Raw genomic sequence first — 45,056 nt, 5'->3', positions numbered from 1 at the left:
TCTGGTTGGTCATGAAGGTGGTGGTGGCGGCGCGGCCGCCGGTGTCCAGGACGGGGGCCTGCTTGAACAGTTTGCCGACGAAATCGCGGGCTTTGCTTTCATCACCGCCTTGCTTGAGCACGTAGCCCCAGGCCGACAGGTAGGTGTAGCGGCCATTACCCGAGGTTTTCGGGTTGGGCACGATCACCTGCACGCCGTCCTTAAGCAGGTCGGGCCAGTCTTTCAGGGCTTTTGGGTTGCCCTTGCGCACGATGAACACTGTGGCCGAGGTGAACGGTGCGCTGTTGTTCGGCAGGCGGGTTACCCAGTTGTCCGGCACCAGCTTGCCGTTGTCGACCAGGGCGTTGATGTCGGTGGCCATGTTCATGGTGATGACATCGGCCGGCAGGCCATCGATCACCGCACGCGCCTGCTTGCTGGAGCCGCCGAAGGACATCTGCACGTTGACCTTCTCTTTGTGCTCGGCTTCCCAGTGTTTCTGGAAGGCTGGGTTGTAGTCCTTGTAGAAGTCGCGCATCACGTCGTAGGAAACGTTGAGCAGGGTAGGGGCGGCCTGGGCGAGGTTACCCAGGGCCAGGCCTGCGGCGAGCAGTGAGGCGGTGAAGAGTTTTTTCACGTTGCTTCCTTGTTCTTGAAGAGTATTGGGGCAGATTGCCAGCGACTATAGCGGGTGGCTCGAAGTGGGTTAAAGAACAAAAAACACTTTGGTTATTCCGCTGCAAGTACAGGGCCTCAGTGCTTGGGAAACAGCCCATTCCCACACCGGGAACAGAACGCCGCCCCATGCTCATGGGTCTTCTTTTGGCAGGTTGGGCAATCATGCTGCAGTTGCTCCCCACGCATGGCGTTGGCCAGTTCTGCGGTGAAGATCCCGGTCGGCACGGCAATGATCGAATAACCGGTAATCATCACCAATGATGACAGCACCTGCCCCAGCGGCGTCTTCGGCACGATGTCGCCAAAGCCCACGGTGGTCAGGGTAACGATGGCCCAATAGATGCCTTTGGGAATGCTGGTAAAGCCATGCTCCGGCCCTTCGATCACATACATCAGCGTGCCGAACACCGTCACCAGGGTCGATACCGTCACCAGGAACACGATGATTTTCTGCTTGCTGCCGCGCAGCGCCTCCATCAGGTAATGGGCCTGCTTGAGGTACGGGCTGAGCTTCAGTACGCGGAAGATCCGCAGCATCCGAATAACCCGGATGATCAGCAGGTACTGGGCGTCGCTGTAGTACAGGGCGATGATGCCCGGCACGATCGCCAGCAAGTCGACCAGGCCATAGAAACTGAAGGCGTAGCGCAAGGGCTTGGGGGAGCAGTACAGGCGGGTGATGTACTCGGCCAGGAAGATCGCGGTAAAGCCCCATTCGATGGCGGCCAGCAGACCGGCGTAGCCTTGGTGCACTTCGTCGATGCTGTCGAGGATTACGGTAACCAAGCTGGCCAGGATGATCAGCAGTAGGATTTTGTCGAAGCGGCGGCCGGCGACGGTATCGGTCTGGAAGACCATGATGTACAGGCGTTCACGCAAAGATTGTTGTGCACTCATGAGGCGGTCGTTCCGAAAGCGTTGATAGCCAAGATTAGATGGTCCGGGCCTCTGGCAGGAAGGTGAGAATTCAGACTGATAAAAGTGCTAGTTCCACGCTAATACAAAAGTACTCAGCGTAGGGGTAAGAAAAAACCATCAAAAGGTAAAGAAAATGTATGGCGACAAGCAGGCTATAACTCGACAGCACATGGGGCAGAGGTCGTTACCCTACACAGTTTATGGCCATGTCGAGCCGAGGAAAGCGGGGCTCTTGTGCTTCACTGGCCAGCTTCTGGAGAGAACCGTGCAGGGGTATCTGCTGGGAAATGGCTATCGGTTGTATAGCCCAATGCTGATGCGATTCGTCAGTCCTGACAGCTTCAGTCCCTTTGGTAAGGGCGGCTGTAATACCTATGCATACTGTTCTGGTGATCCGGTAAATAAGACAGACCCATCAGCCCAGGCAGGGGGCAAAACTGGCTTGACCAAGTTACTCAAGACTTATGGTTTACCCAAAAAAGACCTCAAGCCTCACCTGACGTTGCTGAATGCCCCCCGTACGAGTGGGCGGTCCATTGAAGTCGTCAGAGTACATGAGAAGCAGGCAACGACTTTCGAGTTTTCATTCAGCGCTGGGCGGTTCGAGGCCAGAGTGACCTCCGAGATGCCTTTTGTAGAGCTCTCGGGACACTACTTGGTAAAAGGAAATATCTATGTGCCTACACCACCTGAAAACAAGTCCTTGTTCTTGAAAGCAGAGGGGTTCATTTCAGTTAATTTGGTACCTGAAACCCATGCTGTTTTGCCCTTCAGACCAGCTGAAGCACCTAGTTCCAGGCGCCGGGTGGGCAACGTTAGTGACTATATAAACCTCTCCGAAAGTGTAACGAGGACACGACAAGGGACGCGATAACTTACCCCCTTAAATCAGCTGCGTCGTGCTTATGGCCTCGTTGTACCAAGTGACTGCCCAGGTGCATCAGCCAGCAGGCGGCGACGAAGGGCGCGGTCAGGCCGGGTACCGGCAGCAGTTTGAACAACGGTTGCAATAGCAAGGCCATGGCGATGGCCAGCAGCGTCACCCACGGCTTTTCACCTTGCCTGCTGAAGGCCAGTGCCGCCAATGCGGCATTGAACCCGTATAGGCCCAGCCACGCAGCCTGCGCCTGGTCGGTGAGCAGCGCCACGCCACCACCGATGGCCGAGCCGATCACTGCCCACATGGCGGCATAGGGGTTGGCGATGAACATGCCGAGGATGATCAGCGCGCCTGCCAGGGGCTGATCGAGCAGGAAGATCTGGCCCACACCACGCGCCAGGGCATACAGCGGGTCGGCTTCGACGAAGCCGCTGGGCGAGGGGCTGGCGAACAGTAGTGCAGCCCAGCCCAGCAGCACGAAGGGGGCGGTGTAGGCGATCAAAAGTTTGCCGCCGCGCTTGCGCCATTGGTGGGTGATGATGCTGGACAGGCCGCCGGCGGCGATGATCAGGGGCGGCAGGATCGCCGACCAGGGCAGCACGACGCTGATCAGGATGCCGATCAGCACGCCGTTGTAGCAATACAACCCGGCCTGGCGGTCGGCGCGGTCGTAACCGCGGGCCTGGGCGGTGAGTAGCCCAGCCAGGGCGCCGAGCAGGGCACCACCGCCGACCAGGCTGGGCGCGGTCAGCAGGATGGCCAGCAGGCAGCACAGGCCGCACAGGGGGTTGCGCAGCAGCAGCACCTGGCTGAAGCCGTTGAGTAGCGCCGTGGCCCAGTCGGGGCACGGGTTGACGAAATTTTTGGTGTACATGGGGCAGTCAGTGAGGTTGATGGAGGGCGGTGGGCCTCTTTGGGCCTCTGTTTTCCGCAGGTTCGGTGTATTGGGAGGGCTTTGCCCTCCTATCGCGACACAAGGCCGCTCCTACAAGGGATTGCGGTCTCCTGTAGGAGCGGCCTTGTGTCGCGAAAGGGGCGCAGAGCGCCCCCGGCAATCTCAGACCAAAGTCTCGATCCGCAGCGTGTTAGTCGACCCCGGCTTGCCGAAAGGCACACCGGCGGTGATCAGCAGTGTGTCGCCACGGCTGGCCATACCTTGCGCCTGGGCAATTTCCAGCGCCGTAGACACCACCTCGTCGACCTGGCGCAGGCGGTCGTTGACCACCGAGTGCACGCCCCACGCCACGCTCAGGCGGCGTGCGGTGTTCAGGTTCGGTGTCAGGTTGAGGATCGGTGCCCGTGGCCGCTCGCGCGCCGCGCGCAGGGTCGAGGCGCCCGACTCGCTGTAGTTGACCAGCACCGCCACCGGCAGGATGCCGCTGATACGGCGGATAGCGCAGCTGATGGCATCCGACACGGTGGCTTCGGCTTTTGGCCGGCCAACGTCGAGCTGGGCCTGGTAGTCCGGGCCGTTTTCCACCTGGCGGATGATCTTGCTCATCATCTGCACCGCTTCCAGCGGGTAATCACCCGAAGCGGTCTCGGCCGACAGCATCACCGCGTCGGCACCTTCGGCCACGGCATTGGCCACGTCGGTGACTTCGGCACGGGTAGGCGCTGGCGAGAAACGCATGGATTCGAGCATCTGCGTGGCCACCACCACCGGTTTGCCCAGTTGGCGGCAAGTGCCGATGATGCGCTTCTGGATCTGCGGCACGCTTTCGGCCGGCACTTCCACGCCCAGGTCACCACGGGCCACCATGATCGCGTCTGCCAGTTCGGCGATGGCTTGCAGTTGCTCGACCGCCGAGGGTTTTTCGATCTTGGCCATCAGGTAGGCGCGGTCGCCGATAAGCTGGCGCGCTTCGACGATGTCTTCAGGGCGCTGGACGAACGACAGGGCCACCCAGTCCACGCCCAACTCCAGGCCGAAGGCCAGGTCGCGGCGGTCCTTTTCGGTGAGCGGAGAGAGGTCGAGCACCGCTTGCGGTACGTTGACGCCTTTGCGGTCGGACAGCTCGCCACCGTTCAGCACTTCGGTGTCGATGGCATCGCTGTGCTTGGCGGTGACGCGCAGGCGCAGCTTGCCGTCGTCCAGCAGCAGGTCCATGCCGGGTTCGAGGGCAGCGATGATTTCGGGGTGCGGCAGGTTGACCCGGCGGTTGTCGCCGGGGGTTTTGTCCAGGTCCAGGCGCAGGGCCTGGCCGCGTTGCAACTGTACCTTGCCCTCAGCGAAGCGGCCCACGCGCAGCTTTGGCCCTTGCAGGTCCATGAGGATGCCCAGCGGGTAGTTCAGTTGCTGCTCGACTTCGCGGATCCACTGATAACGCAGGGCGTGGTCAGCGTGTTCGCCGTGGCTGAAGTTGAGGCGGAAGATGTTCACCCCGGCTTCGACCAGCTGGCGGATGTCGTCGATGCCGTTGATCGCAGGGCCAAGGGTGGCGAGGATCTTTACTTTTTTATCAGGCGTCATGATTGGGCAGTCTCGAGGATCAGGATGGCGCGGAAGTCGTTGACGTTGGTGCGGGTCGGCTCGGTGACGATCAGCGCATCCAGCGCGGCGAAGTAGCCATAGCCGTTGTTGTTGTCCAACTCGTCGCTGGCCGACAGGCCCAGGGCTTCGGCGCGGGCGTAGCTGGCCGGGGTCATGAAGGCACCGGCGTTTTCTTCCGAGCCATCGATGCCGTCGGTGTCGCCGGCCAGGGCGTACACACCCGGCAGGCCTTTCAGGCTTTCGGTGAGGCTGAGCAGGAACTCGGCGTTGCGCCCGCCACGGCCATTGCCGCGCACGGTTACGGTGGTTTCGCCACCCGACAGGATCACGCAGGGCGCCTTAAGCGGCTGGCCGTGTTGAACGATTTGCCGGGCAATGCCGGCGTGTACCTTGGCCACTTCGCGTGATTCACCTTCCAGGTCACCGAGGATCAGTGGGCTGAAGCCGGCCTGGCGGGCTTTGACCGCGGCAGCTTCGAGCGACTGCTGGGGCTTGGCGATCAGCTGGAAGTGGCTGCGGGCCAGGGCTGGGTCATCGGCCTTGACGGTTTCCGAGGCTGGGTTGTTCAGCCAGTCGATGACCGCTTTCGGCGCTTCGATGTTGTAGCGTTTGAGAATGGCCAGGGCGTCGGCCGAGGTGCTCGGGTCGGCCACGGTGGGGCCGGAGGCAATTACCGTGGCGAGGTCGCCCGGCACATCGGAAATGGCATAGGTGTACACCGTGGCCGGCCAGCAGGCCTTGGCCAGGCGGCCGCCTTTGATCGCCGAGAGGTGTTTGCGTACGCAGTTCATCTCGCCGATGGTGGCGCCGGATTTGAGCAGCGCCTTGTTGATCTGCTGCTTGTCGGCCAGGGTCAGGCCTTCGGCAGGCAGGGCCAGCAGTGCCGAGCCCCCGCCAGACAGCAGGAAGATGACGCGGTCGTCTTCGTTGAGGTTGCTGACCAGTTCCAGCACGCGCTTGGCCACGGCCAGGCCGGCGGCATCCGGGACCGGGTGGGCGGCTTCGACCACTTCGATTTTTTGGCAGTTGGCGCCGTGGCCGTAACGGGTAACGACCAGGCCAGAGACTTCGCCCTGCCAGCTTTTCTCGACCACTTCGGCCATGGCAGCTGCGGCTTTGCCGGCGCCGATGACGATGACCCGGCCGCTACGGTCGGCGGGCAGGTAGGGTTCGAGAACTTGACGGGGGTGGGCGGCGGCGATGGCTGTGTCGAACAGTTCGCGGAGAAGTTTTTGCGGATCGACCGACATGGCAGGCTCCCAATTATTGTTGTTCTGCAGAATCAAAAACGCCCCTGGAACTGCCTCCGTGCAGGCCGAACCAGGGGCGGGTGTTGCTCGGTGCTACCGCTGAACCTGTGGTCGCAGGTTCAATGGTGTTTGCTCTGGAATCCTGGGGGCGCTTTGCGCCCCTTTCGCGACACAAGGCCGCTCCTACAGGGGATTGCGTACCGCTTGTAGGAGCGGCCTTGTGTCGCGATCGGGCTGCGCAGCAGCCCCCGAATTCAGGTTACTTGTCGCCGCGGATCGAGAAGTTGGCCATGTGCTCCAGGCCTTTGATCAGCGCCGAGTGGTCCCAGTTGCCGCCACCCAGGGCCTGGCAGGTGTTGAACACTTGCTGGGCATTGGAGGTGTTGGGCAGGTTGATGCCCAGTTCCTTGGCGCCTTGCAGGGCCAGGTTCAGGTCCTTCTGGTGCAGGTTGATGCGGAAGCCTGGGTCGAAGGTGCCCTTGATCATGCGCTCGGCGTGCACTTCGAGGATTTTCGACGAAGCAAAGCCGCCCATCAGTGCTTCACGCACCTTGGCTGGGTCCGCGCCGTTCTTGGCGGCGAACAGCAGCGCTTCGCTGACTGCCTGGATGTTCAGGGCGACGATGATCTGGTTGGCGACCTTGGCGGTCTGGCCGTCACCGTTGCCACCGACGCGGGTGATGTTCTTGCCCATGGCTTCGAACAGCGGCAGGGTGCGCTCGAAGGCTTTCGGGCAGCCACCGACCATGATGCTGAGGGTCGCGGCCTTGGCACCGACCTCACCACCGGACACCGGGGCGTCCAGGTAGGCAGCGCCGGTTGCCTTGATTTTCTCGGCGAAGGCTTTGGTAGCGGTTGGCGAGATCGAGCTCATGTCGATCACGATCTTGTTCGGGCCGACGCCCTCAGCCACGCCGTTTTCGCCGAACAGGACGCTTTCGACCTGCGGGGTGTCGGGGACCATGACGATGATGAATTCGGCTTCCTGCGCCACTTCTTTAGGGTTGGCCAGGGCCACTGCACCGGCGGCGATCAGCTCGGCTGGCGCGGCGTCGTGGTGGGTGGAAACGAACAGGCTGTGACCTGCTTTTTGCAGGTTTTGGGCCATGGGCTTGCCCATGATGCCGGTGCCGATGAAACCGATTTTAGCCATGACAATGTGCCTCTTTATATTTGTTCACATCAGGCGCTGTGCGCCCGGCTTGTTCAAATTGCGTTATGGGTTTTCAGCCAGCCCAGGCCCGCTTCGGTGGTGGTCAGCGGCTTGTACTCTGCGCCCACCCAGCCCTGGTAGCCGATACGGTCCAGGTGCTCGAACAGGAAGCGGTAGTTGATTTCGCCGGTGCCTGGCTCGTTGCGCCCTGGGTTGTCGGCCAGCTGGATGTGGTTGATCAGTGGCAGGTTGGCTTGCATGGTGCGCGCCAGGTCACCTTCCATGATCTGCATGTGGTAGATGTCGTACTGCAGGAACAGGTTGTCGCTGCCGACTTCGGCCTGGATTTCCAGGGCCTGCTGGGTGGTGTTCAGGTAGAAGCCTGGGATGTCGCGGGTGTTGATCATTTCCATGACCAGGCGAATGCCGGCGGCCTTGAGCTTGTCGGCGGCGTAGCGCAGGTTCTCGACGAAGGTCTTGCGCACGGTGGCGCAGTCCGGGCCTTGTGGGCGGATGCCGGCCAGGGCATTGACCTGGGTGTTGCCCAGCACCTTGGCGTACTCGATGGCCTTGTCGACACCGGCACGGAATTCTTCGACGCGGTCTGGGTGGCAGGTGATGCCGCGCTCACCCTTGGCCCAGTCACCCGCGGGCAGGTTGAACAACACCTGGGTCAGGCCGTTGGCCTCCAACTGCTGCTTGATTTCAGCCGCGCTGAAGTCGTACGGGAAGAGGTATTCGACGCCGCTGAAACCAGCATCGGCGGCAGCCTTGAAGCGGGCCAGGAAGTCCTGTTCGGTGAACAGCATGGACAAGTTGGCAGCGAAGCGAGGCATGAGTTGTCTCCTTGCGATGAAGGCCCCCAGGGCGTACCTGGGGGCGTCAGGCGATCAGTCCAGCAGCGAGATGGCGGTTGGCGCGTCGTTGCCGACCAGGGCCAGGTCTTCGAACTCGTTGACCGCGTTGATCTCGGTGCCCATGGAAATGTTGGTCACACGCTCGAGAATCACTTCGACCACCACCGGTACGCGGAACTCTTCGGCCATTTTCTGTGCCTTGAGCAGGGCAGGGGCGATTTCTGCTGGCTCGAATACACGGATGGCCTTGCAGCCCAGGCCTTCGACTACGGCAACGTGGTCTACACCGTAGGTGGCGGCGTCGGTCGAGTTGATGTTCTCGAACGCCAGTTGTACACAGTAATCCATGTCGAAGCCACGCTGCGCCTGACGGATCAGGCCCAGGTAGGCGTTGTTCACCAGCACGTGGACGTACGGCAGGTTGAACTGTGCGCCTACTGCCAGTTCTTCGATCATGAACTGGAAGTCGTAGTCACCCGACAGCGCGACAACTTTGCGTTTAGGGTCGGCTTTGACAACACCCAGCGCGGCAGGGATGGTCCAGCCCAGCGGGCCGGCCTGGCCGCAGTTGATCCAGTGGCGTGGCTTGTACACGTGCAGGAACTGCGCACCGGCAATCTGCGACAGGCCGATGGTGCTGACGTAGGTGGTGTCCTTGCCGAATACCTGGTTCATTTCTTCGTACACGCGCTGTGGCTTGACCGGCACGTTGTCGAAGTGGGTCTTGCGCTGCAGGGTGGCCTTGCGCTCCTGGCAGTCTTCGAGCCAGGCCTTGCGGCACTTCAGCTTGCCAGCGGCTTTCCACTCGCGGGCCACTTCCAGGAACACGTCCAGTGCCTTGCCAGCATCGGAAACGATACCCAGGTCTGGGGTGAACACGCGGCCGATCTGGGTGGGTTCGATGTCGACGTGCACGAACTTGCGGCCTTCGGTGTAGACATCGACCGAACCGGTGTGGCGGTTGGCCCAGCGGTTACCGATACCGAACACCAAGTCGGATTTCAGCAGGGTGGCGTTGCCGTAGCGGTGCGACGTCTGCAGGCCGACCATTCCGACCATTTGTGCGTGGTCGTCCGGGATGGTGCCCCAGCCCATCAGGGTCGGGATTACCGGGACGCCGGTCAGTTCGGCGAACTCGACCAGTTTGTCGCTGGCGTCGGCGTTGATGATGCCGCCACCGGCTACCAGCAGCGGGCGCTCGGCGTCATTGAGCAGGGCCAAGGCTTTTTCGGCCTGGACACGGGTCGCCGATGGCTTGTTGATGGCCAGTGGCTCGTAGGCGTCGATGTCAAATTCGATTTCGGCCATCTGCACGTCGAACGGCAGGTCGATCAGTACCGGGCCTGGGCGGCCGGTACGCATTTCATAGAAGGCCTTCTGGAAGGCGTAAGGCACTTGGCCTGGCTCCAGAACGGTGGTCGCCCACTTGGTCACTGGCTTGACGATGCTGGTGATGTCGACGGCCTGGAAATCTTCCTTGTGCAGGCGTGCACGCGGGGCTTGGCCGGTGATGCAGAGAATCGGGATGGAGTCGGCCGATGCGCTGTACAGGCCGGTGACCATGTCGGTGCCGGCAGGGCCGGACGTGCCGATGCACACACCGATGTTGCCTGGGTTGGCACGGGTGTAGCCCTCGGCCATGTGCGAGGCACCTTCGACGTGGCGAGCGAGGACGTGATCGATGCCACCGACTTTCTTCAGGGCCGAATACAACGGGTTGATGGCAGCCCCTGGGATGCCGAACGCGGTATCTACACCTTCACGGCGCATGACCAGAACGGCTGCATCGATTGCTCTCATTTTGCTCATGGTTTGTGCCTCATCGATTTTGTAATTGTATACAACTTGCTTTGCGACAGAGTGTATTCACGCCTGGCTGCTCAGGTCAATGGGTTTTCATCGGCTGAGCGGGGTTTCGTCAGAGCGCCTGTGAAAACGGGGGTTTGCGCCATCGCATACGATCGTTTCAAAATATTGTATACAAAAATACCTTTCGTTGTGTTCTATTTGTTCTATCGGTTTTCAACTGCCCTCAGGGCTTCTCACAACAAGAAGAGGACCTTTCCATGAACGCTTTGAACCTGAAAGTCGCTGTCAGCCTGGTGAATGCCGCGTTGGCGGCGGGCCGCAAGATCAATGCCGCGCCACTGACCGTGGCGGTGCTGGATGCCGGCGGGCACCTGCTGGCGCTGCAGCGTGAAGATGGCGCCAGCCTGATTAGGCCTGAAGTGGCCGCTGGCAAAGCCTGGGGCGCAATTGCCCTGGGCAAGGGCTCGCGGTTGCTGGCGCTGGATGCACAGCAACGGCCGGCGTTTTTTGCCGCGCTGAACGGGATGGGGGAGCGGCCGGTGGTGCCAGCGCCGGGAGGCGTGCTGATTCGTGATCAGGACGGCAAGGTGCTGGGTGCGGTAGGGATCAGCGGCGATACGTCGGATATCGACGAGCAGTGCGCGATCAGTGCGATCGAGGAGGTGGGGTTGCGGGCGGATGCCGGGGTAGCGGCGTAAGGCTCGAGACAACCGGGGGCCGCGTTGCGGCCCAATCGCGACGCAAGGCCGCTCCCACAGGGGTTATGCAATGTCCCTGTGGTAGCGGCCTTGTGTCGCGAAGGGCTGCAAGGCAGCCCCACTGGCCCTGTCAGGCTGCTTCCGGCTCGCAGCCTTTCAATACCATGCGGATAATGGTCTCGGCCGCCGCGTCGTAATCACTGTCTGCCAGCTTGGCCTTGCCGGTCACTGCAGAAATCTGCCAGTCGAAGTCGGCATAGGTCTGGGTCGCCGCCCAGATACTGAACATCAGGTGATGCGCGTCCACATGGGCGATCTGCCCACGGTCGATCCAGCGCTGGATGCACTCGATGTTATGCCGGGCCTGCTCGTTCAACTGCTCCACCTGGTTCGGCGACAGGTGTGGGGCGCCATGCATGATCTCGCTGGCGAACACCTTGGAGGCGTACGGCAGGTCGCGCGAAATGCGGATCTTCGAACGAATATAGGCGCTCAGCACTTCTTTCGGATCACCGTCGGCATTGAACGGTGTGGAGGCCTGCATGATCGGCGCGATGATGCTTTCCAGGACCTCGCGGTAGAGGTTGTCCTTGGACTTGAAGTAGTAATACACGTTCGGCTTGGGCAGGCCGGCCTTGGCCGCAATATCGCTGGTCTTGGTGGCGGCGAAGCCCTTGTCGGCAAATTCTTCACTGGCTGCGCGCAGGATCAGTTCCTTGTTGCGCTCGCGAATGGTGCTCATGGTCAGGGATCTTCCTCGTGTCTGGCCACCTCTAAGAGGGATCGGGCATGGTAGCACCGGGCTTGACGGGCGCTCAAGGCAGCGACTTTCGGCTAGACTCCGGCACATTCATTTCAGTGGAAACAGGCAAACATGGCAGGAAGCAGTCTACTGGTACTGATCGACGATATCGCCACGCTGCTGGACGACGTCTCGCTGATGACCAAAGTCGCGGCAAAAAAGACTGCGGGTGTGCTGGGTGACGACCTGGCGCTGAATGCTCAGCAAGTCACCGGCGTGCGTGCCGAGCGCGAAATTCCGGTTGTGTGGGCGGTGGCCAAAGGGTCGTTCGTCAACAAGGCCATCCTGGTGCCGGCGGCGTTGCTGATCAGTGCGTTCATTCCGTGGGCGGTTACGCCCTTGTTGATGGTGGGGGGCGCCTACCTGTGCTTCGAGGGCTTCGAGAAGCTGGCGCACAAGTTTTTGCACAGCAAGGAAGACGATGCAGCCGCGCACGAGGCGCGCAAGGAGGCAATGGCCGATGCCAATGTCGATCTGGTCGCCTTCGAAAAAACCAAGATCAAGGGTGCGGTGCGCACCGATTTCATCCTTTCGGCTGAAATCATTGCCATCACCTTGGGTACTGTGGCGGATGCGCCGCTGACACAGCAGATCATCGTGCTGTCGGGTATCGCCATTGTCATGACCATCGGTGTTTATGGTTTGGTGGGCGGCATTGTCAAACTGGATGACCTGGGGTTGTGGATGACCACCAAGGCGTCCCGGCTGGCCCAGGTGGTCGGCAATGGCATCTTGCAGGCTGCCCCATACATGATGAAGAGCCTGTCGGTGATTGGCACCGCGGCCATGTTCCTGGTCGGTGGCGGGATTCTGGTGCATGGCATTGCCCCGCTGCACCATGCCATCGAGGCCTTCAGCGAAGGACGTGGTGGCGCGCTGACCGGGGCACTGCTCAACGGTGTGGCGGGTGTGGTAGCCGGTGCCGTGGTGCTGGCGGTGGTGGCGGCTGCCGGGAAGTTGTGGCGAGCGTTTCGCCCGGCTACCTGAGTTGTGTGGCCGGCAACGTCGATGTCATTCACCGCGTTGCCGTCTCACAGGTTTTACTGTTCAGCCACCGCACCTTGCTCCTGCGGCTTCCAGGCCAGGAGGCCCTTGCTGAAATCGTTGGCAGCACTCTGGTAGTAGGCAATCGCCCGTCGTACCAGTGGGTGGTCGCTGTCTACAGTGGTTTCCCGGCTGTTGCTCAAGGCATCCTGGTGCACGCGCATGCCGCCGCGTGGGCTGAGGATCGCCAGGTCCTTGCCGTCGAAGAGCCCCAGGTGCTGGTAGTTGCCGATCAGCACACGCGGCGCCAGGGATTCTTCGCGTAGCAGGTCGCGGCCGAAGAAGGTCGAGGTGTAGCTCAGGTTGAGCAGGCCGAGCAGGGTTGGTGCCAGGTCGATCTGGCTGGCCAGTTGTGCGTCTTCGCGCGGGGCGATCAGCTTGGGTGCATAGATCCACAGCGGGATCTGGTAATTGCTGACCGGCAGGTCTTCAACGCCCGCGCTGCCGGCGGTGTGGTCGGCGACGAACACGAACAGGGTGTTGTCGAACCATGGCTTGCCCTTGGCCTCCCGCAGGAACTGCGCAATGGCATGGTCGGTGTACTTCACCGCGCCCTCACGGCCTTCACCTGACGGAATGTCGATACGGCCATCGGGGTAGGTGTAAGGGCGGTGGTTGGAGGTGGTCATCAGTTGCAGGAAGAACGGTTGCTGCCTGGCGTGGTCGGCATCGGCCAGCTTCAGCGTCTGCCGATACAGGTCTTCGTCAGCCATGCCCCAAGCGTTCTTGAAGCCGATTTCGCTCTCGTCGACGCTGCTCTGGTCGACGATACGGTAGCCATTGCCGCTGAAGAAGGCGTTCATGTTGTCGAAGTAGCCGCGCCCGCCATAGACGAATACGGCGTCATAACCCACCGCTTTCAGTTGCTGACCGAGGCTGCCATAGCCGCTTTCGCGGCCGATGCGCTTGACGATCGAGCGGCCCGGCGTTGGGGGGATCGACAGGGTGATGGCTTCCAGGCCGCGATCGGTACGCGTGCCGGTGGCGTAGAAGTTGTTGAAGTACAGGCTCTGTTGGCGCAGCGCGTCCAGGTTGGGCGTGAGGTTGCGTGGGTCGCCGTTGCTGCCCATGTACTTGGCGCTGAAGCTCTCGATGGTGACCAGGATGATGTTGGGCTTGCGTGGCTCGCCGCTGGCGCTGATGTGGCGACGAATGTCCTCGGGCTCGCTGGCCTTGAACCGCGCGTTGGGCTCGGCCAGTTCCTGGTGCATCTGCGTACCGACTTCGTTGGCGTCGAGGCTGGCGTAGAACTGGGTGTAGTCGAGCTCGTTGTTGCGGAACGCGGCGAAGAACTGGTACGGGCCGTTGCTGGCCAGTTCGCGCTGATAGGCGTTACCGCCTTGGCCACGCGGGAATTGCTGGTCGACCACTAGCACGCTGAGCCCGCCCAGCACGGCCAGCAGCGCAAGGCCACCCAGGCGCTGGCGCAGGTTGGCGCCGGGTGCTGCGAGGGCCTGGGCCAGAGGTTTGCGCAGGATCAGGGCAAGCAGGACGGCAACCACGGCGATGCTGCCCAGTAGCGTTGGCAGCGGGTACGACTCGCGAATGTTGTCCAGCACTTCCTTGGAATACACCAGGTAGTCCACGGCGATGAAGTTGAAGCGCACCCCGAACTCGTCCCAGAACAGCCACTCGGCCACCGCGACGAACAGCATCACGAACAGGCTGACGATCAACACCCCGCCCATGAGCCGGCGATGCAAGGCCGTGCGCCACAGTGCGGCCGGGCACAGCGCCAGGTAAAGCCCCAGCGGCAGAGCGGCGTAGGTGAGGAAGCTCAGGTCGTACAAGGCACCACTGAAGAATAATGAGAAGTAGTTGCCATGTACTTCATCCAGGTGGGTGACCAGCAATACCAGACGGGTCAGCAAGAAAATGCCGAACCAGAGCGAGCAAACTAACAGCAGGTACCGCCAAGGTGCGGCGAGGGAGGTGCGCATTAAGTGGGCCTGTTTTCTTTTTTGGATGCAAGAAGCCAAGCATGCTAGATGGGTAAGTGCAAAAATTTTGTCAAAAATTCGCAGGGACTAAGTGGAATCTCGGGCATATAGTAAGCACTTTGCTTATTTCCTACAGGTCGGGAGGTTAAATCATGTTCGGAAATGTGTTGACTTACGATGTGTACCACTTGGCCCTTTACCTGGGCTCGGCCTTAGCCTGGGGCGCCGTGGGCCTTCTGATGCTGCTGCGCGGGGCGGGGGTAGGGGCTTTGTACAAATGCTGTGCGGTATTTGGCCTGGCGTTGATAACCAATAGCATCATGCTGGTGCTGGACATCTTGCGTGTGCTGGAGCACTGGCAGGTGGAGCTGGGGCTTTTGCTGTTTGGCGTGATGTTGCCGTGTGTGCTTGTTCTGACTTTAAAGGCAAATTTATCAGTAAGTAAGAATAGTCTTAATAAGTTGTAGGAAAGTTCTTACATGATTTGGCGTGACAGCGCGTTGGAAGATCAACGCGCTGTCACGATTCAGCGCATCAGAAGTGCACTTTTACCAGGAAACTCATGGTGTTCTGGTCGGTAGTGAAGGCATCGCTGTCCTTGATACCGTATTTGTTCTTCCAGTAGTCGTACTCGACACCCACGTACAGCTGCTTCTCGCCCAGGTGCAACGCCTTGCCCAGGTCGTACTTGATCTGTGGGTTGAAGTGCAGGTTGGCCTGGTAGGTGCCGTGGCGGTTCTCGTCGTTGTCCACCACCCAGTCCATGAAGCCGTCGATCAGCACGTCGGAATCGCCGACCGGGATGGTGTACGACCATACCGGGGTGATCTGCCATACGTTGTCGCCGGCGCGGCTGCCGTCGGTGGTGCGGTTGTAGAAGTTGAGCTGGAAGTAATCGAAGCCCGGGATGGCCAGGTCGAAGCCTGGGCCGATCAGGTACGACTCGGTGTCACCCTCGCCAAACTCGTAGGTCATGGCCAGCAGCACGTCCTTGACCGGGCCGAACTCCAGCTTCTGGTCGAAGATCTTGCCGAACGACAGGCGTGGGCTGAACTCGCCGTAGTAGGTGTTGGGCCCGTTGTTGGCGTCCTTCTTGCCCTGGTAGAAGATCTTGTCGACGAAGAAGAAGTTGTCGCCGTACTTCCACGCGTCGGCGTGCTCGAAGGTGAAGGTTTGCTGGGTTTCGGGGTTGACCTTGAAGTTCTTGCCCCACAGGTAGGTCAGGCTGTTGTTCTGCCATTGCAGCAGGTCGCCGCCGAAGGTGGTGCCACAGGCCAGCAGGCCGCCGGCAAGGATCAGGCTGTTGATGGTACGCATTGCGAGTGTCGCTCCCTTGATTGATCTGTTGTCAGCGCTCGGTGATGGCGCTTTTTTGTTGTCTTGCGAGTCAGCTTTTTTCGATAGGCCACAGCTGTTTGGCAAGGGTTGAGCCAACTTTTCCGGTTTGGCAAAACCTTCCTGCTCGACTTCGTTCTGAACGGATGAAAAGGGTCTTTCAGGCTGGCAACACGTTGGCCAACCGCCCGTATTCATTGACTGAGCGGTCAGTAAACGCAGGCAGAATCCGTTCTGCCCTGATCGAGGGGGCGCGCAGATTACTGGCTTGCGCGCCGGGCCTCAAGTGCTCCGTCCTGGAGCGGGGTGGTTCAAACTTGTGCGTTTGGTCAGCTTCTTAGAAGTGTACCTTGATCAGCGCACTGGCGACGCTCTGATTGCTGTCCAGGTTGCCACGGCTGTCGATGCCGTACTTGTCCTTCCAGTAGCTGTATTCAAAGCCGACGTAGAGCTGTTTGGCGCCCAGGTTCAGTGCCTTGCCCAGGTCATATTTGACCTGTGGGTTGAAGTGCAGGTTGGCGTGGTAGGTGCCACGGCGGGTTTGGTCATTGTCGGTGACCCAATCCATGTAACCGTCGATCAGAATGTCGGAGCGGCCCACCGGGATGGTGTATGACCAGCCGGGGGTGATCTGCCAGACATTGTCACCGGGGCGGCTGCCTTCGGTGTTGCGCACGTAGAAGTTGAGGGTGAAATAGTTGAAGCCGGGGATGTCCAGGTCGAAGCCGGGGCCGATCAGGTAGGCTTCGTTGTCGCCCTCGCCGCGCTCGTAGGTCATGGCCAGGAGCACGTCCTTGATCGGGCCGAAGGCAAGCTTGCGGTCGAGGATCTTGCCGAACGACAGGCGCGGGCTGAACTCGCCATAGTAGGTGGTCACGCCTTTGCTGGGGTCGGCTTTGCCGTTGTAGAAAATCTTGTCGACGAACATGAAGGTGTCGCCGTACTTCCATTTGTTGGCGTGCTCGAAAGTGATGGTCTGCTGGATATCAGGGTTGACCTTGAAGTCCTTGCCGTACAGGTAGGTCAGGCTTTCGCCGTGCCACTGCAGCCATTCGCCTGCATGTGAGGGTAGGGTGGCCAGCAGGCTGCTGCCCAACAACAGGGACGTGGTGATGCGCTTCATGTTGTGATTCCCGGACTTATTGTTTTTGTTGGCGGTTTTTTTGGCGCGCAGGCGCCCCGGGCGACCCATTCCGGCGGGTCGACGGCGTAGCGGTTACTGCAGATGTGAATGAGGGGCGGCAATGCGCCGCCCCTTCTGGCTCAATGCTGGTGACAGGCGTCGTTGTGCACCGCGCGGTCGGCACCACCGAGGATGTTGAACAGGACGTTCAACACCAGGGCACTGACCGTGGCCATGGCGATACCACTGTGGGTGATGGGTTCCATCCACTGTGGCATCTGGGCGAAGAACTCCGGACGCACCACGGGGATCAACCCGAAGCCGACGCTCACGGCAACCAGCAGCTGGTTGCGGCGGTCGCCGATGTCCGCCTCCTGAAGAATCTTGATCCCGGTGGCGGTGACCATGCCGAACATGGCGATGGACGCGCCGCCCAGTACCGCAGGTGGGATCGAGGCAATCAGGAAGGCCGCCTTGGGCAGCAGGCTGAGCAGCATCAACAGGGCACCGGCCACGATGGTGACAAAGCGGCAGCGCACCCCGGTCATTTGCACCAGGCCGATGTTCTGGGCGAACGAGGAGTGGGTGAAGGTGTTGAAGAAACCGGCGATGAACGACGCACCGGCATCGCACAGCAGGCCGCGACGCAGCATGCCGGGGGTCACTTCGCGATCGGTCACCTTGCCCAGGGCCAGGAACATGCCGGTGGACTCGACGAAGATGATCACCACCACCAGGCACATGGACAGGATGGGGGCCAGGCTGAATGTCGGCATGCCGAAGTGCAGGGGGGTGACCACCTGCAACCACGGCGCGTCCTTCAGGCCAGACAGGTCGACCATGCCGATGGAACCGGCCAGGATGTAGCCAAGGCCCATGCCCACCAGTACCGACACGTTGACCCAGAAGCCGCGCATGAAGCGGTTGATCAGCAGGATCACAGCCAATACCAGGCCGGCCACCAACAGGTAGATCGGCGAGCCAAAGGTTTCGGCTTCATGGCCGCCACCCGCCCAATTGACTGCCACGGGGAACAGCGACAGGCCAATCGAGGTGATCACCGTACCGGTGACCAGCGGCGGGAAGAAGCGTACGACCTTGGACATGAACGGGGCGATCAGCATGCCGAAGAACCCGGCGGCGATGGTCGCACCGAAGATCCCCTGCAGGCCTACGCCGGGCATGCCGGCCATGGCCACCATGCTGCCGACGGCCGCGAAACTGGCACCCATCATCACCGGCATGCGGATGCCCACCGGGCCGATACCGAACGACTGGATGATGGTAGCGACGCCAGCGACCAGCAGGTCGGCGTTGATCAGGAAAGCGACTTCTTCACGGGACAACCCAGCGGCCTGGCCGATGATCAACGGCACGGCGATCGCGCCACCGTACATCAGCAGAACGTGTTGCAGGCCAACCAGGATCAGTTGGAACAGGGGCAAGGGTTCGCGCGGCGGCGCAATGGGGATATACGCCTTGCGTGACTCGGACATGCAGCACCTCGAGTTTTGTTTTTATTCTCGGATCCAAGCGGCAAGCTCCAAGCGGCAAGCTTCAAGTAGAAGCTTGGTGATCCGCGTTGGAGCCTGACGCTCGATGCTTGCTTGTTACCTACGACTTACAGCTTGAGGCTTGAAGCTTGCGGCTTCGGTCAGTTGACCTGGGCACCTTTGGCGATCCAGTCGCCGACGAGCTTGCGCTCTTCGGTGGTCATCTGGGTGATGTTGCCCAGCGGCATGATCTGGCTGGCGACCGCTTGCGCCTGAATGCGCGCGGCCTGGGCCTGGATCTGCTGCGGGGTGTCGAACATCACGCCGGCAGGGGCGGCACTGAACAGTGGGCTGGTCGGTTTGGACGAATGGCACACGGTGCAGCGTTCCTGGATGACATTGTGGATCTTGTCGAAGTCGCCACCACCGGCCTGGGCTGCCGCCTGGGCAGGGGCCTCGGCGGGTGCGGCCGGCGCTTGGGCAGCCTTGGCGGCGTCCTCGGCGCGCTGCTCGGCAGCGGTCTTGCCACCGACGGCGGTCGCGGGCAGCGGTTGGTACTCGATCTTCGCTGCGGCTTGCTCTGGGCTTACGGCCATCGGTTTCGGGCCGGTGACGTAGGCCAGGCAGATCATTGCCAGGGCGCCGACGGGCAGGGTCCAGGCGTACTTGTTGCTGTCGTGACGGGTGTTGAAGTAGTGGCGGATCAGAACCGCGGCTACTGCGATACCGGCCAGGATCAGCCAGTTGTACTGGCTACCGTAGGTGCTCGGGAAATGGTTGCTGATCATGATGAACAGCACCGGCAGGGTGAAGTAGTTGTTGTGACGCGAGCGCAGCAGGCCCTTGGCCGGCAGTACCGGGTCGGGCGTCTGGTTGTTCTCGATCGCCGCCACCAGCTGGCGCTGGGCCGGCATGATGATGCGGAACACGTTACCAACCATGATGGTGCCGATGATCGCGCCGGTGTGCAGGTACGCGCCACGGCCGCTGAACACCAGGCTGAAGCCCCAGCAGGCGGCGATGATCAGCACGAACAGCACACCACCGAGCAGCGCAGGCTTCTTGCCCAGGGGCGAGTCGCACAGGAAGTCGTAGATGAACCAGCCAGCGATCAACGAGCCGATACCGATGGCCACGCCTTCGGCACCGCTCAGGGTGCTGCCAGGGGCCAGCAGGTACAGGGCCGGGTTCCAGTAGAACACCACGCACAGCAGGGCGATACCGGACATCCAGGTGAAGTAGGCTTCCCATTTGAACCAGTGCAGGTTCTCGGGCATTTTCGGGGGTGCGAGTTTGTATTTCTCCAGGTGGTAGATACCACCGCCGTGAATCGCCCAGAGATCACCCGACAACCCATCGCGCGGGTTGCTTCGGTTCAGGTGGTTCTCCAGCCAGACGAAGTAGAACGATGCACCGATCCAGGCGACACCGGTGATCATGTGAACCCAGCGAATGCTCAGGTTCAGCCATTCGTGAAGGTGTGCTTCCACAGTATGTACCTCTGCCAGTCACCGAGAAGATGACTGACCTTTTCTTATTGGTGGGGATTGAGGATCAGCATCTGTTCCTCGGTGAAGTAATGCTCATCGCAGTTGTTGCCAGAACCACTGCGATCAACCACCAGGAAATCATCCCGCTTTTCGATCGTAAGCACCGGGTGGTGCCAAACGCCGCGATGGTAATTAACGCCCTGCCTGCCATTACTGCGGAAGGCCCGGACCAAGCCTGATACAGGTGCATCGCCAACCGGCGCGACCACGATCAGAAAGGGGTTGCCGAGCAGCGGGATGAAAGCCTGGCTGCCCAGCGGATGGCGTTCCAGCATGCGCACGGTCAGCGGCATGTCCTGCGCGTCGGCGCGGAAGATGCTGATGATCGCCTTGTCTTCAGGCTCGGCGGTTTCGACCGTGGCGAGCTTGTGAAAGCGCATGGTCGAGCCGTTGTTGATCATGAAGTGGTCGCTGCCGTCGGTTTCGATCACGTCTCCGAATTGGGCGAAGGCTTCTTTGGTCAGGGGCTCGATCATCAGGGTGCGCATGCGGTTATCTCTTCTATTGTTCGTTTTCTGAATAAGGTTCGGCTGTTGCTTACAGCTGCAGCAGGCGGAACAGGGCGATCAGGTTGATCTGCGCCAGGGCTTCCTTGAATTCGGCATCGGCATCGTTGTGGATGCGTTTTTCAAAGGCGGCGAGGATCTGGTGCCGATTGCTGCCCTTTACCGCCATGATGAACGGGAACTGGAACTTGGCCTTGTAGGCGTCGTTCAGCTCGGTGAAACGGGCGAATTCTTCGGCGGTGCACTGGTGAATACCGGCGCCGGCCTGTTCGTTGGTGCTCGATTCGGTCAGTTCGCCCTGGATGGCGGCCTTGCCGGCGAGGTCCGGGTGAGCGTTGATCAGTGCCAGCTGGTCGGCGTGGTTGGCGCTGAGCAGGATGTCGCTCATGCGCTGGTGCAGCGCCTCGATCTCGTCCAGTTCGCCCAGTTGGCCCAGGTCATAGGCTTTTTCGGCCACCCACGGCGAGTGCTCGTAGATGTCGGCGAAGGCTGCGACGAAGGCGTCACGGCCCAGGGCGGATGGCTTGAGAGTGTTGAAGGCGGTCATCAGGCGTTCTCTTTCTTGTACGGGTGGGTGGTGTGCCAGTGGCGGGCGATATCCACGCGACGGGCGAACCAGACCTGGTCATGGCTTTTTGCGTAATCGACGAAGCGCTTCAGTGCAGCCAGGCGCGCCGGGCGGCCGACCAGGCGGCAATGCAGGCCGATGGACAGCATTTTTGGTGCTTCGGCGCCTTCGGCGTACAGCACATCGAAGGCGTCTTTGAGGTACTGGAAGAACTGCTCGCCGCAGTTGAAACCCTGCACCTGGGTGAAGCGCATGTCGTTGGTGTCCAGGGTGTACGGGATCACCAGGTGCGGCTTGCCGGTAGGGTTGTTCGGCTCCCAGTAGGGCAGGTCGTCGTCGTAGGTGTCGCTGTCATAGAGGAAGCCACCTTCTTCCATCACCAGGCGGCGGGTGTTGGGGCCGGTGCGGCCGGTGTACCAGCCCACTGGGCGCTCGCCGGTGAGTTCGGTGAGGATGCGGATGGCTTCGAGCATGTGCTCGCGCTCCTGGGCCTCGTCCATGTTTTGGTAATCGATCCAGCGGTAGCCGTGGCTGCAGATTTCGTGGCCGGCTTCGGCCATGGCGCGGATAACGTCAGGGTGGCGCTGGGCGGCCATGGCCACGGCGAAGATGGTCAGCGGCACACCGCTTTCCTTGAACAGCTTCAGCAGGCGCCACACGCCGGCACGGCTGCCGTACTCGTACAGCGATTCCATGCTCATGTTGCGCTGGCCCTGCAGTGGCTGGGCAGCGACCATCTCGGACAGGAAGGCTTCGGACTCTTTGTCACCGTGCAGGATGTTGCGTTCGCCGCCTTCCTCGTAGTTGAGGACGAAAGACAGCGCGATGCGAGCGTTGCCCGGCCATTGCGGGTGAGGAGGGTTGTTGCCGTAACCGATCAGGTCGCGAGGGTAGTCAGCGCTCACTGCAGTCTTCCTTCTTGTGCGTTAGTGCAGGGGGGGGGCGGGCCGCGTCGGTATGTCGCACCACCGGATGGGTTGATTGTATACAACTTCTGAAATCTTTTGTAAGCCTGTTTTTCCGCATTTCTTCCCTTTTGTCGCCCTGCAGCGACCTGGAAATACAGTGCAAGAAACCTGCCTGATTGGTCAGCTAATGACGTTGACGTCGTTACGTCGCTTGTATTTGCGACCGATGGGTCGTTTATGGGCGCCGGACGAACGGTGTGACAGAAGGGTTTAAAAAATTGTGTACAATTTTGCGATGGAATGTCTTAATGGCGTCATTCCCGCCTGCCGCAGGCGCTATGCTGGTGCGAAGGCTGAGTATTTTTTGCCCACAGATTGAACAAGAGGCGACACGCAATGGGACGTTTGACCACACACGTACTGGATGCCGCGCATGGCTGCCCGGGCAGCTCGATCAAGGTCGAGCTGTACCGCGTCGAAGGCCAGCAACTGGAGCTGGTGAATACCGCCCTGACCAACAGCGATGGCCGCGTCGACGCGCCACTGCTGCAGGGTGACGACTACCGCACTGGCGTTTACCAGTTGCAGTTCAGCGCTGGCGATTACTACCGCGCCCGCGGCGTGCAACTGCCGGCCCAGGCGTTTCTGGATGTTGTCGTGCTGCGCTTTGGTATCGACGAGCAGCAGGAGCACTACCACGTGCCACTGCTGATCTCGCCGTACAGCTATTCGACCTATCGTGGAAGCTAGTTGGTCGCTAGAAGAATCTTCGTAGGTCCTTTGGCCCGCTCTCACACTGGCGGGCTTTTTTTCGTCTGCTGTTTTTGCATTGCCTGCGCTGGCCTCTTCGCCGGCAACATAAAAAGAAAGGGCGCCGAGGCGCCCTTGGTTGGTGCAGTAACGGTCAGAGGAACACAAACTTGGCAATGAAGATCGCGCACAGCACCCACAGGCTGGCCGAGATCTCCTTGTACTTGCCGGTACCTGCCTTCAGCGCGACGTAGCTGATGAAGCCCAGGGCGATACCGTCGGCGACCGAGAAGGTCAATGGCATCATGATCACCGTGACGATCGCCGGAATGCTGTCTGTGGCTTCATCCCAATGGATATGCGCCATGCTGCCCATCATCAACATCGCCACATAAATAAGTGCACCCGCCGTCGCATAGGCCGGAATCATCCCAGCCAGCGGGGCGAAGAACATCGCGGCGATGAACAGCAGGCCCACTACTACCGCAGTAAGGCCGGTACGCCCGCCCGCCGCTACACCTGCGGCACTTTCCACATAGCTGGTGACTGGCGGTACACCTACCACCGCACCGAACACGCTCGATGCACTGTCAGCCTTCAACGCCTTCGACAGGTTCTCGATACGCCCGTCCGGTGCCACCAGGTTGGCACGCTGCGCCACGCCCATCAGCGTGCCGGCGGTGTCGAACATGTGCACGAACAGAAACGCCAGCACCACGCTGATCATGCTGACGTTGAACACGCCAGCCACGTCCATGGCCATCCAGGTCGGTGCCAGGCTAGGCGGCATCGACATCACCCCGCCAAACTTGACCAGGCCCAGGCCCCAACCTGCCAAGGTGACGCCAATGATGCTGATGAGGATCGCGCCAAACACCCGCTTGTAGCTGAGGATGGCGATCAGCAGGAAGCACACGGCCGCCAGCAGCGGCCCTGGCTCATGCAGCGAACCCAGCTTGATCAGCGTGGCGGGGCTGTCGACGATGATGCCTGCCGTCTTCAGGCCGATCAGCCCGAGGAACAATCCGACGCCAGCCCCCATGGCATGGCGCAGGCTGACCGGAATGCTGTTGAGCAGCCATTCGCGCACTTTCGACAAGGTCAGGAACATGAACAGCACACCCGAGATGAATACCGCCCCGAGCGCTGTTTCCCAGTTGTAGCCCATGGTGCCGACCACCGTGTAGGTGAAGAAGGCGTTAAGCCCCATGCCAGGGGCCAGGCCTACTGGCCAGTTGGCGTACAGGCCCATCAGCAGGCAGCCCAGCGCGGCGGCGATGCAGGTGGCGACGAAGGCGGCACCATGGTCGATGCCAGCGTCGGCCATGATGTTGGGGTTGACGAAGATGATGTAGGCCATGGTGATGAAGGTGGTCACCCCGGCGATCATTTCGGTTTTGACGGTGCTGCCGTGTTGCTTGAGTTTGAAAATCCGCTCCAGCCAGCTCGTTTCGAGCGGTGGGGCGAGATCCAGCGTAGGGGCTTCGGATTTGCGGCTTTCCACAGCGAGTACTCCTCAAGTCTTTCTTGTTGTAGTTGGGGCCAGTTTCCTGAGCGATGCACTTGGCGGCCCCACGAGGGAAGGCAGACGTCCGACCGGTTTGTTGACTCATGGGTCAAGAAGTTGCTCGGTGGATTATGCTTTTGTGTACAAAGAATGCAAATAATGTTTTATGTTTTGTGTGCGCAATGCGTCGTACAACGGCTATATAGGTGAAACGCCCCCTGCGGAATCGCCTCAGCCTGTGTACAATGGCGCCATACTTTCTCTTCGTGCCTCGAGAGCCCATGAACGAACAGCTGCAACCTCTGAAAAAACCTGCACGTGTCGGCAAGGCCGGCCGCAGCGGTACCCAGGACGACATCGTCTACGCGCATATTTTCGAGGCGATCCTCGAGCAGCGTCTGGCCCCGGGCACCAAGTTGAGCGAGGAAGCGCTGGGCGAAATCTTTGGCGTCAGCCGCACCATCATCCGTCGTGCCTTGTCGCGTCTGGCCCATGAAAGCGTGGTGCTGCTGCGGCCCAACCGCGGCGCGGTGGTGGCCAGCCCGACCGTGGAAGAGGCACGTCAGGTGTTCTTCTCGCGGCGCATGGTCGAACGCGCCATTACCGAGTTGGCCGTGCAGCACGCCACCCTCGACCAGCTCAACGAGCTGCGGCAGATGGTGCGTGAAGAGCGCGACAGCTTCTCGCGCGGTGATCGCGGCGCCGGCATTCGCCTTTCCGGCGAGTTCCACCTCAAGCTGGCCGAAGCGGCGGGCAATGCACCGCTGGTGAGTTTCCAGCGCAGCCTGGTATCGCAGACCTCGCTGATCATTGCCCAGTACGAAAGCGGCAACCGCTCGCACTGCTCGTATGACGAGCACATGCAACTGATCGATGCCATCGAGGCACGTGATGCCGAGCAGGCAGTGAGCCTGATGATGCACCACATGGACCACATCGACAGCAAGCTGAACCTGGATGAGGAGAGTGCCTCGGACGATCTGCATGCGGTGTTCTCGCATTTGCTGAAAAAGCCCAAGGTTTCCGCCAAGGGTTGATCGTTTGCCAGGGTGATTGAGGGGGCCTGCAAAGCAGCCCCCGGCCATAACTGGCCATCAGCCAAAGGTCTGCTAAATTCTTGTGAGCAAACCTTCATCAAGCAGTTGGGCTTGCGCATTCGTTGCGTTCAACTTCTTGAGGAATGGATTCATGAGCATGTCCCTCGGTAAACGCATGGGTGCCGAACTGATCGGTACCTTCTGGCTGGTGCTTGGTGGCTGCGGCAGTGCGGTACTCGCAGCCAGTTCCCCTGTCGGCATCGGCGTACTCGGTGTTGCCTTCGCCTTCGGCCTCACCGTGCTGACCATGGCCTTCGCCATCGGCCATATCTCTGGCTGTCACCTTAATCCTGCTGTGTCCTTCGGGCTGGTGGTGGGCGGGCGTTTTCCTGCCAAAGAGCTGCTGCCCTACGTGATTGCGCAAGTGATCGGCGCCATCCTGGCGGCAGGAGTGATCTACCTCATCGCCAGCGGCAAGGCCGGTTTCGAATTGTCCTCGGGGCTGGCGTCCAACGGCTATGCCGACCATTCGCCCGGCGGCTACACGCTGGGGGCAGGCTTTGTCAGTGAAGTGGTGATGACGGCGATGTTCCTGGTGGTGATCATGGGCGCGACCGATTCCCGCGCACCAGCAGGCTTTGCGCCCATCGCCATCGGTCTGGCCCTGACCCTGATTCACCTGATCTCCATCCCGGTGACCAATACCTCGGTCAACCCCGCGCGCAGCACGGGGCCGGCATTGTTCGTTGGCGGTTGGGCCTTGCAGCAGCTGTGGCTGTTCTGGGTGGCGCCGCTGATCGGTGCTGCAATCGGCGGCGCGCTGTACCGGGGCCTGGCGAAAGAACCTTAGCGCTGGTGCACGCAACGCCCGGCGGCGTAGGTTTCGCGCACTGTGCGGTCATCGCCCAGGGTGGTGAGCACGAACAAGGTCTCTTCAATGCTGTTGGACTGCTGAATGCGGTAGTCCAGCAGCGGCGTGGCCTTGTAGTCCAGCACCACGAAGTCGGCATCATTACCCGGGCGCAGGCTGCCGATGCGGTCATCCAGGCGCAGCGCGCGGGCGCCGCCGAGGGTGGCCAGGTACAGTGACTTGTACGGGTGCAGGCGCGCGCCTTGCAGCTGCATCACCTTGTACGCTTCGTTCAGGGTGTTGAGCAGCGAGAAGCTGGTGCCGGCGCCCACATCGGTACCCAGGCCCACGTTGACCTTGAAGCGCTCGGCCTGGGGCAGGTTGAACAGACCGCTGCCCAGGAACAGGTTGGAAGTAGGGCAGAAGGCTACTGCCGAGCCGGTTTCAGCCAGGCGCTGGCATTCGTCGTCGCACAGGTGCACGCCGTGGGCGAACACCGAGCGCTCGCCCAGCAGTTCGAAGTGGTCGTATACGTCCAGGTAGCCCTTCTGCTCGGGGAACAGTGACTTGACCCAGTCGATTTCCTTGAGGTTTTCCGACAGGTGCGTGTGCATGTACACGCCTGGGTGTTCCTTGAGCAATTGGCCCGCCAGGGTCAGCTGCTGCGGCGTGCTGGTCGGGGCGAAGCGCGGGGTTACCGCATAGTGCAGGCGGCCCTTGCCATGCCAGCGCTCGATCAGCGCCTTGCTTTCGGCGTAACCGGATTCTGCGGTGTCAGTCAGGTAATCCGGGGCGTTGCGGTCCATCATCACCTTGCCGGCGATCAGGCGCAGGTCCAGGCGCTCGGCCTCTTCGAACAACGCATTGACCGATTCCGGGTGCACGCTGCCGAATACCAGCGCGGTGGTGGTGCCGTTGCGCAGCAGTTCCTTGAGGAAGATCTTCGCCACCTGGTCGGCATGGCCTTTGTCGGCGAACTGCTTTTCGCAGGGGAAGGTGTAAGTGTTCAGCCAGTCCAGCAACTGCTCGCCATAGGAGCCGATCATGCCGGTCTGCGGGAAATGGATGTGGGTGTCGATGAAGCCCGGGGTGATCAGCGCATCCTGGTAGTGCTCGACGGGGATGTCGGCATCCAGTGTCGGCAGCAGCTCGCTGGCGTGACCAATGGCGCTGATGCGGCCGTCGTCGACCACCAGCAGGCCGTCTTCGAAGTATTCATGGGAAGCCTCCAGGCCCACCTCGGCCGGGTCGGCGATGCTGTGCAGGATGGCGGCACGGTAGGCTTTGCGGGTAACGGTCATAACACACTCGTCAATTGGCTTGGCTGCGCCGGGAGGGCGGCAGCAACTGGGCAATGGGGCCGGCATTGGCGGCAGCGTCGTGCTGGCCGAAGCAGGCGTTGTAGGTGGCGATGATTTCGCCGGCGATGGACACGGCGATTTCGATGGGCAGCTTGCCCTTTACCTCTGGCAGGCCCATCGGGCAGCGCATGCGCGCCATCACGGCGTCGTCGTAGCCGCGCTCGCGCAGGCGGTGCTCGAATTTGACTCGTTTGGTCTTCGAGCCGATCAGGCCGAACCAGGTGAAGTCGTTGCGCTTGAGAATGGCGGCGGTCAGTTCCAGGTCGAGTTGGTGGTTGTGGGTCATGACGATGCAGTAGCTGCCTGGCGGCAGGTCCGCGACTTCGTCGACCGGCTCCTCACAGACCACCTTGGTCACCCCGCTTGGGATGTGCTCGGGGAATTCCTGTTCGCGCGAGTCGATCCAGCGCACCCGGCAGGGCAGCGCGGCGAGCAAGGGTACCAGAGCCCGGCCGACATGGCCCGCGCCGAACACGGCGATCTGCGCCTGCACGGCGGCCATCGGTTCGAACAGCAGCACGGTGACGCCGCCGCAGCACTGGCCCAGGCTGGCACCGAGGCTGAAGCGCTCCAGGTGTGGGGTGGTGCGCTGCTCTTCGAGCATTTGCCGGGCGATGTGCAGGGCCTTGTATTCCAGGTGGCCGCCGCCGATGGTGTCGAACAGGCCGCTGGCGCTGACCACCATCTTCGAGCCGGCATTGCGCGGGGTCGAGCCGCGCTCCTCGATGATGGTCACCAGCACGCAGGCTTCGCCACGGGACTGGTGGTCGGCGAGGGCGTTGATCCATTGGTGCATGATGCAACCTCTCTAAGACGTCGACACGGCCCCTTTGTAGGAGCGGCCTTGTGTCGCGAAAGGGCTGCGAAGCGGCCCCAAAATATCGGTTACTACATAGATTGTTGGGGCTGCTGCGCAGCCCTTTCGCGACACAAGGCCGCTCCTGCATGGAACCTCGCTGTCAGTGGGTGACGGTTTCCAGTTCCTGTTCGGCAGGTTGGGTTTCAGCCAGCGCCTTGCGCATCTGCTCACAACCCCACAGCACCCGCTCCGGTGTCGCCGGCGCGTCGATGTTCGGCTGCACCCGGTAATCGGCCAAGCTGGCCACGGCGTCCTTGATCGCACACCAGGCAGCGATGCCGAGCATGAACGGTGGCTCGCCCACGGCCTTGGAGTGGAACACGGTGTCTTCCGGGTTCTTGCGGTTTTCCACCAGCTTCACCCGCAAGTCCAGCGGCATGTCGGCAACTGCCGGGATCTTGTAGCTGGCCGGGCCGTTGGTCATCAGCTTGCCCTTGGCGTTCCACACCAGCTCTTCGGTAGTCAGCCAGCCCATGCCCTGGATGAATCCGCCTTCCACCTGGCCGATGTCGATCGCCGGGTTCAGCGAATCGCCCACGTCGTGCAGGATGTCGGCGCGCAGCATCTTGTACTCGCCGGTCAGGGTGTCGACGATCACTTCCACGCAGGCAGCGCCAAAGGCGAAGTAGTAGAACGGCCGGCCGCGGGCCTGGCTGCGGTCGTAGAAAATCTTCGGCGTGCGGTAGAAACCGGTGCTGGAGAGCGACACCTGGGCGAAGTAAGCCTGCTGCACCAGTTGCTCGAAGCTGACGATCTGGTCGCGTACGCGCACGTGGCCGTTGCGGAACTCGACGTCTTCCTCGGTCACCTGATAGTGCCGTGCGGCGAACTCGGTCAGGCGACGCTTGAGGATTTCGGCAGCGTTTTGCGCCGCCTTGCCGTTCAGGTCGGCGCCACTGGAGGCCGCTGTCGGCGAGGTGTTGGGCACCTTGTCGGTGTTGGTGGCGGTGATCTGGATGCGGCTGAAATCCACCTGGAAGATCTGCGCCACCACCTGTGCCACCTTGGTGTTCAGGCCTTGGCCCATCTCGGTGCCGCCGTGGTTCAGGTGAATGCTGCCGTCGGTGTAGATATGGATCAGTGCGCCGGCCTGGTTGAGGAAGGTGGCGGTGAACGAAATACCGAACTTGACCGGCGTCAGTGCCAGGCCTTTCTTCAGGATCGGGCTGTTGGCATTGAAACGGCGGATCGACTCGCGACGCTCGGCATAGTCGCTGCTGGCCTCCAGCTCGGCGGTCATCTCGTCGAGCATGTTGTGCTCGACGGTCTGGTAGTAATGGGTGACGTTACGCTCGGTCTTGCCGTAGTAGTTTGCCTTGCGCACTGCCAGCGGATCACGGCCCAGATGGCGGGCGATGTGGTCCATCACCTGCTCGATGGCAACCATGCCCTGTGGGCCGCCAAAGCCACGGTAGGCGGTGTTGGAGGCAGTGTTGGTCTTGCAGCGGTGGCCGTGCACGGTGGCATCGCCCAGGTAGTAGGCGTTGTCGGAGTGGAACATGGCACGGTCGACGATCGAACCGGACAGGTCGGGCGAGTAGCCGCAGTTGCCGGCCAGGTCGAAGTTGATACCGTGCAGCCGGCCGTTATCGTCAAAGCCCACGTCGTACTCGACGTAGAACGGGTGGCGCTTGCCGGTCATGGTCATGTCTTCGACCCGTGGCAGACGCATCTTGGTCGGCTGACCGGTCAGGCGCGCCACGACCGCGCACAGGCACGCCGGGCTGGCAGCCTGGGTTTCCTTGCCGCCAAAACCGCCACCCATGCGGCGCATGTCCAGCACCACCTTGTTCATTGGCACGTCGAGCACTTCGGCGACCAGTTTCTGCACTTCGGTGGGGTTTTGCGTGGAGCAGTAGACGATCATGCCGCCATCTTCGGTAGGCATCACCGAGGAAATTTGCGTTTCCAGGTAGAAGTGTTCCTGGCCGCCGATATGCAGGGTCCCCTGGATACGGTGCGGGGCGCTGGCCAGGGCGGCAGCGGAATCGCCGCGCTGGTGGGTGTGGCTGTCGAGCACGAAGTGTTTCTTGCGCAGCGCTTCGACCACGTCCAGTACCGGCTCCAGGTCTTCGTATTCGACGATGGCGGCCATGGCCGCGCGGCGAGCGGTTTCAAGGTCACAGGCAGCGACGGCAAGCACGGGCTGGCCGAAGAACTCGACCTTGTCGATGGCCAGCAGTGGGTCGCCGGCCACCACCGGGCCGATGTCTTTCAGGCCGGGGATGTCTTCGTGAGTGATGGCGATGCGCACGCCCTCGAAGGCATAGCATGGCGTGGTGTCGATACGCAGGATGCGCGCATGAGCACGGTCGGCGGTGCGCGCATAGACGTGCAACTGGTTGGGGAATTCCAGGCGATCGTCGATGTACAGCGCCTCGCCAGATACATGCTTGTCGGCGCTGTCGTGCTTGACGCTTCGGCCCACCCCGGTGGTCAGGTCCTGGCTGAACAATTCGGCCATCTCGGCCTGGCTTTTGGCTACGTGATGGTTAGACATAAGCGGTCACCCGGGTTTCGATGTACGGCGTTTGCTGTTCGATGAAGTACTTGCGCAACAGGTTTTGCGCAGTCAACAGGCGGTATTCCTTGCTGGCGCGGAAGTCGCTGAGCGGGGTGAAGTCTTCGGCCAGGGCTAGGCAGGCGCGCTCGATGGCGGCCTGGTCCCACGGTTTGCCACGCAGCGCCGCCTCGCAGGCGCGGGCGCGCTTGGGGATCGCTGCCATGCCGCCGAAGGCGATGCGCACGCCGCTGACCACGCCGTTTTCGATGCTCAGGTTAAATGCCGCGCACACGGCGGAGATGTCATCGTCCAGCCGCTTGGACACCTTGTAGGCGCGGAACGCCCAGTCGCGGGTGGCGCGCGGCACGATGATCTTCTCGATGAACTCGCTGTCCTGGCGGGCGGTGATGCGGTAGTCGATGAAGTAGTCTTCCAGTGGCATCACCCGCTGGCGCTCGCCTTGGCGCAGGACCACCTGCGCGTCCAGGGCAATCAGCAGGGGAGGCGAATCGCCGATGGGCGAGGCGTTGCCGATGTTGCCGCCCAGCGTGCCCTGGTTGCGGATCTGCAGCGAGGCGAAGCGGTGCAGCAGGGCGCCAAAGTCGGGGTATTCGTCGTTCAGCGCGCCGTAGCAGTCGGTGAGCGGGGTGGCGGCGCCGATTTCCAGGTGGCTGGCGGTTTTCTCGATGCGCTTGAGCTCGGCCACGTGACCGACATAGATCATCACGGGCAAGGTCTTGTGAAACTGGGTCACTTCCAGCGCCAGGTCGGTACCACCGGCCAGCAGGCGGGCTTCGGGGTGCGAGCTGTACAGGTCGGCCAGGTCGGCTACGGTCAGCGGCACCAGGCAGCGCTTGTCACCGCTGTTCAGCTCGCCGGTCTGGGTTGGCGTAATGGCCTTGAGGCGGCTGATGGTTTGCGCCTGCTGGGCATCGAACTGGTCGCGGCAGGGCTGGCGGCAGCTCTGCTCGGCGGCGTCGAGGATCGGCCGGTAGCCGGTGCAGCGGCACAGGTTGCCGGCCAGGGCTTCCTGGGCCTGGTGCAGGTCGGGGCCGCTGCTGTTCTTTTGCAGGGCGAACAGCGACATGACGAAGCCGGGGGTGCAGAAGCCGCATTGCGAGCCGTGGCAATCGGCCATGGCCTGTTGCACGCTGTGCAGCTGGCCTTGGTGCTTGAGCCCTTCGACGCTGATCAGCTGCTTGCCGTGCAGCGACGAGACGAACGTCAGGCACGAGTTGAGGCTGCGGTAGCGCAGGCTGTCGTTACCTTGTTCGTCCTGGGTCAGTTCGCCGACTACCACGGTGCAGGCGCCGCAGTCACCACTGGCGCAGCCCTCCTTGGTACCGGGTTTGCCCAGGTGCTCGCGCAGGTACTGCAGCACCGTCATGTTCGGGTCCAGGGCGTGCTCACTACGCAGCTCCTGGTTGACGAGAAACTGGATCACGGGGATGGCCTCGCAATGGTTTTATTGTTGTTGGGCGGACTCTAAGCAACACCTGTCTAGCAGGTCAATATTTTTCTGACTCAAAGGTCAAGAAAATGCTCATGTCCATGCCCGGCCGAACACATTGCCCATATCCCAAGCATAGATCGCGCCGGGCGCATGGCTGTCTGGCAGGTCAAATAAACCGCCTGGGCCCTCTGCGCGATGACCGCCCAAGTACGCTACAATCCGCCCCTTGTGCCCAGTTCAATGATTTTGAAGGAAAACCATGACGTTCAAGGCCCCGGACAGCCTCTCCGAGCAGATTGCCGATTACCTGGCCGAACGCATCATCCGCGGCGAGCTGGCGCCAGGCGAGCGTATCCAGGAGCAGAAGGTCACCCAGGCGCTCAACGTCAGCCGTGGGTCGGTGCGCGAAGCACTGCTGATTCTCGAACGCCGCCACCTGGTGGCCATCTTGCCGCGCCGGGGTGCCCATGTAACCGAGCTGGACGAGCGCAGCGTGCGCAGCCTGTGCTCGCTGATGGGCGAGTTCTACATCCTGCTGGGTAACGCGGTTGCGCAAAAATGGCGCACCGAAGCCGACCTGCGCCCGTTTCTGGAAATCCAGCAGCGCCTGCAGCGTGCCCATGACCAACTCGACATCAAGACCTTCGTCGCCGACAGCTTTGCGGTGATGCGCGCGGCCTATCCGTTCGCCGACAACCCGTTCCTGCAGGAAACCGTGGAAAACCTGCAGCCGGCCATGAGCCGTGCCTACTACCTGTCGCTGGACCAGCGACAGGCCAACATGATCGACTACCTCGACCTGTTCGCCCGGCTGCTCGAAGCCGTGGTCGCCCGTGACCTGCCGCGCATTCGCGAGGTGCTCACTGCCTACGGCCAGCGCAGCTGCGAACTGGTGCTGGCGGCACTGGCCCGAGGCTGACCGATGCGCCTGAAGTGCATTCGTCTGGCCGGGTTCAAGTCGTTCGTCGACCCGACCACGGTCAACTTCCCCAGCAACATGGCGGCTGTGGTAGGCCCCAACGGCTGCGGCAAGTCCAACATCATCGACGCGGTGCGCTGGGTGATGGGCGAGAGTTCGGCGAAGAACCTGCGCGGCGAGTCGATGACCGACGTCATCTTCAACGGCTCGAGTGGCCGCAAACCGGTCAGCCAGGCGAGCATCGAGCTGGTGTTCGACAACAGCGAAACTACCCTGGTTGGCGAATATGCTGCCTACGCCGAGATCTCGATCCGGCGCAAGGTGACCCGCGACGGGCAGAACAGCTATTACCTCAACGGCACCAAATGCCGAAGGCGTGACATTACCGACATCTTCCTCGGTACCGGCCTGGGGCCGCGCAGCTATTCGATCATCGAGCAGGGCATGATCTCCAAGCTGATCGAAGCCAAGCCCGAGGAGCTGCGCAACTTCATCGAGGAAGCCGCCGGCATCTCCAAGTACAAGGAGCGCCGCCGCGAAACCGAGAACCGCATCCGCCGCACCCAGGAAAACCTGGCCCGCCTGACCGACTTGCGCGAAGAGCTCGAGCGCCAGCTGGAGCGGCTGCATCGTCAGGCCCAGGCCGCCGAGAAGTACCGCGAGTACAAGGCCCAGGAGCGCCAGATGAAGGCGTGCCTGGCGGCCTTGCGCTGGCGCGGCCTTGACGAGCAGGTACGCCAGCGCGAGTCGGTGATCGGCGATCAGGGCGTGTCCCACGAGGCGCTGGTGGCCGAGCAGCGCAATGCCGACGCGAGCATCGAACGCCTGCGTGACGGCCATCACGAATTGTCCGAACGCTTCAATCAGGTGCAAGGCCGCTTCTACTCCGTGGCCGGTGACATCGCCCGGGTCGAGCAGAGCATCCAGCACGGCCAGCAGCGCTTGCGCCAGTTGCAGGACGACTTCAAAGAGGCCGAACGCACCCGCCTGGAAACCGAATCGCACCTTGGCCACGACCGCACCCTGCTGGCCACCTTGGGCGAAGAGCTGGCCATGCTCGAACCCGAGCAGGAAATGACCCTGGCCGCTGCCGAAGAGGCCGCTGCCGCGCTTGAGGAGGCCGAGCTGGGCATGCACGGCTGGCAGGAACAGTGGGACAGCTTCAACAGCCGTTCCGCCGAGCCGCGCCGCCAGGCTGAAGTGCAGCAGGCGCGCCTGCAGCAGCTGGAAACCAGCCTGGAGCGCCAGGCCGAGCGCCAGCGCAAGCTGGGCGAGGAGCGCGAGCAGCTGGGTAGCGAGCCGCAGGATGTGGCCATGCTCGAATTTGCCGAGCAACTGGCCAGCAGCGAAATGTTACTGGAAGAATTGCAACTGTCCGAAGAGCAGGTGGTCGAGCGCCTGGAAGGCACGCGCGAGCAACTGCAGCAGGCCACCCAGGCCCAGCAGCAGGCACAGGGCGACCTGCAGCGCCTGGGCGGGCGCCTGGCCTCCCTTGAAGCCTTGCAGCAGGCTGCTCTGGAGCCGGGTACAGGCGCTGCGCACTGGCTGCACGACCAAGGGCTGGAGCAACAGCCGCGGCTGGCCGAAGGATTGCGAGTAGAGCCAGGTTGGGAAACGGCCGTGGAGACTGTGCTCGGCGCCGATCTGCAGGCTGTGCTGGTAGACGATTTCAACCGCCTCGATTTTGCTGGCCTGGAGCAAGGCGAGTTGCGCCTGCTGCTGGCCAGCGACAACAGCTTGCCTTTGCCGGGCAGCCTGCTGGAAAAGGTCCAGGGCCGTATCGACCTGGCGCCCTGGTTGGGCCAGGTCAAGCCCGTGGAAGACCTTGCCCAGGCACTGGCGCAGCGCGCATCGCTTGGCGAAGGGCATAGTTTGGTCAGCCGAGATGGCTACTGGGTTGGCCGGCACTTCTTGCGGGTGCGCCGTGGTGGTGAAGCCGAAGGCGGCGTGCTGGCGCGCGGCCAGGAAATCGAGCGCCTGGGCCAGGAACAACTGGAACAGGAAGCAGCACTGGAGCAGCTCGATCAACAGTTGCAGGCCCTGCGCGAGCAGCAGTTGGGCCTGGAGGAGCAGCGCGAACAGTTGCGCCGCCGCACCCAGGAAGAGAGCCGCCTGCACGGCGAGCTGAAGGCCAACCTTTCGGCCAGCCGTGCGCGTGCCGAGCAGGTCGAGCTGCGCCGCCGGCGCCTGCAAGAAGAACTGAGCGAACTGGAAGAGCAGCGCGCCCTGGAGCACGAGCAACTGGGCGAAGCACGCCTGTTGTTGCAAGAAGCCCTTGAGCTGATGGCCCAGGACACCGAGCAGCGCGAACAGTTGATGGCCCGCCGCGACACCCTGCGCGAAGGCCTCGACCGGGTGCGCCAGGAGGCTCGCCAGCACAAGGATCACGCCCACCAGCTCGCGGTGCGTCTAGGGTCGCTGCGTGCCCAGCACGATTCCACCCGCCAGGCCCTGGAGCGCCTGGAACAGCAGGCTGCGCGCTTGACCGAGCGGCAGGAGCAACTGAGCCTGAACCTGGAGGAGGGTGAGGCCCCGCAGGAAGAGCTGCGCCTGAAGCTCGAAGAGTTACTGGAACGACGCATGAGCGTCGACGAGGAAATGCGCCAGGCCCGCCTGCACATGGACGAAGCCGACCGCGAGCTGCGTGATGCCGAAAAACGGCGCACCCAGGCTGAGCAGCAGGCCCAGCTGCTGCGCGGCCAGCTGGAGCAGCTGCGCCTGGAGTGCCAAGGCCTTGATGTGCGACGCAAGACGCTGCAGGAGCAACTGCTGGCCGACGGCTACGACCTGCAAGGTGTGCTCGCTACCCTGGAGGCCGAGGCCAGTGAGCAGGGTACCGAGCAGGAACTGGAGCAGCTTGATGCGCGTATCCAGCGCTTGGGGGCAATCAACCTGGCGGCCATCGAGGAATATGAACAGCAGTCCGAGCGAAAACGCTACCTGGACGCCCAGGACGCCGACCTGGTCGAAGCGCTGGAGACCCTGGAAAACGTCATTCGCAAAATCGACAAGGAAACCCGCAACCGCTTCAAGGATACCTTTGATCAGATAAATGCCGGATTACAGGCACTTTTCCCAAAAGTTTTCGGTGGTGGCAGCGCTTATCTGGAACTGACGGGCGAAGATCTACTCGATACAGGGGTGACGATCATGGCGCGGCCACCGGGCAAGAAGAACAGCACCATCCATCTGCTGTCCGGCGGCGAGAAAGCACTGACCGCCTTGGCGCTGGTGTTTGCCATCTTCAAGTTGAACCCCGCACCGTTCTGCATGCTCGACGAGGTCGATGCGCCGCTGGACGATGCCAACGTCGGGCGCTATGCGCGCCTGGTCAAGGAAATGAGTGAAAGCGTGCAGTTCATCTACATCACCCATAACAAGATTGCCATGGAAATGGCGGACCAGTTGATGGGGGTGACCATGCATGAACCCGGTTGTTCACGTCTTGTTGCAGTTGATGTGGAGGCGGCCATGGCCATGGTCGACGCTTGATGCGCGACGATGGAGGCATTTTCTGCAGCGAAATGCCCCCGTCATGTGCGACAGACGGTGTAAAGTTGTCTTTGGTCGTGCTAGCTTAATGTCACTCGTTTTTTGCGTGGGTAAAACGCCTGTCAGAACATAGAGTTGGCGCCACGTGTTAAAGGGCTTTGAACCCTTTGTTTTCAAGCATATTTTTATAGAGGCACGGGATTACATGGAAATCGGTCTGCGCGAGTGGCTGATCGTCATCGGCATCATTGTCATTGCCGGGATTCTTTTCGACGGCTGGCGCCGCATGCGCGGCGGGAAAGGCAAGTTGAAATTCCGTCTGGATCGCAGTTATTCCAATGTGCCGGACGAGGAAGGCGGCAGTGCCGAAGTGCTCGGCCCGTCGCGGGTGCTGGATACCCACAAGGAGCCTGAGCTGGACGAAAGCGACCTGCCGTCGCTCAGCGCTTCTGCGCGTGATCGAGAACGCGAGCACAAGCCGGCCAAGGCCGGCAAGCGCGGCAAGCGCGCCGCGGCTGCCGATGTGCAGCAGGGCGACCTTAACCTGAGCGCCGAGCCACGCGAGCCTGACCTGTTTGCCGACAGCGACGACGACTTTGCCGCCGACAACACCCGCAGCAATGCTGCGCCGGCTGCCAGCAGCAGCGTCAAGGACTTGCCGCCAGCCGAAGAAGTGCTGGTGATCAGCGTGATTTCCCGCGACGAGGGTGGCTTCAAGGGCCCGGCGTTGCTGCAGAACATTCTGGAAAGCGGCCTGCGCTTCGGCGAAATGGATATCTTCCATCGTCACGAGAGCATGGCCGGCCACGGCGAAGTGCTGTTCTCCATGGCCAACGCGGTCAAGCCTGGTGTGTTCGACCTGGACGACATCGACCACTTCAGCACCCGCGCGGTGAGCTTCTTCCTCGGCCTGCCGGGCCCGCGTCATCCGAAGCAGGCCTTCGATGTGATGGTGGCCGCCGCACGCAAGCTGGCCCACGAACTGAACGGTGAGCTCAAGGACGATCAGCGCAGCGTGCTGACGGCCCAGACCATCGAGCATTATCGCCAGCGTATCGTCGAGTTCGAGCGCCGTGCGCTGACCCAGAAGCGCTGATATGCCCAAGTGGGCAGGCCTGGCCTGGTGCTGTCTACCCTGTTTCAAGCGCAAGAGCAGCCAAGGGCTGCTCTTTTGCTTTGCAAGAGAACCTGAGAAATGACCGCCGAAACCCGTATCCATGAACTGCGTGCCGAACTCGACCAGCACAACTATCGCTATTACGTGCTCGACGAGCCCAGCGTGCCCGATGCCGAATACGACCGCCTGTTCAACGAGCTCAAGGCGTTGGAGGCTGAACACCCCCACCTGGTAACCCCCGATTCGCCAACCCAGCGCGTCGGTGGCGAGGCTTTGTCTGCGTTCAGCCAGGTACGCCACGAAGTGCCCATGCTCAGCCTGGGCAACGCCTTTGAAGAAACCGACCTGCGCGAATTCGGCCGCCGCGTGGTTGAAGGCCTCGACCAACCCGGTGCGGTCGACTACAGCTGTGAACCCAAGCTCGATGGCCTGGCCGTGAGCCTGTTGTACCGCGATGGCCAGTTGGTGCAGGGCGCCACCCGTGGCGACGGTACCACCGGCGAAGACATCAGTGCCAACGTGCGCACCGTGCGCAACATCCCGCTCAAACTGCAGGGCGAGGGCTGGCCAGCAGTGCTGGAAGTGCGCGGCGAGGTGTATATGAGCAAGGCCGGTTTCGACCGGCTCAATGCCGCTCAGGCCGAAGCCGGCGGCAAGACCTTCGCCAACCCGCGCAACGCTGCCGCCGGTAGCCTGCGCCAGCTGGATTCGAAAATCACCGCCAGCCGCCCGCTGGAGTTCTGCTGCTATGGCGTCGGCCAGGTGTCCGAGAGCATCGGCGACAGCCATATCGGTGTCCTCGAACAGCTCAAGGCCTGGGGCATGCCGATCAGTCGCGAGCTCAGGCATGCGGCGGGTATCGAAGAATGCCTGGCCTATTACCGCGACATTGGCGAGCGGCGTAACAGCCTGCCGTATGAGATCGACGGTGTGGTATTCAAGGTTAACAACCTGGCTGCCCAGCGCGAACTGGGCTTCCGCGCCCGAGAGCCACGCTGGGCGATTGCCCACAAATTCCCAGCCATGGAAGAGCTGACCGAGGTGCTGGACGTCGAGTTCCAGGTTGGCCGTACCGGTGCGGTAACGCCTGTGGCACGCCTGAAGCCGGTCAAGGTGGCCGGAGTAACCGTGTCCAACGCCACCCTGCACAACATGGACGAAATCGCTCGGCTGGGCTTGCGCATTGGCGATACGGTGATCATCCGCCGTGCCGGTGACGTGATCCCGCAGGTGATGCAGGTGGTGCTGGAGCGTCGCCCCGACGATGCCCGTCCGGTAGAAGTGCCAAGCGCATGCCCGGTGTGTGGCTCGCAAGTCGAGCGTACCCAACTGGTAAAGCGCAGCAAGGGCAAGGAAACCACCAGCGAAGGCGCGGTGTACCGCTGCGTTGGTCGCCTGGCCTGTGGCGCCCAGCTCAAGCAGGCGATCATTCACTATGTGTCGCGCCGGGCCATGGACATCGACGGCCTGGGCGAGAAGAGTGTCGAGCAGTTGGTGGACGAAGGCCTGATCGGCTCGCCGGCTGATCTGTACAAACTGGCGTTCGAGCAGATCGTTGGCCTTGAAGGCTTCGCCGAGGTGTCCAGCAAGAAGTTGCTCGATGCCATTGAGGCCAGCAAGCGCCCGAGCCTGGCACGGTTCATCTACGCGTTGGGCATTCCCGACGTAGGCGAAGAGACCGCCAAGGTGCTGGCCCGCTCGCTGGGCAGCTTGGCGCGTGTGCAGCAGGCACTGCCGCAAGTGCTGACCTACTTGCCGGATATCGGCCTGGAGGTGGCCTACGAAATCCATAATTTCTTCGAAGACGAGCACAACCAGAAGGTCATTGAACAACTTCTGGCCAGTGGCATGAAATTGCAGGACGAAGGCGAACTGGCTGCCGAGTTCGCCGCCAGTACTACCTTGGCTGGGATGATTGCCAAGCTCGACATCGCCTCGGTCGGCCCGACCGGTGCCGAGAAGCTGGTTGCCAAGCTCGACAGCCTGGAGAAGATCATCGCCGCCGACGGCATCGACCTGCGCCAGGCCCTGGCGGCCAAGCAGGCTGATGCTGTGCGTGAGTTCTTCAAGGATGAAGCGAACCAGAAACTGGCGCGGGACATCGAAGCGCAGTTGCTGGCGTTCGGCATGCACTGGAGCTGCGAGAAGAAGGTTGCCGAAGGCTTGCCGCTGGCAGGCCAGACCTGGGTGCTGACCGGCACGCTGGAACGCATGAGCCGCGATATTGCCAAGGACAAGCTGGAAAGCCTGGGGGCCAAGGTGGCGGGTTCGGTTTCTGGCAAGACCCATTGCGTGGTGGCAGGGCCGGGGGCGGGCTCCAAGCTGGCCAAGGCCAGCGAGCTGGGCGTGAAGGTGCTGGATGAAGATGCATTCGTCACATTCCTGGCCGAGCAGGGCATTGTTGTTTAGAGCCCTGCGCTATCCCCAGTAGGCGTGGCCTTGCGTCGCGATCGGGCCGCACTGCGGCCCCACGATCTGACAAGTCATTGAGAAATGATGACTTTTTCGCCTACAGAGGTTGTATCTGCCCTCAAGACCGGTACAATGGCGCCACTCGCTGTTCAGCGAGGCATGTAGTGGTGGCCCCATCGGTCCCCCCGCATTGATTACCCGTTAACCTGGTCAGGCCCGGAAGGGAGCAGCCATAGCGGGAACATCGAGTGCCGGGGTGTGGCTGGTGGGGCCGCCTCCATTTCTGGGGGTGAAAAACCTCAATTTGCCGCGAACGCCTTCGTTCTTCCCTGCTTCATTCCCAATGCTCCCGTAGCCGACAGTTTCATCAGCCGCTGAAATTTCGGGCATGCCAGATGATCTTCCTCCGGGCACTGCGCGGCATGCCGCAATCCTTTGCTCATGGCCTGCAGCCGCCTGATCCGCGCATCAATTTCGTCTGCCTTGGCCAGCAGCATCTGCCGGTCCACCTGCAAGTCCACCAGCATGGCGCCTACTTCATCCAGCGAAAATCCCGCCGCTTGCCCTAGGGCGATCAGTGCCAGCCTGTCTGCCACATCGGCTGCAAACTGCCGCCGCTGGCCGCGCCCGGCCAGGGACTTGAGCAAACCTTTCTTCTCGTAGTAACGCAGTGTCGATGCAGGTACGCCTGTGCGTTTGGCGACGTCGGCAATGTCCATTTTTGGCCCTTGACTTGAAGTTGACTTCAACTTCTATGCTGCGCGGCATGGTGATGACCGTCAATCTTCGAGGGCTTGTTCAATGACGTTTACTGCGATGTTTCTAGCTGCCTTGCCGATTGGCATCGGTGCCACCATCGTGATGGACCTGTGGGGGTTGCTGCTGAGGCGGCTGGGTGTCGCCACATTGAACTTCGCCATGGTCGGGCGTTGGGCGGGGCATCTGCTTGACGGCCGTGTGTCGCACCAGGCGATTGCCAAAGCAGAGCCGGTGCGCAATGAGCTGGTGTGGGGGTGGGTGATTCATTATGCGATCGGCGTGCTGTTCGCGATGCTGCTGGTTGTGATCGTAGGTGAGAGCTGGTTGCTGGCGCCTACTTTGCTCCCTGCGGTAGTTGTTGGCGTAGGCACCGTCGTGGCGCCGCTGTGCTTCATGCAGCCGGTGATGGGGGCGGGTTTCTTCGCGTCCAGAACGCCGACGCCTGCGCGCAACTGCTTGAAGAGCTTGGCTACGCATTTTGTGTTTGGAGTGGGGTTGTTCTTGAGTGCGGGTTTGCTGGTTTTGGTGTGAGTGTGATCAATTTGGTCAGAGCCACCTTGCAAGCTCGCTCCTACATCTTCCCGGGCCAGTATCGCCTGCGCCTTCACACCTGTCAGCACAACCGAGATCAAGGGTGGGGCGCCGGAGCATCCCAAGGCCCCATCCCGCCATAGCGCTGCAAAATCCGCTCGATCTCCCCCGACTGCTTCATCCTTACCAACGCCCGCAACAACCCTTGTGTCGGCACTGCGGGATCATTGCGCACCATGCACCCGAGGTCCTGCTCTTCCAGCACCGCCAATCCCTGCAATCGTTGGTCGGCTGGCAAACCCTGGTTGAACCACTGCAACGACAGTTGGTTGCTCACCGCATGCCGATAGCGCCCAGCCTGCAGCTTCTGCAGCACCAGCAACTGGCTGCGGCTGTCTTCGCGGTGCAGTCGGCCTTGATCCAGCAGAGGTTGCAAGGTCGAGTAGGTGTAACCCAGCACCGTGCCGATAGCCTGGGCAGGCAATTGCTCCGCGGGCATCGGGGAGCTATCGCCAACGCGCCCCACCAGCAGGTCGCGCTGGTGAATCAGCGGGATGCTCCAGACAAAATCCCCTGGGCGATCATTGAACCACTGGGTGCTGACATAGCAGCGCACATCGATATCACCGCTGTTCATGGCCTCCTGCAGGCGCAGGCGAGCCATCACGTGGTATTGGGGGCGTACGCCCACTTCCTTGGCCAGCGCCTCTATCAGGTCGTACACCAGGCCTTCCACGGGCTGGTCAGCTTCGATGCGCACCAGCGGCATGCTCCAGCTCTCCGCGACAGAGAAGCGCAGCACCGGCTGTTCAGCCAGGCAGTGGGCAGACCAGAGCAGCAGAAGGGCCAGCAATATTGGCAAAGGCGTATCCTCCTTGAACAACGCGCCTGCTTCCAAGCTTAGACGACTCGCGCAGGGTGCAATTTTGCCCCCGCTCCGCTAGCATTAGCGATCTTCCGCTCTATCAGGCTACGATGGTTTTTCGATGAGTTATCAGGTTCTTGCACGTAAATGGCGTCCGCGCTCGTTCCGCGAAATGGTCGGCCAGGCCCATGTGCTGAAGGCCTTGATCAATGCCTTGGACAACCAGCGCCTGCACCACGCCTACCTGTTTACCGGTACCCGGGGCGTGGGCAAGACCACCATCGCCCGTATCATCGCCAAGTGCCTGAACTGCGAAACCGGCATTACCTCCACCCCGTGCGGCACCTGTTCGGTGTGCAGGGAGATCGACGAAGGCCGTTTTGTCGACCTGATCGAGATCGACGCCGCCAGCCGCACCAAGGTCGAGGACACCCGTGAACTGCTCGATAACGTGCAGTACGCCCCCAGCCGTGGGCGCTTCAAGGTCTACTTGATCGACGAAGTGCACATGCTCTCGACCCACTCGTTCAACGCCTTGCTCAAAACGCTGGAAGAGCCGCCGCCCTACGTCAAGTTCATCCTTGCCACCACCGACCCGCAGAAGCTGCCGGCCACCATCCTGTCGCGCTGCCTGCAGTTCTCGTTGAAGAACATGAGCCCGGAGCGGGTGGTCGAGCACCTGAGCCACGTGCTGTCCGCCGAAAACGTACCGTTCGAGCCGGATGCCCTGTGGCTGCTGGGCCGTGCGGCTGATGGCTCAATGCGTGACGCCATGAGCTTGACCGATCAGGCCATCGCCTTTGGCGAAGGCAAGGTGCTGGCTGCCGATGTACGCGCCATGTTGGGCAGCCTCGACCATGGCCAGGTCTATGGTGTGCTGCAGGCGCTGCTTGAAGGTGACGCCAGGGCGTTGCTGGAGGCCGTGCGCAACCTGGCCGAGCAGGGGCCGGACTGGTCGGGCGTGCTGGCCGAAATGCTCAATGTGCTGCACCGTGTGGCCATCGCCCAGGCGCTGCCGGAAGCGGTGGACAACGGCCAGGGCGATCGTGAGCGTGTACTGGCGCTGGCTTCGGCGCTGCCGGCCGAAGACGTGCAATTCTATTACCAGATGGGCCTGATCGGCCGCCGCGATCTGCCGTTGGCGCCGGACCCGCGTGGTGGGTTCGAAATGGTCCTGCTGCGTATGCTGGCGTTCCGCCCGGCCGATACGGACGACGCACCGAAACCGGTGCTAAAGCCAGTGGGGATCAGCCAGGCCACAGCTGATCCCGCAGCGTCGGTGGCAGCCTTGGCGCCGGCCGAGCCCACACCGCCTGTCGCGGTCGTGCCGCCTGAGCCTGCGGTAGCCGCGACGCAGGTGGAAGTGCCTGCACCGGCGACAGCCGACCATGAGCCGGAGGTCGAGCCAGACGTTGAGCTGAAGGCCGAGATCGAGGCCATTTCCGTGCCCGAGCCTGTTGCCGAGGTGGTTGACCTGCCATGGGAAGAACCGGCAGCCGCACCTGCTCCGGTAGCGGCTGCACCTGCACCTGCACCTGTGCCTGAACCGGTTGCCCCGGCGGCGCCCCCGAAGGCTGCCCCGGTACTCGACGAGCCGCCTTTCGATCCGTCTGCCTATGCTGCCGTGGGCATGGAACGCGACGATGAGCCGCCGCTGGATGAAGACTACTACGGCGGCGAAAGCGACCCAGTCGGTTTCAGCTACCTGGACGAACTGGCCGAGCACGTTCAGGAAGAAGCGCCCAAGCCTGTAGCTCAACCGCTGCCAGCAGCCAAGCCGGCCACGGGCCTGGCCCTGCAATGGCTGGAATTATTCCCACAGTTGCCTGTGTCCGGTATGACAGGCAACATCGCGGCAAACTGTACGCTGATTGCCGCCGAGGGTGACGATTGGCTGCTGCACCTGGACCCGGGCCAGGGCGCGCTGTTCAATGCAACCCAGCAGCGGCGCTTGAACGAGGCGCTTAACCAGCACCTGGGGCGTACGCTTAACCTGCGCATCGAGCTGATCCTGCCCGAGCAGGAAACCCCGGCCCAGGCCGCAGCGCGCAAGCGTGCCGAGCGCCAGCAGGACGCGGTCACTTCGATCGAGCAGGATCCGTTGATCCAGCAGATGATCAAGTTGTTCGGCGCCAAGGTACGGCAGGATACTATTGAGCCTGTAGAAGCCCTGGTCGATCAGGGCCAGTAACGGATAACCATGCGGCCGGCCCGATGCCAGGCCGCATCACATGACCCAATCGAGGTATACCCCATGATGAAAGGTGGCATGGCCGGCCTGATGAAGCAGGCCCAGCAGATGCAGGAAAAGATGCAGAAGATGCAGGAAGAGCTGGCCAACGCCGAAGTCACCGGCCAGTCCGGTGGCGGTCTGGTGAGCGTGGTGATGACCGGTCGTCACGACGTCAAGCGCGTCAGCATCGACCAGAGCCTGATGTCGACAGATGAAGACGACAAGGAAGTGCTGGAAGACCTGATTGCCGCTGCGTTGAACGACGCCGTGCGCAAGGTCGAGCAAAGCAGCCAGGAGAAGATGGGCGGCATGACCGCCGGCATGCAACTGCCGCCAGGCTTCAAGATGCCGTTCTAAGGGCATTGCGATACCCAAAACCGCCACTGACACCAGTGGCGGTTTTTTTTTCGCGGGTTTAGCCCC

38 protein-coding genes and 1 other RNA gene are annotated in these 45,056 nt (G+C 61.8%); 15 read left to right on the top strand and 24 right to left on the bottom strand.

Going from position 1 to position 45,056, the window contains the following annotated elements; translation table 11 throughout:
• A partial coding sequence (locus APH42_RS16495; protein ID WP_156352801.1) for a sulfate ABC transporter substrate-binding protein occupies positions 1–616 on the bottom strand: 616 nt, incomplete at its 3' end.
• Positions 617–732: 116 nt separating this feature from the next.
• Positions 733–1,554 carry an ion transporter gene (locus tag APH42_RS16490; RefSeq protein WP_012273451.1) on the bottom strand — a complete coding sequence of 274 codons (822 nt, stop codon included), beginning with the start codon at positions 1,552–1,554 and terminating at the stop codon, positions 733–735.
• A gap of 154 nt (positions 1,555–1,708) precedes the next feature.
• Between APH42_RS16490 and APH42_RS30690 the strand changes: the two genes are divergently transcribed.
• Complete coding sequence (locus APH42_RS30690) at positions 1,709–2,449, top strand: RHS repeat-associated core domain-containing protein (protein WP_060493795.1); 741 nt, start codon at positions 1,709–1,711, stop codon at positions 2,447–2,449.
• 1 nt (position 2,450) lies between these two features.
• On the opposite strand, the gene APH42_RS16480 is transcribed toward APH42_RS30690, so the two are convergent.
• From APH42_RS16480 to gcl, 6 genes are all read right to left on the bottom strand, one after another.
• Positions 2,451–3,329 (bottom strand): urea transporter, encoded by an 879-nt coding sequence (locus APH42_RS16480; RefSeq protein WP_060493794.1) that lies wholly within the window; start codon positions 3,327–3,329, stop codon positions 2,451–2,453.
• Positions 3,330–3,512: 183 nt separating this feature from the next.
• Positions 3,513–4,928 (bottom strand): pyruvate kinase, encoded by a 1,416-nt coding sequence (gene pyk / locus APH42_RS16475; protein ID WP_060493793.1) that lies wholly within the window; start codon positions 4,926–4,928, stop codon positions 3,513–3,515.
• A complete protein-coding gene (locus APH42_RS16470) occupies positions 4,925–6,199 on the bottom strand; it encodes a glycerate kinase (RefSeq protein WP_060493792.1) in 1,275 nt (424 codons plus the stop codon). The genes pyk and APH42_RS16470 overlap by 4 nt, the downstream gene beginning before the upstream one ends.
• Before the next feature lie 259 nt (positions 6,200–6,458).
• Positions 6,459–7,352, bottom strand: coding sequence for a 2-hydroxy-3-oxopropionate reductase (locus APH42_RS16465; protein ID WP_012273446.1), 894 nt, complete (start codon positions 7,350–7,352; stop codon positions 6,459–6,461).
• A 53-nt stretch (positions 7,353–7,405) separates the two neighbouring features.
• On the bottom strand, positions 7,406–8,188 hold the full coding sequence (hyi, locus tag APH42_RS16460; protein ID WP_060493791.1) for a hydroxypyruvate isomerase: 783 nt from the start codon (positions 8,186–8,188) through the stop codon (positions 7,406–7,408).
• A gap of 54 nt (positions 8,189–8,242) precedes the next feature.
• Complete coding sequence (gcl, locus tag APH42_RS16455) at positions 8,243–10,018, bottom strand: glyoxylate carboligase (RefSeq protein WP_012273444.1); 1,776 nt, start codon at positions 10,016–10,018, stop codon at positions 8,243–8,245.
• 257 nt (positions 10,019–10,275) lie between these two features.
• On the opposite strand from gcl, the gene APH42_RS16450 reads away from it, so the two are divergent.
• Complete coding sequence (locus APH42_RS16450) at positions 10,276–10,716, top strand: heme-binding protein (RefSeq protein WP_012273443.1); 441 nt, start codon at positions 10,276–10,278, stop codon at positions 10,714–10,716.
• A 130-nt stretch (positions 10,717–10,846) separates the two neighbouring features.
• Here APH42_RS16450 and APH42_RS16445 read toward each other — a convergent pair whose 3' ends face one another.
• A complete protein-coding gene (locus APH42_RS16445; protein ID WP_012273442.1) occupies positions 10,847–11,458 on the bottom strand; it encodes a TetR/AcrR family transcriptional regulator in 612 nt (203 codons plus the stop codon).
• A gap of 132 nt (positions 11,459–11,590) precedes the next feature.
• Between APH42_RS16445 and APH42_RS16440 the strand changes: the two genes are divergently transcribed.
• Positions 11,591–12,505, top strand: a complete 915-nt coding sequence (locus APH42_RS16440; RefSeq protein WP_060493790.1) for a DUF808 domain-containing protein — start codon at positions 11,591–11,593, stop codon at positions 12,503–12,505.
• 53 nt (positions 12,506–12,558) lie between these two features.
• Here APH42_RS16440 and APH42_RS16435 read toward each other — a convergent pair whose 3' ends face one another.
• Positions 12,559–14,502 carry an LTA synthase family protein gene (locus APH42_RS16435; protein ID WP_060493789.1) on the bottom strand — a complete coding sequence of 648 codons (1,944 nt, stop codon included), beginning with the start codon at positions 14,500–14,502 and terminating at the stop codon, positions 12,559–12,561.
• Positions 14,503–14,654: 152 nt separating this feature from the next.
• Between APH42_RS16435 and APH42_RS16430 the strand changes: the two genes are divergently transcribed.
• Complete coding sequence (locus APH42_RS16430) at positions 14,655–14,969, top strand: hypothetical protein (RefSeq protein WP_012273439.1); 315 nt, start codon at positions 14,655–14,657, stop codon at positions 14,967–14,969.
• 67 nt (positions 14,970–15,036) lie between these two features.
• On the opposite strand, the gene APH42_RS16425 is transcribed toward APH42_RS16430, so the two are convergent.
• From APH42_RS16425 to puuE, 7 genes are all read right to left on the bottom strand, one after another.
• Positions 15,037–15,819, bottom strand: a complete 783-nt coding sequence (locus tag APH42_RS16425) for an outer membrane protein OmpK (RefSeq protein WP_012273438.1) — start codon at positions 15,817–15,819, stop codon at positions 15,037–15,039.
• 355 nt (positions 15,820–16,174) lie between these two features.
• Positions 16,175–16,960, bottom strand: coding sequence for an outer membrane protein OmpK (locus APH42_RS16420; RefSeq protein ID WP_041166761.1), 786 nt, complete (start codon positions 16,958–16,960; stop codon positions 16,175–16,177).
• A gap of 140 nt (positions 16,961–17,100) precedes the next feature.
• Positions 17,101–18,456: a nucleobase:cation symporter-2 family protein gene (locus APH42_RS16415; RefSeq protein WP_060493788.1), complete on the bottom strand. Its 1,356-nt coding sequence runs from the start codon at positions 18,454–18,456 to the stop codon at positions 17,101–17,103.
• A 158-nt stretch (positions 18,457–18,614) separates the two neighbouring features.
• The gene (locus tag APH42_RS16410) at positions 18,615–19,943 is read right to left on the bottom strand and encodes a urate hydroxylase PuuD (RefSeq protein ID WP_012273435.1); all 1,329 of its coding nucleotides are present in this window, start codon (positions 19,941–19,943) and stop codon (positions 18,615–18,617) included.
• A 44-nt stretch (positions 19,944–19,987) separates the two neighbouring features.
• Positions 19,988–20,491 carry an ureidoglycolate lyase gene (locus tag APH42_RS16405; RefSeq protein ID WP_003254333.1) on the bottom strand — a complete coding sequence of 168 codons (504 nt, stop codon included), beginning with the start codon at positions 20,489–20,491 and terminating at the stop codon, positions 19,988–19,990.
• A 49-nt stretch (positions 20,492–20,540) separates the two neighbouring features.
• Positions 20,541–21,056, bottom strand: a complete 516-nt coding sequence (uraD, locus tag APH42_RS16400) for a 2-oxo-4-hydroxy-4-carboxy-5-ureidoimidazoline decarboxylase (RefSeq protein WP_060493787.1) — start codon at positions 21,054–21,056, stop codon at positions 20,541–20,543.
• Positions 21,056–21,982, bottom strand: coding sequence for an allantoinase PuuE (puuE, locus tag APH42_RS16395; RefSeq protein ID WP_012273433.1), 927 nt, complete (start codon positions 21,980–21,982; stop codon positions 21,056–21,058). The genes uraD and puuE overlap by 1 nt, the downstream gene beginning before the upstream one ends.
• 399 nt (positions 21,983–22,381) lie before the next feature.
• Here puuE and uraH point away from each other — a divergent pair, with 399 nt between their 5' ends.
• Positions 22,382–22,735 carry a hydroxyisourate hydrolase gene (gene uraH / locus APH42_RS16390; protein WP_003259496.1) on the top strand — a complete coding sequence of 118 codons (354 nt, stop codon included), beginning with the start codon at positions 22,382–22,384 and terminating at the stop codon, positions 22,733–22,735.
• Between the two features lie 154 nt (positions 22,736–22,889).
• On the opposite strand, the gene APH42_RS16385 is transcribed toward uraH, so the two are convergent.
• Positions 22,890–24,239, bottom strand: coding sequence for an NCS2 family permease (locus APH42_RS16385; protein WP_012273432.1), 1,350 nt, complete (start codon positions 24,237–24,239; stop codon positions 22,890–22,892).
• 284 nt (positions 24,240–24,523) lie between these two features.
• Here APH42_RS16385 and APH42_RS16380 point away from each other — a divergent pair, with 284 nt between their 5' ends.
• Together APH42_RS16380 and aqpZ are read left to right on the top strand one after the other, a co-directional pair.
• Positions 24,524–25,279 carry a GntR family transcriptional regulator gene (locus tag APH42_RS16380; RefSeq protein ID WP_012273431.1) on the top strand — a complete coding sequence of 252 codons (756 nt, stop codon included), beginning with the start codon at positions 24,524–24,526 and terminating at the stop codon, positions 25,277–25,279.
• Positions 25,280–25,430: 151 nt separating this feature from the next.
• Positions 25,431–26,129, top strand: coding sequence for an aquaporin Z (gene aqpZ / locus APH42_RS16375; protein WP_012273430.1), 699 nt, complete (start codon positions 25,431–25,433; stop codon positions 26,127–26,129).
• Here the strand turns inward: aqpZ and guaD are convergent.
• From guaD to xdhA, 4 genes are all read right to left on the bottom strand, one after another.
• The gene (guaD, locus tag APH42_RS16370) at positions 26,126–27,430 is read right to left on the bottom strand and encodes a guanine deaminase (protein ID WP_060493786.1); all 1,305 of its coding nucleotides are present in this window, start codon (positions 27,428–27,430) and stop codon (positions 26,126–26,128) included. The genes aqpZ and guaD overlap by 4 nt on opposite strands.
• 10 nt (positions 27,431–27,440) lie before the next feature.
• Complete coding sequence (gene xdhC / locus APH42_RS16365) at positions 27,441–28,286, bottom strand: xanthine dehydrogenase accessory protein XdhC (RefSeq protein ID WP_060493785.1); 846 nt, start codon at positions 28,284–28,286, stop codon at positions 27,441–27,443.
• 163 nt (positions 28,287–28,449) lie between these two features.
• A complete protein-coding gene (gene xdhB / locus APH42_RS16360) occupies positions 28,450–30,849 on the bottom strand; it encodes a xanthine dehydrogenase molybdopterin binding subunit (protein WP_012273427.1) in 2,400 nt (799 codons plus the stop codon).
• Positions 30,842–32,296, bottom strand: a complete 1,455-nt coding sequence (gene xdhA, locus APH42_RS16355) for a xanthine dehydrogenase small subunit (RefSeq protein WP_012273426.1) — start codon at positions 32,294–32,296, stop codon at positions 30,842–30,844. The genes xdhB and xdhA overlap by 8 nt, the downstream gene beginning before the upstream one ends.
• 268 nt (positions 32,297–32,564) lie before the next feature.
• On the opposite strand from xdhA, the gene APH42_RS16350 reads away from it, so the two are divergent.
• The 5 genes from APH42_RS16350 to ffs all read left to right on the top strand — a co-directional run bounded on the left by APH42_RS16350 (position 32,565) and on the right by ffs (position 40,516).
• A complete protein-coding gene (locus tag APH42_RS16350; protein WP_012273425.1) occupies positions 32,565–33,224 on the top strand; it encodes a GntR family transcriptional regulator in 660 nt (219 codons plus the stop codon).
• 3 nt (positions 33,225–33,227) lie between these two features.
• Entirely contained in the window at positions 33,228–36,716 is a 3,489-nt protein-coding gene (smc, locus tag APH42_RS16345) for a chromosome segregation protein SMC (protein WP_060493784.1), read from the top strand.
• A 205-nt stretch (positions 36,717–36,921) separates the two neighbouring features.
• A complete protein-coding gene (zipA, locus tag APH42_RS16340) occupies positions 36,922–37,812 on the top strand; it encodes a cell division protein ZipA (protein WP_060493783.1) in 891 nt (296 codons plus the stop codon).
• A 99-nt stretch (positions 37,813–37,911) separates the two neighbouring features.
• Entirely contained in the window at positions 37,912–40,242 is a 2,331-nt protein-coding gene (gene ligA / locus APH42_RS16335; protein WP_060493782.1) for an NAD-dependent DNA ligase LigA, read from the top strand.
• Between the two features lie 177 nt (positions 40,243–40,419).
• Positions 40,420–40,516, top strand: an RNA gene (ffs, locus tag APH42_RS16330) — signal recognition particle sRNA small type.
• Between the two features lie 28 nt (positions 40,517–40,544).
• Here ffs and APH42_RS16325 read toward each other — a convergent pair.
• Positions 40,545–40,964 carry a helix-turn-helix domain-containing protein gene (locus APH42_RS16325; protein ID WP_060493781.1) on the bottom strand — a complete coding sequence of 140 codons (420 nt, stop codon included), beginning with the start codon at positions 40,962–40,964 and terminating at the stop codon, positions 40,545–40,547.
• Between the two features lie 82 nt (positions 40,965–41,046).
• Between APH42_RS16325 and APH42_RS16320 the strand changes: the two genes are divergently transcribed.
• Positions 41,047–41,535 carry a DUF2938 domain-containing protein gene (locus tag APH42_RS16320; RefSeq protein ID WP_060493780.1) on the top strand — a complete coding sequence of 163 codons (489 nt, stop codon included), beginning with the start codon at positions 41,047–41,049 and terminating at the stop codon, positions 41,533–41,535.
• Positions 41,536–41,632: 97 nt separating this feature from the next.
• Here APH42_RS16320 and APH42_RS16315 read toward each other — a convergent pair whose 3' ends face one another.
• The gene (locus APH42_RS16315) at positions 41,633–42,397 is read right to left on the bottom strand and encodes an ABC transporter substrate-binding protein (protein ID WP_012273419.1); all 765 of its coding nucleotides are present in this window, start codon (positions 42,395–42,397) and stop codon (positions 41,633–41,635) included.
• A gap of 124 nt (positions 42,398–42,521) precedes the next feature.
• Here APH42_RS16315 and dnaX point away from each other — a divergent pair, with 124 nt between their 5' ends.
• Complete coding sequence (dnaX, locus tag APH42_RS16310) at positions 42,522–44,591, top strand: DNA polymerase III subunit gamma/tau (RefSeq protein WP_060493779.1); 2,070 nt, start codon at positions 42,522–42,524, stop codon at positions 44,589–44,591.
• A 63-nt stretch (positions 44,592–44,654) separates the two neighbouring features.
• Complete coding sequence (locus tag APH42_RS16305) at positions 44,655–44,990, top strand: YbaB/EbfC family nucleoid-associated protein (protein ID WP_003254305.1); 336 nt, start codon at positions 44,655–44,657, stop codon at positions 44,988–44,990.
• Positions 44,991–45,056: the final 66 nt, after the last annotated feature.

It is taken from the genome of Pseudomonas sp. NBRC 111140, assembly GCF_001320885.1.
In the GTDB taxonomy this organism is placed as follows: domain Bacteria; phylum Pseudomonadota; class Gammaproteobacteria; order Pseudomonadales; family Pseudomonadaceae; genus Aquipseudomonas; species Aquipseudomonas putida_P.
This window is presented reverse-complemented; position numbering and strand designations above follow the sequence as displayed.

What these genes read in the sequence shown, in the direction of transcription:
- APH42_RS16490 (WP_012273451.1), bottom strand. Translation starts at nt 1,554, where the DNA reads ATGAGTGCACAACAATCTTTGCGTGAACGCCTGTACATCATGGTCTTC.
- APH42_RS30690 (WP_060493795.1), top strand. Translation starts at nt 1,709, where the DNA reads ATGTATGGCGACAAGCAGGCTATAACTCGACAGCACATGGGGCAGAGG.
- APH42_RS16480 (WP_060493794.1), bottom strand. Translation starts at nt 3,329, where the DNA reads ATGTACACCAAAAATTTCGTCAACCCGTGCCCCGACTGGGCCACGGCG.
- pyk (WP_060493793.1), bottom strand. Translation starts at nt 4,928, where the DNA reads ATGACGCCTGATAAAAAAGTAAAGATCCTCGCCACCCTTGGCCCTGCG.
- APH42_RS16470 (WP_060493792.1), bottom strand. Translation starts at nt 6,199, where the DNA reads ATGTCGGTCGATCCGCAAAAACTTCTCCGCGAACTGTTCGACACAGCC.
- APH42_RS16465 (WP_012273446.1), bottom strand. Translation starts at nt 7,352, where the DNA reads ATGGCTAAAATCGGTTTCATCGGCACCGGCATCATGGGCAAGCCCATG.
- hyi (WP_060493791.1), bottom strand. Translation starts at nt 8,188, where the DNA reads ATGCCTCGCTTCGCTGCCAACTTGTCCATGCTGTTCACCGAACAGGAC.
- gcl (WP_012273444.1), bottom strand. Translation starts at nt 10,018, where the DNA reads ATGAGCAAAATGAGAGCAATCGATGCAGCCGTTCTGGTCATGCGCCGT.
- APH42_RS16450 (WP_012273443.1), top strand. Translation starts at nt 10,276, where the DNA reads ATGAACGCTTTGAACCTGAAAGTCGCTGTCAGCCTGGTGAATGCCGCG.
- APH42_RS16445 (WP_012273442.1), bottom strand. Translation starts at nt 11,458, where the DNA reads ATGAGCACCATTCGCGAGCGCAACAAGGAACTGATCCTGCGCGCAGCC.
- APH42_RS16440 (WP_060493790.1), top strand. Translation starts at nt 11,591, where the DNA reads ATGGCAGGAAGCAGTCTACTGGTACTGATCGACGATATCGCCACGCTG.
- APH42_RS16435 (WP_060493789.1), bottom strand. Translation starts at nt 14,502, where the DNA reads ATGCGCACCTCCCTCGCCGCACCTTGGCGGTACCTGCTGTTAGTTTGC.
- APH42_RS16430 (WP_012273439.1), top strand. Translation starts at nt 14,655, where the DNA reads ATGTTCGGAAATGTGTTGACTTACGATGTGTACCACTTGGCCCTTTAC.
- APH42_RS16425 (WP_012273438.1), bottom strand. Translation starts at nt 15,819, where the DNA reads ATGCGTACCATCAACAGCCTGATCCTTGCCGGCGGCCTGCTGGCCTGT.
- APH42_RS16420 (WP_041166761.1), bottom strand. Translation starts at nt 16,960, where the DNA reads ATGAAGCGCATCACCACGTCCCTGTTGTTGGGCAGCAGCCTGCTGGCC.
- APH42_RS16415 (WP_060493788.1), bottom strand. Translation starts at nt 18,456, where the DNA reads ATGTCCGAGTCACGCAAGGCGTATATCCCCATTGCGCCGCCGCGCGAA.
- APH42_RS16405 (WP_003254333.1), bottom strand. Translation starts at nt 20,491, where the DNA reads ATGCGCACCCTGATGATCGAGCCCCTGACCAAAGAAGCCTTCGCCCAA.
- uraD (WP_060493787.1), bottom strand. Translation starts at nt 21,056, where the DNA reads ATGACCGCCTTCAACACTCTCAAGCCATCCGCCCTGGGCCGTGACGCC.
- uraH (WP_003259496.1), top strand. Translation starts at nt 22,382, where the DNA reads ATGGGACGTTTGACCACACACGTACTGGATGCCGCGCATGGCTGCCCG.
- APH42_RS16380 (WP_012273431.1), top strand. Translation starts at nt 24,524, where the DNA reads ATGAACGAACAGCTGCAACCTCTGAAAAAACCTGCACGTGTCGGCAAG.
- aqpZ (WP_012273430.1), top strand. Translation starts at nt 25,431, where the DNA reads ATGAGCATGTCCCTCGGTAAACGCATGGGTGCCGAACTGATCGGTACC.
- guaD (WP_060493786.1), bottom strand. Translation starts at nt 27,430, where the DNA reads ATGACCGTTACCCGCAAAGCCTACCGTGCCGCCATCCTGCACAGCATC.
- xdhC (WP_060493785.1), bottom strand. Translation starts at nt 28,286, where the DNA reads ATGCACCAATGGATCAACGCCCTCGCCGACCACCAGTCCCGTGGCGAA.
- xdhB (WP_012273427.1), bottom strand. Translation starts at nt 30,849, where the DNA reads ATGTCTAACCATCACGTAGCCAAAAGCCAGGCCGAGATGGCCGAATTG.
- APH42_RS16350 (WP_012273425.1), top strand. Translation starts at nt 32,565, where the DNA reads ATGACGTTCAAGGCCCCGGACAGCCTCTCCGAGCAGATTGCCGATTAC.
- smc (WP_060493784.1), top strand. Translation starts at nt 33,228, where the DNA reads ATGCGCCTGAAGTGCATTCGTCTGGCCGGGTTCAAGTCGTTCGTCGAC.
- zipA (WP_060493783.1), top strand. Translation starts at nt 36,922, where the DNA reads ATGGAAATCGGTCTGCGCGAGTGGCTGATCGTCATCGGCATCATTGTC.
- ligA (WP_060493782.1), top strand. Translation starts at nt 37,912, where the DNA reads ATGACCGCCGAAACCCGTATCCATGAACTGCGTGCCGAACTCGACCAG.
- APH42_RS16325 (WP_060493781.1), bottom strand. Translation starts at nt 40,964, where the DNA reads ATGGACATTGCCGACGTCGCCAAACGCACAGGCGTACCTGCATCGACA.
- APH42_RS16320 (WP_060493780.1), top strand. Translation starts at nt 41,047, where the DNA reads ATGACGTTTACTGCGATGTTTCTAGCTGCCTTGCCGATTGGCATCGGT.
- dnaX (WP_060493779.1), top strand. Translation starts at nt 42,522, where the DNA reads ATGAGTTATCAGGTTCTTGCACGTAAATGGCGTCCGCGCTCGTTCCGC.
- APH42_RS16305 (WP_003254305.1), top strand. Translation starts at nt 44,655, where the DNA reads ATGATGAAAGGTGGCATGGCCGGCCTGATGAAGCAGGCCCAGCAGATG.